The organism is Cupriavidus sp. 01L45, from assembly GCF_056399885.1.
On record NZ_JBFTSG010000005.1, the window covers coordinates 112,754 to 169,236 of the forward strand.

Annotated in this window: 54 protein-coding genes (2 of these 54 running past the window's edge); 23 read left to right on the plus strand and 31 right to left on the minus strand. The window is 65.9% G+C overall.

The features are described from left to right. Positions 1 to 137: the 5' portion of a LysR substrate-binding domain-containing protein gene (locus tag AC1DT6_RS05155; RefSeq protein WP_441628599.1), read on the minus strand. It extends 763 nt beyond the left edge of the window; only the first 137 of its 900 coding nucleotides appear in the window; its start codon is at positions 135 to 137; the stop codon falls past the left edge of the window. Between the two features lie 216 nt (positions 138 to 353). Here AC1DT6_RS05155 and AC1DT6_RS05160 point away from each other — a divergent pair, with 216 nt between their 5' ends. After that, positions 354 to 1,577 (plus strand): MFS transporter, encoded by a 1,224-nt coding sequence (locus tag AC1DT6_RS05160; RefSeq protein ID WP_441628704.1) that lies wholly within the window; start codon positions 354 to 356, stop codon positions 1,575 to 1,577. Here the strand turns inward: AC1DT6_RS05160 and AC1DT6_RS05165 are convergent. Next, positions 1,574 to 1,999: a GNAT family N-acetyltransferase gene (locus tag AC1DT6_RS05165; protein WP_441628601.1), complete on the minus strand. Its 426-nt coding sequence runs from the start codon at positions 1,997 to 1,999 to the stop codon at positions 1,574 to 1,576. The two genes, AC1DT6_RS05160 and AC1DT6_RS05165, sit on opposite strands and share 4 nt — an antisense overlap. A 175-nt stretch (positions 2,000 to 2,174) precedes the next feature. On the opposite strand from AC1DT6_RS05165, the gene AC1DT6_RS05170 reads away from it, so the two are divergent. The 7 genes from AC1DT6_RS05170 to denD all read left to right on the plus strand — a co-directional run bounded on the left by AC1DT6_RS05170 (position 2,175) and on the right by denD (position 9,147). Beyond that, positions 2,175 to 2,927 (plus strand): FadR/GntR family transcriptional regulator, encoded by a 753-nt coding sequence (locus AC1DT6_RS05170; RefSeq protein ID WP_441628603.1) that lies wholly within the window; start codon positions 2,175 to 2,177, stop codon positions 2,925 to 2,927. 26 nt (positions 2,928 to 2,953) lie between these two features. Continuing rightward, complete coding sequence (gene ltnD / locus AC1DT6_RS05175; RefSeq protein WP_441628605.1) at positions 2,954 to 3,850, plus strand: L-threonate dehydrogenase; 897 nt, start codon at positions 2,954 to 2,956, stop codon at positions 3,848 to 3,850. Between the two features lie 10 nt (positions 3,851 to 3,860). Next, positions 3,861 to 5,165, plus strand: a complete 1,305-nt coding sequence (gene otnK, locus AC1DT6_RS05180; RefSeq protein ID WP_441628607.1) for a 3-oxo-tetronate kinase — start codon at positions 3,861 to 3,863, stop codon at positions 5,163 to 5,165. Then, complete coding sequence (gene otnC / locus AC1DT6_RS05185; protein WP_441628609.1) at positions 5,162 to 5,800, plus strand: 3-oxo-tetronate 4-phosphate decarboxylase; 639 nt, start codon at positions 5,162 to 5,164, stop codon at positions 5,798 to 5,800. Before otnK ends, otnC begins: the two co-directional genes overlap by 4 nt. A 151-nt stretch (positions 5,801 to 5,951) precedes the next feature. After that, positions 5,952 to 7,295 (plus strand): MFS transporter, encoded by a 1,344-nt coding sequence (locus AC1DT6_RS05190; protein WP_477111165.1) that lies wholly within the window; start codon positions 5,952 to 5,954, stop codon positions 7,293 to 7,295. A gap of 39 nt (positions 7,296 to 7,334) precedes the next feature. After that, on the plus strand, positions 7,335 to 8,117 hold the full coding sequence (gene otnI / locus AC1DT6_RS05195; protein WP_441628613.1) for a 2-oxo-tetronate isomerase: 783 nt from the start codon (positions 7,335 to 7,337) through the stop codon (positions 8,115 to 8,117). Positions 8,118 to 8,169: 52 nt separating this feature from the next. Then, complete coding sequence (gene denD, locus AC1DT6_RS05200; protein ID WP_441628615.1) at positions 8,170 to 9,147, plus strand: D-erythronate dehydrogenase; 978 nt, start codon at positions 8,170 to 8,172, stop codon at positions 9,145 to 9,147. 90 nt (positions 9,148 to 9,237) lie between these two features. On the opposite strand, the gene AC1DT6_RS05205 is transcribed toward denD, so the two are convergent. From AC1DT6_RS05205 to AC1DT6_RS05215, 3 genes are all read right to left on the minus strand, one after another. Continuing rightward, positions 9,238 to 9,675, minus strand: coding sequence for a YbgC/FadM family acyl-CoA thioesterase (locus tag AC1DT6_RS05205; protein ID WP_441628617.1), 438 nt, complete (start codon positions 9,673 to 9,675; stop codon positions 9,238 to 9,240). A gap of 100 nt (positions 9,676 to 9,775) precedes the next feature. Beyond that, positions 9,776 to 10,762 (minus strand): tripartite tricarboxylate transporter substrate binding protein, encoded by a 987-nt coding sequence (locus tag AC1DT6_RS05210; protein WP_045236343.1) that lies wholly within the window; start codon positions 10,760 to 10,762, stop codon positions 9,776 to 9,778. A 131-nt stretch (positions 10,763 to 10,893) separates the two neighbouring features. Beyond that, on the minus strand, positions 10,894 to 11,862 hold the full coding sequence (locus AC1DT6_RS05215; protein ID WP_441628706.1) for an alpha/beta hydrolase: 969 nt from the start codon (positions 11,860 to 11,862) through the stop codon (positions 10,894 to 10,896). 287 nt (positions 11,863 to 12,149) lie between these two features. Here AC1DT6_RS05215 and AC1DT6_RS05220 point away from each other — a divergent pair, with 287 nt between their 5' ends. The 5 genes from AC1DT6_RS05220 to AC1DT6_RS05240 all read left to right on the plus strand — a co-directional run bounded on the left by AC1DT6_RS05220 (position 12,150) and on the right by AC1DT6_RS05240 (position 15,384). After that, entirely contained in the window at positions 12,150 to 13,298 is a 1,149-nt protein-coding gene (locus AC1DT6_RS05220) for an iron-containing alcohol dehydrogenase (protein ID WP_441628619.1), read from the plus strand. Positions 13,299 to 13,379: 81 nt separating this feature from the next. Then, positions 13,380 to 13,901 (plus strand): O-acetyl-ADP-ribose deacetylase, encoded by a 522-nt coding sequence (locus AC1DT6_RS05225; RefSeq protein WP_441628621.1) that lies wholly within the window; start codon positions 13,380 to 13,382, stop codon positions 13,899 to 13,901. Between the two features lie 336 nt (positions 13,902 to 14,237). Next, positions 14,238 to 14,606 (plus strand): VOC family protein, encoded by a 369-nt coding sequence (locus tag AC1DT6_RS05230; RefSeq protein ID WP_441628623.1) that lies wholly within the window; start codon positions 14,238 to 14,240, stop codon positions 14,604 to 14,606. Between the two features lie 194 nt (positions 14,607 to 14,800). After that, positions 14,801 to 15,007 carry a type II toxin-antitoxin system VapB family antitoxin gene (locus AC1DT6_RS05235; protein ID WP_441628625.1) on the plus strand — a complete coding sequence of 69 codons (207 nt, stop codon included), beginning with the start codon at positions 14,801 to 14,803 and terminating at the stop codon, positions 15,005 to 15,007. Continuing rightward, on the plus strand, positions 15,004 to 15,384 hold the full coding sequence (locus AC1DT6_RS05240; RefSeq protein ID WP_441628627.1) for a type II toxin-antitoxin system VapC family toxin: 381 nt from the start codon (positions 15,004 to 15,006) through the stop codon (positions 15,382 to 15,384). Before AC1DT6_RS05235 ends, AC1DT6_RS05240 begins: the two co-directional genes overlap by 4 nt. A gap of 42 nt (positions 15,385 to 15,426) precedes the next feature. On the opposite strand, the gene AC1DT6_RS05245 is transcribed toward AC1DT6_RS05240, so the two are convergent. The 15 genes from AC1DT6_RS05245 to AC1DT6_RS05315 all read right to left on the minus strand — a co-directional run bounded on the left by AC1DT6_RS05245 (position 15,427) and on the right by AC1DT6_RS05315 (position 31,627). Beyond that, positions 15,427 to 16,137: an aspartate/glutamate racemase family protein gene (locus AC1DT6_RS05245; RefSeq protein WP_477114536.1), complete on the minus strand. Its 711-nt coding sequence runs from the start codon at positions 16,135 to 16,137 to the stop codon at positions 15,427 to 15,429. A gap of 157 nt (positions 16,138 to 16,294) precedes the next feature. Then, on the minus strand, positions 16,295 to 17,215 hold the full coding sequence (locus tag AC1DT6_RS05250) for an alpha/beta fold hydrolase (protein ID WP_441628631.1): 921 nt from the start codon (positions 17,213 to 17,215) through the stop codon (positions 16,295 to 16,297). Positions 17,216 to 17,334: 119 nt separating this feature from the next. Then, positions 17,335 to 18,240 carry an SDR family oxidoreductase gene (locus AC1DT6_RS05255; RefSeq protein ID WP_441628633.1) on the minus strand — a complete coding sequence of 302 codons (906 nt, stop codon included), beginning with the start codon at positions 18,238 to 18,240 and terminating at the stop codon, positions 17,335 to 17,337. Positions 18,241 to 18,305: 65 nt separating this feature from the next. After that, positions 18,306 to 19,241, minus strand: a complete 936-nt coding sequence (locus AC1DT6_RS05260) for a glutathione S-transferase family protein (RefSeq protein ID WP_441628635.1) — start codon at positions 19,239 to 19,241, stop codon at positions 18,306 to 18,308. Positions 19,242 to 19,292: 51 nt separating this feature from the next. Further along, positions 19,293 to 20,114, minus strand: a complete 822-nt coding sequence (locus AC1DT6_RS05265) for an SDR family oxidoreductase (RefSeq protein ID WP_441628637.1) — start codon at positions 20,112 to 20,114, stop codon at positions 19,293 to 19,295. 4 nt (positions 20,115 to 20,118) lie between these two features. Continuing rightward, entirely contained in the window at positions 20,119 to 20,973 is an 855-nt protein-coding gene (locus AC1DT6_RS05270; RefSeq protein ID WP_441628639.1) for a class II aldolase/adducin family protein, read from the minus strand. Between the two features lie 87 nt (positions 20,974 to 21,060). Then, the gene (locus AC1DT6_RS05275; protein WP_477114537.1) at positions 21,061 to 22,071 is read right to left on the minus strand and encodes an NADP-dependent oxidoreductase; all 1,011 of its coding nucleotides are present in this window, start codon (positions 22,069 to 22,071) and stop codon (positions 21,061 to 21,063) included. Between the two features lie 76 nt (positions 22,072 to 22,147). After that, positions 22,148 to 23,503 (minus strand): serine hydrolase domain-containing protein, encoded by a 1,356-nt coding sequence (locus AC1DT6_RS05280; RefSeq protein WP_441628641.1) that lies wholly within the window; start codon positions 23,501 to 23,503, stop codon positions 22,148 to 22,150. Between the two features lie 123 nt (positions 23,504 to 23,626). After that, the gene (locus tag AC1DT6_RS05285) at positions 23,627 to 24,070 is read right to left on the minus strand and encodes a PaaI family thioesterase (protein ID WP_045236331.1); all 444 of its coding nucleotides are present in this window, start codon (positions 24,068 to 24,070) and stop codon (positions 23,627 to 23,629) included. A gap of 89 nt (positions 24,071 to 24,159) precedes the next feature. Further along, a complete protein-coding gene (locus AC1DT6_RS05290; RefSeq protein ID WP_441628644.1) occupies positions 24,160 to 24,942 on the minus strand; it encodes an SDR family oxidoreductase in 783 nt (260 codons plus the stop codon). 69 nt (positions 24,943 to 25,011) lie between these two features. After that, a complete protein-coding gene (locus tag AC1DT6_RS05295; RefSeq protein WP_441628646.1) occupies positions 25,012 to 26,862 on the minus strand; it encodes an acyl-CoA dehydrogenase in 1,851 nt (616 codons plus the stop codon). Between the two features lie 199 nt (positions 26,863 to 27,061). Next, complete coding sequence (locus tag AC1DT6_RS05300; RefSeq protein WP_441628648.1) at positions 27,062 to 27,490, minus strand: PaaI family thioesterase; 429 nt, start codon at positions 27,488 to 27,490, stop codon at positions 27,062 to 27,064. Between the two features lie 16 nt (positions 27,491 to 27,506). Then, on the minus strand, positions 27,507 to 28,685 hold the full coding sequence (locus tag AC1DT6_RS05305; protein ID WP_045236328.1) for an acetyl-CoA C-acyltransferase: 1,179 nt from the start codon (positions 28,683 to 28,685) through the stop codon (positions 27,507 to 27,509). 128 nt (positions 28,686 to 28,813) lie between these two features. Next, positions 28,814 to 29,449 carry a bifunctional nicotinamidase/pyrazinamidase gene (gene pncA / locus AC1DT6_RS05310; protein WP_441628650.1) on the minus strand — a complete coding sequence of 212 codons (636 nt, stop codon included), beginning with the start codon at positions 29,447 to 29,449 and terminating at the stop codon, positions 28,814 to 28,816. 96 nt (positions 29,450 to 29,545) lie between these two features. Beyond that, on the minus strand, positions 29,546 to 31,627 hold the full coding sequence (locus AC1DT6_RS05315) for a 3-hydroxyacyl-CoA dehydrogenase NAD-binding domain-containing protein (protein WP_441628652.1): 2,082 nt from the start codon (positions 31,625 to 31,627) through the stop codon (positions 29,546 to 29,548). A gap of 533 nt (positions 31,628 to 32,160) precedes the next feature. On the opposite strand from AC1DT6_RS05315, the gene AC1DT6_RS05320 reads away from it, so the two are divergent. Then, positions 32,161 to 33,699, plus strand: a complete 1,539-nt coding sequence (locus AC1DT6_RS05320) for an amino acid permease (protein ID WP_477114538.1) — start codon at positions 32,161 to 32,163, stop codon at positions 33,697 to 33,699. A gap of 65 nt (positions 33,700 to 33,764) precedes the next feature. Here AC1DT6_RS05320 and AC1DT6_RS05325 read toward each other — a convergent pair whose 3' ends face one another. Together AC1DT6_RS05325 and AC1DT6_RS05330 are read right to left on the minus strand one after the other, a co-directional pair. Then, positions 33,765 to 34,733 carry a threo-3-hydroxy-L-aspartate ammonia-lyase gene (locus AC1DT6_RS05325; protein ID WP_441628656.1) on the minus strand — a complete coding sequence of 323 codons (969 nt, stop codon included), beginning with the start codon at positions 34,731 to 34,733 and terminating at the stop codon, positions 33,765 to 33,767. Positions 34,734 to 34,773: 40 nt separating this feature from the next. Next, complete coding sequence (locus AC1DT6_RS05330; RefSeq protein WP_441628658.1) at positions 34,774 to 35,679, minus strand: amino acid ABC transporter substrate-binding protein; 906 nt, start codon at positions 35,677 to 35,679, stop codon at positions 34,774 to 34,776. A 336-nt stretch (positions 35,680 to 36,015) separates the two neighbouring features. Here AC1DT6_RS05330 and AC1DT6_RS05335 point away from each other — a divergent pair, with 336 nt between their 5' ends. Next, on the plus strand, positions 36,016 to 37,389 hold the full coding sequence (locus tag AC1DT6_RS05335; RefSeq protein WP_441628708.1) for an esterase-like activity of phytase family protein: 1,374 nt from the start codon (positions 36,016 to 36,018) through the stop codon (positions 37,387 to 37,389). Between the two features lie 131 nt (positions 37,390 to 37,520). Here the strand turns inward: AC1DT6_RS05335 and AC1DT6_RS05340 are convergent, their stop codons facing one another. The 6 genes from AC1DT6_RS05340 to AC1DT6_RS05365 all read right to left on the minus strand — a co-directional run bounded on the left by AC1DT6_RS05340 (position 37,521) and on the right by AC1DT6_RS05365 (position 44,461). After that, on the minus strand, positions 37,521 to 38,234 hold the full coding sequence (locus tag AC1DT6_RS05340; RefSeq protein WP_477114539.1) for an ABC transporter ATP-binding protein: 714 nt from the start codon (positions 38,232 to 38,234) through the stop codon (positions 37,521 to 37,523). Then, positions 38,234 to 39,007 carry an ABC transporter ATP-binding protein gene (locus tag AC1DT6_RS05345; protein WP_035867733.1) on the minus strand — a complete coding sequence of 258 codons (774 nt, stop codon included), beginning with the start codon at positions 39,005 to 39,007 and terminating at the stop codon, positions 38,234 to 38,236. Before AC1DT6_RS05345 ends, AC1DT6_RS05340 begins: the two co-directional genes overlap by 1 nt. Continuing rightward, the gene (locus AC1DT6_RS05350) at positions 39,004 to 40,317 is read right to left on the minus strand and encodes a branched-chain amino acid ABC transporter permease (RefSeq protein WP_441628663.1); all 1,314 of its coding nucleotides are present in this window, start codon (positions 40,315 to 40,317) and stop codon (positions 39,004 to 39,006) included. Before AC1DT6_RS05350 ends, AC1DT6_RS05345 begins: the two co-directional genes overlap by 4 nt. Positions 40,318 to 40,321: 4 nt before the next feature. Then, positions 40,322 to 41,269 (minus strand): branched-chain amino acid ABC transporter permease, encoded by a 948-nt coding sequence (locus tag AC1DT6_RS05355; RefSeq protein WP_441628665.1) that lies wholly within the window; start codon positions 41,267 to 41,269, stop codon positions 40,322 to 40,324. A 178-nt stretch (positions 41,270 to 41,447) separates the two neighbouring features. Then, complete coding sequence (locus tag AC1DT6_RS05360) at positions 41,448 to 42,686, minus strand: branched-chain amino acid ABC transporter substrate-binding protein (protein ID WP_477101681.1); 1,239 nt, start codon at positions 42,684 to 42,686, stop codon at positions 41,448 to 41,450. Between the two features lie 149 nt (positions 42,687 to 42,835). Next, entirely contained in the window at positions 42,836 to 44,461 is a 1,626-nt protein-coding gene (locus AC1DT6_RS05365) for a 3-(methylthio)propionyl-CoA ligase (RefSeq protein WP_441628669.1), read from the minus strand. 395 nt (positions 44,462 to 44,856) lie between these two features. On the opposite strand from AC1DT6_RS05365, the gene AC1DT6_RS05370 reads away from it, so the two are divergent. The 5 genes from AC1DT6_RS05370 to AC1DT6_RS05390 all read left to right on the plus strand — a co-directional run bounded on the left by AC1DT6_RS05370 (position 44,857) and on the right by AC1DT6_RS05390 (position 48,779). Beyond that, entirely contained in the window at positions 44,857 to 46,419 is a 1,563-nt protein-coding gene (locus tag AC1DT6_RS05370) for a protein adenylyltransferase SelO (RefSeq protein ID WP_441628710.1), read from the plus strand. A 102-nt stretch (positions 46,420 to 46,521) separates the two neighbouring features. After that, positions 46,522 to 46,968, plus strand: a complete 447-nt coding sequence (gene msrB / locus AC1DT6_RS05375; protein ID WP_035867745.1) for a peptide-methionine (R)-S-oxide reductase MsrB — start codon at positions 46,522 to 46,524, stop codon at positions 46,966 to 46,968. A 70-nt stretch (positions 46,969 to 47,038) separates the two neighbouring features. Further along, the gene (locus tag AC1DT6_RS05380; protein ID WP_035867747.1) at positions 47,039 to 47,578 is read left to right on the plus strand and encodes a septation protein A; all 540 of its coding nucleotides are present in this window, start codon (positions 47,039 to 47,041) and stop codon (positions 47,576 to 47,578) included. Positions 47,579 to 47,665: 87 nt separating this feature from the next. Next, positions 47,666 to 47,980, plus strand: a complete 315-nt coding sequence (locus AC1DT6_RS05385) for a BolA family protein (protein ID WP_045236318.1) — start codon at positions 47,666 to 47,668, stop codon at positions 47,978 to 47,980. A gap of 4 nt (positions 47,981 to 47,984) precedes the next feature. Next, on the plus strand, positions 47,985 to 48,779 hold the full coding sequence (locus AC1DT6_RS05390) for a peptidylprolyl isomerase (RefSeq protein WP_035867754.1): 795 nt from the start codon (positions 47,985 to 47,987) through the stop codon (positions 48,777 to 48,779). Between the two features lie 153 nt (positions 48,780 to 48,932). Here AC1DT6_RS05390 and AC1DT6_RS05395 read toward each other — a convergent pair whose 3' ends face one another. Further along, entirely contained in the window at positions 48,933 to 49,616 is a 684-nt protein-coding gene (locus tag AC1DT6_RS05395; protein WP_441628672.1) for a TetR/AcrR family transcriptional regulator, read from the minus strand. 109 nt (positions 49,617 to 49,725) lie between these two features. On the opposite strand from AC1DT6_RS05395, the gene AC1DT6_RS05400 reads away from it, so the two are divergent. Next, complete coding sequence (locus AC1DT6_RS05400; protein WP_441628674.1) at positions 49,726 to 51,366, plus strand: acyl-CoA dehydrogenase family protein; 1,641 nt, start codon at positions 49,726 to 49,728, stop codon at positions 51,364 to 51,366. A 45-nt stretch (positions 51,367 to 51,411) separates the two neighbouring features. On the opposite strand, the gene AC1DT6_RS05405 is transcribed toward AC1DT6_RS05400, so the two are convergent. Both AC1DT6_RS05405 and AC1DT6_RS05410 read right to left on the minus strand, forming a co-directional pair. Beyond that, positions 51,412 to 52,623, minus strand: a complete 1,212-nt coding sequence (locus tag AC1DT6_RS05405; RefSeq protein ID WP_441628676.1) for an HD-GYP domain-containing protein — start codon at positions 52,621 to 52,623, stop codon at positions 51,412 to 51,414. A gap of 309 nt (positions 52,624 to 52,932) precedes the next feature. Then, positions 52,933 to 53,673: a helix-turn-helix domain-containing protein gene (locus AC1DT6_RS05410; protein WP_441628678.1), complete on the minus strand. Its 741-nt coding sequence runs from the start codon at positions 53,671 to 53,673 to the stop codon at positions 52,933 to 52,935. 340 nt (positions 53,674 to 54,013) lie between these two features. On the opposite strand from AC1DT6_RS05410, the gene AC1DT6_RS05415 reads away from it, so the two are divergent. Further along, positions 54,014 to 55,468, plus strand: a complete 1,455-nt coding sequence (locus tag AC1DT6_RS05415) for a M81 family metallopeptidase (protein WP_441628680.1) — start codon at positions 54,014 to 54,016, stop codon at positions 55,466 to 55,468. A gap of 58 nt (positions 55,469 to 55,526) precedes the next feature. Continuing rightward, a protein-coding gene (locus tag AC1DT6_RS05420; RefSeq protein ID WP_441628682.1) for an ABC transporter substrate-binding protein crosses the window boundary here: on the plus strand, positions 55,527 to 56,483 show its 5' portion. It continues 627 nt past the right edge of the window; 957 of the gene's 1,584 nt are visible here — the first part of the coding sequence; the start codon lies at positions 55,527 to 55,529; its stop codon lies beyond the right edge, outside the window.

Consider the following 56,483-nt stretch of genomic DNA (forward strand, 5'->3'; position numbering starts at 1 on the left):
TCCTCCAGCTTCTTCAACTGTGCGCTGACCGCCGAGGTGGAGCGGCCGAGACGGTCGGCGGCACGGGCATAGCTGCCTAGTTCCATGCCCACCACGAAGCTGCGCAGCACATCCAGGTCGAAGTTCACCGTAGCCATCGCAAATCATCCTGTTATTTGGGATATTTAGTGAAAAATTATCTGATATTCAGGATCATTCTCGACTGACAGAATCGGAGCGTCAAGGCCACCCGTGCCGCTTACAAGGATGATGCCGTGTCCCGCGCCCGCTCCCCGCTTTCGTTCCCCGTTGTTTCCGGCCCTGCCGGCGCAGCGCTCGCCCCACGCCACGGCCCCGGCCATCGCTGGAAAGTCCTGGCCATCGGCGTGGCTGCCAATGCGAGCTTCGCCGCGGCGTTCTCGGGCATTCCCACCACGGCGGTGCTGATGCGCGCCGGCTACCGGCTCGACAACGCCGCGCTGGGTTTCTGCATTGGCATGATGGGGCTCGGTATCGCGGCAAGTGAAGTGCCGTGGGGCTTGCTGACCGACCGCTGGGGCGACCGCCGGGTGCTGTTGACCGGGCTGCTCGCCACCACGCTGTGGCTGGTGCTGATGGCCGCGTTCATTGCGCCACTGCCGGGGCACGTTCCAGGCCATGCCCTGCTGGCGCTCGGCTTGCTGGTGCTAGGCCTGCTGGGCGGCAGCGTCAACGGCTCCAGCGGCCGCGCCGTGATGGCGTGGTTCCGCGAAGGCGAACGGGGCCTGGCCATGAGCATCCGCCAGACCGCGGTGCCGGCCGGCGGCGGGATCGGGGCGCTGGCCTTGCCGATGCTGGCACAGACGTCTGGCTTTGTAGCGGTGTACGGGACACTGGCCGCGTTCTGCGGGATCACCGTGATCTTTGCCTGGCGCTGGATGCATGAACCGCCGGCCGCCGGAGAACGAGCCGCCTTGCCGGCCAGCGGCATGCCGCCGCCACGGCAAGCCGGGCCCGGATTGTTGCACAACGCGCTGGTCTGGCGGCTGGTGAGCGGCATGGGCCTGATGTGCGTGCCGCAGGTGGCCGTGCTGAGCTTCGCCACGGTCTTCCTGCACGATTTCAGCCAGATCGGCATTGCCGCCGCGGGCTTGTCCGTGGCCGCGGTCCAGGCGGGCGCTGCCGTGATGCGGGTATGGAGCGGCCGCTGGACCGACCGCCACGGCAACCGGCGCGCTTACATGCGCGCCTGCAGCAGGTTGACGTTGCTGGTCTTCGGGGCAGTCGGCGGGCTGGCCTGGCTCTGCACTGCCGCTCCGGTCTGGCACGCCGTGCTCACGCCCATGCTGGTGGCCTGCCTCGTGCTGGGCGGCATTTGCACCTCCGCCTGGCATGGCGTCGCCTTTACCGAGCTGGCCACGATCGCGGGTGCGAGCCGTGCCGGCACGGCACTCGGCCTGGGCAACACCTTCGCTTTTTCCGGCTTCTTCCTGGTGCCGCTGGCGATCCCGGCCATGGCCGCCGGGCTTGGCTGGCCCTCGGTGTGGCTGGCGGCCGGCGTTTGCGCGCTGTTGGCGCGGCCGCTATTCCCCCGGCCGGCCGGAGTTGGCGACGCTTAACCCAGCCGCTTGCGCATTTCTACGTGAGGGATGCCGGCTTCCTCGAATTCCTCGCCAACTTGCTCGAAGCCCACGCGCGCATAGAACGGCGCCGCGTAGCTTTGGGCATTGAGCACCAGTTCGGGATAGCCAAGCTCGGCGGCCTTGGCCATCAATGCGTCCAGCACCATGGCGCCGACACCGCTGCCGCGCGCTGCCTTGAGCACCGCCATGCGGCCGATATGGCCATCCGGCAGCAGGCGGCCCGTGGCCAGCGCGCTGCCGTCCTCGGCCAGCGCCAGCGCATGCCAGCTCGGCTCATCCCATTCGTCCCATTCCAGTTCCACCGGCACGCCCTGCTCTTCGACGAAAACGGCGTAGCGGATGGAGCGCGCGATTTCGCGGACTTCGGACCAGGGGGCGAGGCGGATGGTGATGGTCATGATGGCTCGGATGCGGAAAAGATAAGGATACGGGCGGGCCGCCATGATACTCCGCCCGCGGCGCGCCACCGTTTGCCGCACCGCAGCAAGGCTGACGCGTAGGGGTAACTCCCGATCTGCATTCCTTCCCGCAAATTTGTATGATGACCATATTACCCAATCACCTGAGCGTCCCGTGTTCCAGAAAGTCCCGGCCCGAGCCCTGACAGACACCGTTGCTGAACAACTGCTGGAGAAGATCGAAGGCGGCGCCTTTGCGCGCGGCGCGAAGCTCCCCACCGAGGCGGTGCTCTCCGACGAATTCGGCGTGAGCCGCACAGTCATCCGCGAAGCCATCGCCCGGCTGCGTCACGAAGGCGTGGTGGAGTCGCGCCAGGGCAGCGGCGTCTTCGTCACCGAGCAGGCTGGCATCCGGCCGCTGCGGATCGATTACACCGATGTGGCCACGCTCGAATCCGTGCTGCACATCGTCGAACTGCGCCGCGCCATCGAGGCTGAGGTAGCGGCACAGGCGGCGCGCGACCGCACGGACGCCAGCATGGTGGCCATCGATGCCGCACTGGCCCGCATCGACGCCGAGGAAGCCGCCGGCGGCGACGGCGTGGCCGCCGACGTGGCCTTTCACCGGACCATCGCCGAGGCTACCGGCAACCCTTTCTTCCTCAAGACGCTGGCTTTCCTGAGCCAATACCTGGAAACCGCAACCCGCGTAACCCGTACCAACGAGGCGCGCCGCTCGGACTTCTCGCGCCAGGTGCGCGAGGAACACCAGGCCATTGTTGCCGCCATCCGTGCCGGCGACGCGCTGGCCGCGCGCAACGCGGCGCAGACCCATATGTACAACGCGGCGCGGCGCCTGTCCCTGGGTGGACAGCCCGGCACCGCAGCCGACCTTGCCGAAGCGCCCGCGCGCGGCCCGTCCCACTGATCACCGCCCTCCCGGCAGGAGTCTTCATGAGCAAATCAATTGGCGTCATCGGCCTCGGCGCGATGGGCAACGGCGTAGCGCACAGCCTGCTGCGCGCCGGATTCAAGGTACACGCGTGCGACCTGCGGCCCGAAGTGCTGCAGCGCTTTGCCGACGCCGGCGGCATCCCTTGCGCCAGCCCGGCCGAACTGGGCGGGCAATGCGATGTGGTGGTGACGCTGGTGGTCAATGCCGCGCAAACCGAGGCCGTGCTGTTTGGCGAACGAGGCGCGGCAAGCAGCCTGCGCCCCGGCACGCTGGTGATCGCCAGCGCCACCGTGCCGCCGAGCTTTGCGCAGGCGCTGGGCAAGCGGCTGGGCGAGCGCGGCATTCTGCTGCTGGACGCGCCGGTCTCCGGCGGTGCCGCCCGCGCCGCCAGCGGCGAAATGACCATGATGACTTCCGGGCCGGCCGAAGCCTACGCGCTCGCCGAGGACGTGCTGGCCGCGATGGCCGGCAAGGTCTACCGCCTGGGCGACGCGCATGGCGCGGGCTCCAAGGTCAAGATCATCAACCAGCTGCTGGCCGGCGTGCATATCGCCGCGGCGGCCGAAGCGATGGCGTTGGGCCTGCGCGAGGGCGTGGATGCCGAGGCCCTGTATGAGGTCATCACCAACAGCGCGGGCAACTCCTGGATGTTCGAGAACCGCGTGCCCCACATCCTGGCGGGCGACTACACGCCGCTGTCGGCGGTAGACATCTTTGTCAAGGATCTCGGCCTGGTGCTCGATACCGCGCGCGCCAGCAAATTCCCGCTGCCCCTGTCGGCCGCGGCGCACCAGATGTTCATGATGGCGTCCAGCGCCGGGCACGGCGGCGAAGACGATTCCGCCGTGATCAAGGTGTTCCCCGGCATCGACCTGCCGGGAAAGAAGGCCGACTGAGGACGCCAGCATGACCGCACAGAACGAATCCCCGCGCGCCCTGCTCGGCTGTATCGCCGACGATTTCACCGGCGCCACCGACCTGGCCAATACGCTGGTGCGCAACGGCATGCGCACGGTGCAGACCATCGGCGTACCAGCCGGCGGTAAAGCGCTGCCCGGCGTGGAGCATGCCGATGCGCTGGTGGTAGCGCTGAAGTCGCGCACCATCCCGGCGGACGACGCGATCGCGCAGTCGCTGGATGCATTGCGCTGGCTGCAGGCACAGGGCTGCCGCCAGTTCTTCTTCAAGTACTGCTCCACCTTCGACTCCACGGCCGCAGGCAATATCGGCCCGGTGGCCGAGGCGCTGCTGGCGGCGCTGGGCAGCGACTTCACCATTGCCTGCCCGGCGTTTCCCGAGAACGGCCGCACCATTTTCCGTGGCCACCTGTTCGTAGGCGATGTACTGCTCAGCGAATCGGGCATGGAGCACCACCCGCTCACGCCGATGCATGACGCCAACCTGGTGCGCGTGCTGCAGCGGCAAAGCCAGGATAAGGTTGGCCTGCTGCGCTACGACGCGGTGGCGCGCGGCAGCGCGGCCGTCCGGCAAGCCATTGCAGCGTTGCGCGGCGACGGCGTGCGCCTTGCCATCGCCGACGCCGTCAGCGATACCGACCTGCATACGCTTGGCGAAGCCTGCGCCGAACTGCCGCTGCTCACCGGTGGCTCCGGGCTGGCGCTCGGCCTGCCTGCCAATTTCCGCCGCGCGGGCCTGCTGCCGGCGCGCGCGGACGCCGATCGCGTCGCCCCGGTTGCCGGCCCTGCCGTGGTGCTGGCCGGCAGTGCGTCCAGGGCAACCAATGCCCAGGTGGCCCGGTGGCTGGAGCAACAGCGCCCGGCCCTGCGCATCGACCCGCTCGCGCTGGCCAAGGGCGCGCCGCTGGTGGAGCAGGCACTCGGCCTGATTGCCTCGCATGCGGAGCCGGTGCTGGTCTACGCAACCACCACGCCTGAAGCGGTCAAGGCCGCGCAGGCCGCGCTCGGTGTGGAACGTGCCGGCCATCTGGTAGAGCAGGCGCTGGCCGCCATCGCCGCCGCGCTGAAGGCCCGCGGCACGCGCCGCTTTGTGGTGGCCGGCGGCGAAACCTCCGGCGCGGTGGTGCAGGCGCTGGGCGTGCAAGCGCTGCGCATCGGCACGCAGATCGCGCCGGGCGTGCCCGCCACTGTCACGCTGGAGGCCCAACCGCTGGCGCTGGCCCTCAAATCCGGCAATTTCGGCGGCGTCGACTTCTTCGACGAAGCGCTGCGCCAGCTCGGAGGTGAAGCATGAGCACCGAAGCCAGCCTGCGCGAAGAGATCTGCCGCATCGGCGCCAGTCTCTACCAGCGTGGCTACACCGTCGGCAGCGCCGGCAATATCAGCGCGCGCATGGACGACGGCTGGCTGATCACGCCGACCGACGCCTGCCTCGGCATGCTGGACCCCGCCGCCATTGCCAAGGTGGACAGCGGCGGCAACTGGGTGGCCGGCGACAAACCGTCCAAGACGCTCACCCTGCACCGCGCCATCTACGACAACAACCCGCAGGCGCACGGCGTGGTGCACACGCACTCCACCCACCTGGTGGCGCTGAGCCTGGCGGGCGCCTGGCAGCCGGACGATGTGCTGCCGCCAATCACGCCCTACTACGTGATGAAGGTGGGGCATATCCCGCTGATTCCCTACCACCGGCCGGGTGACCCGGCGGTGGCGGCGCGCGTTGCCCGGCTTGCCCCTGAAGTGCGCGGCGTGCTGCTCGCGCGCCTTGGCCCGGTGATGTGGGAGACCACCGTCTCGCGCGCGGCGTTCGCGCTCGAGGAACTCGAAGAAACCGCCAGGCTCTGGCTGATGTTGAAGGATAAGCCCGACCCGCTCGACGAGCACGCCCTGGCCGAACTGCGCAATACCTTCAAGGCGCGCTGGTAGGCAGAGCACAACCACAAACATAAGCAAAACAGAACGGCCCGGCCGCACGCCCCGATTTCCCCTCGGGCCGCGGCAAGGGCAGCGTTCGCCCTCGGCTTGCCGATCCGGACCGGATCCAGGCCGGCATCAAGCCGAAACAACGGAGACAACCATGAATACTTCCACCCAGGCCGCGCTGACCGGCGCCGGCCAAGACATCGACCGGGGCATCGACCGGGACATCGAAAAGCGCGCCTACAGCAAGGTGTTCTGGCGCATCATGCCCTTCCTGATGCTGTGCTACGTGATCGCTTACCTGGACCGCGTCAACGTGGGCTTCGCCAAGTTGCAGATGGCGCAGGACCTGGCCTTCTCCGAGACCGTGTTCGGCCTCGGCGCCGGACTGTTTTTCATCGGCTACTTCCTGTTCGAGGTGCCCAGCAACCTGCTGATGCACAAACTGGGCGCGCGCATCTGGATTGCGCGGATCATGATCACGTGGGGCATCATCTCGGCGCTGTTCGTGTTCGTGAAAACGCCGGCCACCTTCTACATCATGCGCTTCCTGCTCGGCCTGGCCGAAGCGGGGTTCTATCCCGGCGTGATCCTCTACCTGACCTACTGGTACCCCGCCAACCGGCGCGCCAAGATGATCGCGCTGTTCATGTCGGGCATCCCGGTGGCCGGCATGTTCGGCAATCCCTTGTCGGGCTTCATCATGGACGCCTTCCATGACTACGGCGGCATGCGCGGCTGGCAATGGATGTTCCTGCTCGAAGCCTTGCCCGCGCTGCTGATCGGCGTGATCACGGTGTTCGTGCTCAAGAACGGCATCGACCAGGCGCCCTGGCTGGACGCCGACGAGAAGCGCGTGCTCAAGCGCAATATCGAGGAAGACTCGCGCCAGGCCAATGCCTCGGGCACCGGCCACTCGCTGCGCGCGGTGTTCTCGGATCGCCGCGTGTGGTGGATGTGCCTGATCTACTTCTGCTTCGTCACCGGACAATACGCGCTGACCTTCTGGATGCCCACCCTGGTCAAGACCAGCGGCGTGAAGGGCAACCTCAATATCGGCCTGCTCAGCGCCATTCCCTTTGTCTGCGCCATCGTGGTGATGAACTTCCTGGGCCACAGCGCCGACGCCCGCCGCGAGCGCCGCTGGCACCTGATCGTGCCGGCGCTGATGGGCGCGGTGGGCTTTGCCATTGCCGCCTCGTTTACCCACAATACGGTGGTGGCCATCGCCGCGCTGTCCCTGGCCGCCGCCGGCGTGCTGACCTGTGCCCCGCTGTTCTGGTCGCTGCCCACCGCCTTCCTGTCGGGCCTGGCCGCCGCCTCCGGCATTGCCGTGGTCAATTCGGTGGGCAACCTGGCGGGCTTTGTGGCACCGTACATGGTGGGCTACCTGACCGACCTCACCCATAGCACGCAGTCGAGCATGTATGTGCTGTCGGCCATGCTGGTGCTTGGCGCCGGGCTGGTCTGGCTCACGCCGGGCAAGCTGGTCAACCGCTAAGCCAAGACACAAGAACCACCCTTTCTCCTGGAGCACCGCATGCCGCGCTTTGCCGCCAACCTGTCGATGATGTACACCGAGCACGCCTTCCTGGACCGCTTCGCCGCCGCGGCGGCGGACGGTTTCAAGGCCGTGGAGTACCTCTTCCCCTATGAACATCCCGCTGCCGAGATCCGGGCTCGCCTCGATGCCAACGGGCTGACCCAGGCCCTGTTCAACGCGCCGCCGGGCGACTGGAACGCCGGCGAGCGCGGCATGGCGGCCCTGCCGGGACGCGAGGCCGGTTTTCGCGATGCCTTCGCCCGCGCGCTGGAATACGCGGCCGTGATCGGCAACGACAAGGTCCACGTGATGGCCGGCCTGGTGCCCGCCGGCGCCGATCGCGCGCGCCATCGTGCCTGCTACCTGGAGAACCTGGCGCACGCCGCCCGTGCCGCCGCCGCGCAAGGCATCACCGTGCTGATCGAGCCCATCAACGCCCGCGATATGCCCGGCTATTTCCTCAACCGCCAGGACGACGGCCAGGCCATCTGCAAGGAAGTCGGGGCGGCCAACCTGAAGGTGCAGTTCGACTGCTACCACTGCCAGATCGTGGAAGGCGACCTCACCGTCAAGCTCAAGCGTGACTTTGCCGGCATCGGGCATATCCAGATCGCCGGCGTGCCCGAGCGGCACGAGCCGGATCTGGGCGAACTGAACTATCCGTACCTGTTCGATGTGATCGACGGGCTTGGCTATGACGGCTGGATCGGCTGCGAATACCGGCCGCGCGCCGGCACCTCGGCGGGGCTGGGCTGGCTCAAGCCTTACCTGAAGGGCTAAGCGCCCGCTTGCGGCACGAACCAATCAACTGCAAGACAACTGGAAGATCAAGATGCATGTACTGATCACGGGCGGCGCCGGCTTTCTCGGCCTGCAACTGGCCCGCCTGCTGCTCAAGCGCGGCACCCTGGACATCGACGGCAAGCCGGCCGCCATCGAAGGCCTGACCCTGCTCGACGTGGTGGCCCCGCCCCCGCTGGACGACGCACGCGTGCGCGTGGTCACGGGCGACCTGTCCGACCCCGCGGTGCTGGCACAGGCCGTCGATGCCCGTACCGGCGCGGTGTTCCACCTGGCGGCCGTCGTCAGCGGCCAGGCGGAAGCGGATTTTGAGCTGGGCATGCGCGTCAATCTCGACGCCGCCCGTGCGCTGCTGGAAACCTGCCGCGCGCAGGGCCATCGGCCGCGCGTGGTGTTCACCAGTTCGGTCGCCGTGTATGGCGGCACCCTGCCCGCCGTGGTGCAGGACGATACCGCGCTCAACCCGCAATCCTCATACGGCGCGCAAAAGGCGATTGGCGAGCTGCTGCTGTCGGATTACAGCCGGCGCGGCTTTGTCGACGGGCGCGTGCTGCGGCTGCCGACCATCAGCGTACGGCCGGGCAAGCCCAATGCCGCGGCATCGTCGTTCGCCAGCGGGATCATTCGCGAGCCGCTGGCTGGAGAGGCGGCCAATTGCCCGGTGGCGCCGGACACGCCGCTGTGGCTGCTGTCGCCGCGCGGGGCCATCGCTGCGCTGGTGCGCGGCATGGAAATCGATGGCCTTGATTTCGGCGAGCGCCGGACCGTGAACCTGCCGGGGCTGTCGGTAACGCCCAGGGAGATGGTGGCGGCGTTGCGGCGCGTGGCCGGCGATGCCGTGGCGGATCGGGTGAGCTGGGAGCGCGAGGCGCGCATCGAGAATATCGTCGGCACCTGGCCCGCCGCGTGGAACACGGCGCGGGCGCTGGCGCTGGGGTTCCAGGGGGACGCGGATTTCGATGCGGTGATCCGGGCCTACATGGAGGATGCCGGTATCGCGGCGCGCTGAGTTTCCAGGCGCCTTTTCGAGCGGCGCTGGCGTGCACGCAGGCCAGCGCCGCCGCTTAAGCAACCACCGCGCAGCCGGGAGCCAGCCGGCTCAGGCGTCCGGCTTCACGGCCTCATAAGCCGTGATCGTTTCCCGTACCGGCCCGGGAACCGGCGCCGATTTCTTCGTGGCCGGGTCCGCGCACACATAGACGATCTCGCCGGTAATCAGGTGCTCGTCGCCACGATACATCTCCACGCGGAACAACATGCTGGAGCGGCCCAGACGTGCGATACGCCCCCGGATTTCCAGCATGTCGTCGAAGCGCGCGGACGCGTGATACTCCAGCGTGGACTTCACCACGAAAATATCAACGCCATGCGCGTGCAGCACGTCCTCCGGATACCGGATCCCCAGCGCACGCCAGTACTCCGTCACGCAGATATCGCAGTAGGTCAGGTAGTGCGCGTTGAAGACGATCGACTGCGGATCGACCTCAGCCCAGCGCACGCGCAGCGGCATGCTGTGACGGAAATCTTCCTTTGCCATGACGGCGTTCCCCTTGATTGCCGGCCGAAAACCGGCCCGATATGAAAACGGCGCCAGCCCCTGACAGGGCGGCGCCGGCTCAAGGCAGGCTATGCCCTGCTTATTGCGGCTTGTTCAGCCCCAGCTTGTCGATAATGGCCTTTTCCTTCTTGACCGTATCCGCCGCAAACTTGGCATATTGCTCGCTGCTCATGTAGTAAGGCTCCATGTCGAACTTGGCCAGCGCATCGCGGTAGTTCTGCATTTCCATGGCCTTCTTGAAGCCGTCATGCAGCTTCTTGACGATCTTCGGATCGGTGCCCTTGGGCGCCACCACGCCGAACGGCGAGGTCTGCACGATGCCCAGGCCCAGTTCCTTGAGCGTCGGCACATTGGGGAAGCGCGCCGAGCGCTTCTCGCCCCAGGTCGACAGCAGGCGCAGCTTGCCCGATTCCACGTACGGCGCCCAGGCCGGGGTATCGGCCACCGACATCACGTGACCGCCCAGCAGGGCCTGCATGGATTCCGAGTTGCCCTTGTACGGGATATGCGAGAACTGCACGTTCTGCTTCATGGCCAGCTCTTCCATGGTCAGGTGCAGCGTGGTCATCGAACCCGGCGAGCCGTAGGTCAGCTTGCCCGGGTTGGCCTTCGCATAGGCAATGTATTCCTGCATGGTCTTGATTGGCGAATCCGCCGGGACCACCAGGCCGAACGAGTAGCCGGCCAGGTTGATCACGTAGGACAGGTCCTTGACCGGGTCCCAGTTGATCTTGGTGGTGTACGGCAGGCGGTAGACCGGCATCGCTACCTGCGCCAGCGTGTAGCCGTCAGGCTGGGTCGACTGCATCAGCTGGGCGGGCAGCACGCCGCCCGCTCCCGGCTTGTTCTCGATGATCACCGGCTGGCCGAAGATCTTGGAAGCGTTTTCCGCCAGCACGCGGAACGGCAGGTCGGTGGAGCCCCCGGCGGTATAGCCGATGATCAGGCGGATCGGCCGTTGCGGGAAATTGTCCGCCTGCGCCAGGGCCGGCGCGCTGGCCAGGCCGAGGGTTGCCGCGGTAGCGGCGAGCGCGCCCGCATGGGCGAGGAATTGGCGGCGATGCATGAGTCTCTGTCTCCTGTTGCTATTGCAATTGCTACTACAAGTACAAGTAATGCACTACTGGTAAAGCCATCAAAACCGGGGGTTCTGCGACCGCTTCGATCCGGCTGCCGGCGGTGTCCGGCGAGCCGCGCTCATCCGCCATCGAAGACGATGCGCAAGGCGGCGACCGCGTCGCCATGGGCGCCGGCCACCGCCGGGACGAAGCGCCCCAGCTTGAAGAAATCGTGGATCATGCCCGGGTAGTCGGCCAGATGCGCCGGCACGCCCGCGGCGCGCAGCTTGGCCGCGTAGGCCACGCCTTCGTCGTGCAGCGGATCGTAGCCGGCCACGGCGATCCAGGCGGGACAGCAGCCGTGCACATTGGCGCCCTGGCCGCCGCCATCGAGCGGGGCGAAGCGCCAGTCGTCGCGGCTGGCTTCGCTGTCCAGGTATTGCGCGAAAAACCACTGGATCATCGGCGCCGTCAGCAGGTAGCCCTCGGCCAGCGCGCGGTGCGACGGCATGTCCTGGCGGGCGCACGTGCCGGGGTAGATCAGCATCTGCAGCACCGGCGCCAGGCCGAGATCGCGCGCGTGCACCGCGCAGGCGCTGGCCAGCGTGCCCCCCGCGCTGTCGCCGCCCAGGGCGATGCGGCTGGCGTCGGCACCCAGGCGCGCGGCCTCGTCGAACACCCACTGCATCACGTCGAAGGCATCGTTCGCCGCGTGGGGGAATTTCCACTGCGGGCCCAGGCGGTAGTCCACCGACAGCACCATGCAATCCGCCTGCGCGCACAGCAACCGGCACAGCGGATCATGCGAATTGACGCTGCCCACCGTGAAGCCGCCGCCGTGGAAATACAGCAACAGCGGCAGCGGCTCGGTCCAGTTGGCCTCGCGTGGCGCGTACAGGCGCACCGGGATATCGTAGCCATCGCGCGCGGCCACGCTCAGGTTTTCCACGCTGTGCACGGGCTGCGGCGCGATATCCATGATGGGCGCGCTCTTCTCGTAAGCGATCTTGGCGTCGGCCGGATCCAGTTCGTGGATGGATGGGCGCTTGACCCGTCCGATCAACTCCAGCAGTGCCGCCACCTGCGGGTCGAGCGGGGCCGTGGGCATGCCGGACATGGCAGGCGCGGGCTGGGCGGACACGGAGGCAGACGGAACAGCGGACATGAAAGACGGTCAGTGTAGTGGCAACGAACCTTCGGCAAACCGAAGCGCCGGCCGCTCTGGCATGCCGGATGTTCGAATTGTGAACGATCGTTCGATTTTAGTATGATTCCGTATGTTTCGGCAGCAAAGCCTATGAAATTTAGCCGGGGCTGGCCAGATCGGCAGGTTTTGCGCGATCATCGGCCATCGTCAGAAGAAAATAAAACCCCTCACCGACGGAGACAGCATAGATGGCCTTCATTTATTACCTCACCCATATCCACCTGGATTTCGGCACGATCGGCCAGCTCAAGGCGGAGTGCGAGCGCATCGGCATCCGCCGCCCCCTGATCGTGACGGATAAAGGCGTGGTCGCCGCCGGAGTAGCCCAGCAGGCCATCGACGCCCTGGGCGGCCTGCCGCACGGGATCTTCGACGAAACCCCCTCCAACCCGACCGAGGCGATGGTCAAGAAGGCCGCCGCGCAATACCGGGAAGGCGGCTGCGACGGACTGGTGGCGGTGGGCGGAGGCTCCTCCATCGACCTGGCCAAGGGCATTGCGATCCTCGCCACCCATCCCGGCGAGCTGACCACCTACGCCACCATCGAAGGCGGCAGCGCCAGGATCACCGAGCGCGCCGCACCGCTGATCGCCGTGCCGACCACCGCGGGCACCGGCAGCGAAGTCGCGCGCGGCGCCATCATCATCCTGGAAGACGGCCGCAAGCTCGGCTTCCACTCCTGGCACCTGCTGCCCAAGTCCGCCATCTGTGATCCGGGCCTCACGCTGGGCCTGCCGGCCAGCCTGACCGCCGCCACCGGCATGGATGCGATCGCGCACTGCGTGGAGACCTTCCTGGCACCCGCCTTCAACCCCCCCGCTGACGGCATCGCGCTGGACGGCCTGGAACGCGGCTGGAAGCACATCGAACGCGCCACGCGTGACGGCCAGGACCGCGAGGCACGGCTGAACATGATGAGCGCGTCCATGCAGGGCGCCATGGCCTTCCAGAAGGGCCTGGGCTGCGTGCACTCGCTGTCGCACCCGCTGGGCGGCCTCAAGGTGGACGGCAAGACCGGCCTGCACCATGGCACCCTGAACGCGGTGGTGATGCCGGCCGTGCTGCGCTTCAACGCCGACGCGCCCAGCGTGGTGCGCGACAACCGCTACGCCCGCCTGCGCCACGCCATGGGCTTGCCCGCGGATGCCGACCTGGCCCAGGCCGTGCATGACATGACGGCGCGCCTCGGGCTGCCCACCGGCCTGCGCCAGATGGGCGTCACCGAGGACATGTTCGACAAGGTGATCGCCGGTGCGCTGGTGGACCATTGCCACAAGACCAACCCGAAAGAGGCCAGCGCCGCGGATTATCGGCGTATGCTGGCGGAATCCATGTAAGTGCCGCGGCGGGCCGGCAGCACAGGTGCGCGGAACAGCCGGGGCGGTCCAGCTTTATCCAACCAGCACGGAGAAGAGGTCATGACAGGGGAACACCTGCAGGTCTTGCACGGAGACATCACCCGCATGGAAGTCGACGCCATCGTCAATGCCGCCAATAGCGGCTTGCTCGGTGGCGGCGGCGTCGATGGCGCCATCCACGGCGCCGGCGGCCCCGCCATCATGGCCGCCTGCCGCGGCATCCGCGAAACCAAGGGCGGCTGCCCCACCGGCCAGGCGGTGATGACCACCGGCGGCCTGCTGCCCGCGCCTTACGTCATCCATGCGGTCGGTCCCGTCTGGCAAGGGGGCGGCCACGACGAAGACGCCCTGCTCGCCAGCGCCTATCAGGCGAGCATCGCGCTGGCCGCGCAGCACAAGCTACGGACCATCGCCTTTCCCAACATCAGCACCGGCATCTACGGATTCCCGCGCGAGCGGGCCGTGGATATTGCCATCGAGGCAGTGCGCAAGGCGCTGGCGGCGGCCCCCAGCATCGAGCAGGTCAGTTTTGTGTGCTTCGACGATGAGAATTACCGGCTGTACCGGCATCGGTTGAGTTGATCGCGTTGCGTTGATCGCGTTGAGCTTCGGGCCACGCCGGCGGTGCTTGCCGCAACGTGGCCGAAGCGATTTCAGGCAACCGGGCATCGGGCGCTGGCGATTCCCGGTTGGTTGCATGGCCAGCAGGTGAACCTGCGGTTTGCCAGAGACAATTTCGGGCACGAGTCCATTGCCCACCACCAGCGCCCACCTGCATGCGGAAGATGATGCCCGGCGCGTGGCCGCGCAGATGCGGCACCGGATTGGCTGGACCAGCAAGCCGCAAGCAATATCCGCGCGCTCGTAAGGGTTCAGCGTGGGCTCCGCTTGCACATACCTCGTCCCGGAGATTGCGACATGGCCATCCAGCTCAACCACACCATCGTCTTTTCTCATGACAAGAAGGTGTCCGCCGACTTCCTCTGCGAGATCCTCGGACGTCCCGCTGCCGTGCCGTTCGGGCCGTTTCTTGCCGTACGGCTGGACAACGAAGTCACCCTGGACTTCATGGACGCGCAAGGCGATGTTGCCCTGCAGCACTATGCCTTTCTGATCAGCGACGTCGAATTCGGGCAAAGCCTCGCCCGAATCCGCGCGCGCAACCTGATGTACTGGTCGGACCCATACCGCCGCCGCCCCGGCGAGGTCAGCACGGACGATGGCTGCCGCAGAATCTATTTCGAAGATCCGAGCAAGCATCTCCTGGAAATCTTCACGAAGGGATAAGACGCATGCGCATCGAGAGGAAGTGGCGCGACGACTGCCACGGGCTTCGGCATTCCGCGGCATCGCGCTTCCCGTGAGAAGCCGCCACGACGAAGTCCGCCGCGTGCAACAGCGGAAAACGCCAGCTTCGAGCGCCTTGCCGAGATGCTGTTATTGGTGCAAATTTACATCAACTTTGAGGCAAGGAGCACGTTATGCGCACTACCGTCATGATCGACGATGCCCTCTATGAACAAGCGCTAGACGTGGCCGACCCCAGCATGGACAAATCTGACCTCTTTCGGGAGGCGATTAAGACGTTCGTCCGGGTACAAGCGGCCAAGCGCCTCGCGGCCCTCGGTGGTACCGCTCCAGACATGCAAGATGTGTCGCGTCGCCGTACGGGGCCTCAAGCGAAATGAGCGTACTCGTCGACACTTCGGTATGGGTAGATCATTTTAGGAACCGCAATAACGCACTGGTCAATTTGATCCTGTCAGATCAAGCACTGACCCATCCTATGGTCGTGGTTGAATTGGCTTTCGGGACGCCTCCGGCACCACGTACCCGGACACTCGGGGACATCGGACTGTTGCAGCCTGCCCAGCAGGCTAGCCTTGCAGAGGTAATGGCGTTTATCGAACACGAGAAATTGTATGGGCTAGGTTGCGGCCTGGTAGACGTCTCATTACTGGCTTCCACTCTGATCACACCAGGCGCGCAGCTATGGACACTGGACAAGCGTCTCGACGATTTGTCGGAGCGTTTTGGTGTGGCGCATCGCCCCAAGCTTCACTAGGTGCAGGCTCCCGAAACGTCCTCTCCCTCCCCCGTGCCTGGTCTAGCGCGTGGCCACCGCCCCCTCCAGCGCCCATCCCACCGCCGCCTGTGCATGCAGCGCAGTGGTATCGAACACCGGCAGCGCCACATCATCCTGCCCGATCAGCAACGCAATCTCGGTACACCCCAGGATCACCCCGCCCACGCCCCGGGCCTGCAAGCCATCGATGATCCGGCGGTACGCATCCCGCGAGCCGTCGCGCACGATGCCATGGCAGAGTTCGTCATAGATGATCCCGTGGACCAGCGCACGGTCCGCGGCCTCCGGCACCACCACTTCGATACCATGCTTCTCCTGCATGCGGCCGCGATAGAAGTCCTGCTCCATCGTGAAGGCCGTGYCGAGCAGGCCGACCCGCGTGATGCCGGAGCGGCGCAAGGCCTGCGCGGTGGGATCGACGATATGCAGGAAGGGAATGTCGAGCGCGGCTTCCAGGGCCGGCGCCACGCGGTGCATGGTATTGGTACAGAGCAGCACGAAATCCGCTCCCGCCGCCTGTACCTGCAAGGCGGCCTGCTGCATGCACTCGCCGAGTTCGTCCCAGCGTTGCGCGTGCTGCAGTGCCTTGATCTGCTCGAAGCTCACCGTGACCATGACACTGCGCGCGTTGTGATGGCCGCCCAGGCGCTGCTTCATGTCCTGGTTGATCAGGCGGTAGTACTCGGCCGAGGATTCCCAGCTCATGCCGCCGATCAGTCCGATCGTCTTCATCTTGACCTTCCTTGCGCGCACCGGCGCTGTCGAATCCGGTCAATGTAGCAGCCGGCGGCACGCTGCCCCATGCACAGTGCGCCGGTTTCCCACCGGGCCAGCGCTGCGGCAAACGCCTGACGCGGCTGGCCGGAAAGGCAGCCGCGTCAGGCGCGGTTCAGGGCAAGGCGCTGCGGATCAGCAGGTTGATGCGCTCCGGTTGTTCGTGGATGACCCAGTGCGTGCCGTCCGGAATGCGTTCCAGCCGCATGTCCGGGACGAACTTATCCAGGCCATCCAGCAGGCTCCTGGGCAGCGCGGTATCGCGCTCGCCCCAGATCACCAGGGTCGGCACCCTTACCGTAAATGCCGCGGGGTCCAGCTTGGAAATATCGGGCGGCGTTTCGCCGGGACCCGGCGGATGCATCGGAGAGGCGCGGTAATAGTTGACGCCGCCGGTCAGCGAGTGCGAGCCGCCGGCGCCAGGCTGCGACCAGGCAGCGTGGTATTTCTCGCGTGTCTCGCCGGCAAACCAGGGCGCGGGCTGCTTGCCGCCTCCGGTCAGGAAACTCTCCAGCCTGGCGAAGCCGTCGGCCGCCAGCGCGTCTTCCGATCCCGGCGCGCGCAGCCAGTTCATATAGGCCGAGGCTTCCTGCTGCTGCGGATCGCTGGTCAGGGCCCTGGCAAACACGTAAGGATGCGGGGAGTTGATGATGACGAGCCGCTCGACCATCTTCGGAAACTGGATGGCCAGGTTCCAGCAGATCGCCCCGCCCCAGTCGTGCGCCACCACCACGCAGTGCGAATAGCCAAGCGCATTGATGAACTGCACCAGGTCTTCGACAATGTGGCGCGGCCGGTAGGATTCCACGTCGGCGGGCTTGCTCGACAGGTTGAAGCCGCGCAGGTCCGGCGCCACCGCGTAGTGGGTCTTGCCGAACTCGGCGAGCTGCTCTTCCCATTCGTACCAGAATTCCGGGAAGCCATGCACGAACAGCACCAGCGGCCTGCCGCGCTCCCCCGCGCTGGCGTAATGCAGGCGCGTGCCGTTGGGTAAGGTGGCGTACTGCAGATGGCGAATGACTGCAGGTTTGGTCATGGAATCCTCCCTTGCCGCAATGGCTGACTTGTCTCCGATGGACTGGCTGCCGCCCGCGGCGCCCAGGGCCGGCAGGTCGTCCGGTCCACCAGCCGATGCCCTGTCCGCCGCCTGGCGGCTTACTCGCCGCGCAGGGCCGCGACCAGTCCCGCGCGCACCTCCGGTTTGTCGGCGAACGGATCGCTCGGGTTGCGCTGGCTAATGATATCTTCGAAGCGCTGCCGCACGGGCGCCAGTTGCTGCGGATGCGAGTAAATATAGAAACCGTTGTCGCGGATCGCATCGAAGGTGAGTTGCGCCACTTCTGCGGCCGTGACCTTGCCCGAACTGACCGCCTTGTCCGAGAGCGCTTGCGACACCAGTTGCGAACGCGTGGGCGGCGCCTCGTTGGCCAGTTCCGAGGGGCGGTTGCGGCCCGATTGCGTGATGCCGGTCGGCACGAAATACGGGCATAGCACCGAGCAACGCACCTGCTCGCTGACCAGGCTGAGATCCTGGTACAGCGATTCGGACAAGGAAACCACGGCGTGTTTGGAAACGTTATAGACACCCATCGCAGGCGGGCTTAGCAGGCCGGCCATGGAAGCCGTATTCACGATATGGCCTTCGAACGACGGGTCCTTGGCCGCGGCGGCCAGCATCAGCGGGGTGAAGATCCGCACGCCGTGGATCACGCCGTACAGGTTGACGCCCAGTACCCACTCCCAGTCGCGCTCGCTGTTCTCCCACATCAGTCCACCCGCGCCGACGCCCGCGTTGTTGAACAGCAGGTTGACCTGGCCGAAGGCGGCGATGGCGGCATCGGCCAGCGCCTGGACCTGCTCCGCCTTGGACACGTCCACGCGCACGCCGACGACCGGCACACCTTGCGCCTTGAATTCCGCCACCGTTGCGTCCAGTGCATCTTCCTGCACGTCCGCCAGCACCAGCTTCATGCCGAGTCCCGCTCCCAGCCTGGCGAATTCCTTGCCGAAGCCGGATGCGCCGCCAGTGATCACTGCCACCTTGCCCTGGAATTGCTTCATGTTGTCTGCCTCTGGTTGCTCTGGTTGGTATGGGGTTGTCTTGCCAGTCCCGCCGCGCGCCGGTCCTAGCCCGCGCGCAGCACCTGATAGCCCTGGCGCGGGAAATGCACATTGACCGCGCCCGCGCGCGGGTCCTGCCGGCGCAGCACGGCGCGGTGCGCATCCAGCGCCACCAGCACGCCCGCCACCGGGTCGCGCGCGTAGTCGGTCGGCGTCACGGTAACCGCATCGCCGGCCTCAAAACCGCTGTCGGCCGCCACCCCACCGGTCTGCGCCAGCGGATCGGTGCGTTGCGCCACGTCCAGCGCGGCCTCGCTGCCGATCACCCGCACGGTGCCATGGCCGCAGGCCTGCATGCGGTCATACCAGGCCTGCACGGCCGGATACGCGTCCAGCAGCCGGGCCAGTTCGCTGGCGCGCCGGATAAACCAGACGTTGTGATACAGCGAGAAATCCGCCACCGACAGCTCGGGCCCCGCCACGTGCGCCACGCCGGCAGTGAATTGCTGCTCCAGCCGGCCGAAGGTTTCGTGCAGCAGCGCGATGGCCTCGGGCAAGGGCATGCGCAACGCATTGGTGTCGCCACGCATGGCCTTGCGGTCTGCGGCGAAGGCCTGGATCTGCGCTGGCGTGAGATGGCCCAGCATGCTTTGCGCACCGGCCGGCTGGAACAGGTAAGTCACGGCGGCGGTGAACAGCGCGGTATCGAACCAGCTCGCGGCGACACGCGCGCTGGCCGCCTGCGCCGCGGGGTACAGCGCGGGCGCGGGCGCCACGCTGTCGATCACCTCGCAGATCAGCGCGGTATCGCAATAGATGTCCGCGCCCACCTGCAGGATCGGGGTACGCCGGTAGCCGCCTGTCAGCGCCACCACATCCGGCTTGGGCAGGATCGGCGGGACTTCCACCGCCTGCCAGGCCAGGCCCTTGGCGCCCATCAGCAGCCGGATCTTTTCTGAGAACGGCGAGGTTGCGTACTGGTGAAGGATTAGATCGGCCATGTTGTCGTTGTCGCTCTTGTTGTCCAGCTGAAATTGTCCTGATTGCTGCCGTTACCGCCCCGCCTGCTTCAGGGCCTTGAGCGCCATGTTCTCGACCATGCCGGGCGCCAGCAGCCTGAGCCACAGGCCCAGCCTGCCCCTGGCCGTCATCACCAGTTCGCGCTTGCGTGCCGCCATGGCGCCCAGCATCTGGCGCGCGCATTCCTGCGCGGTCATGGCGTCATCCTCGCGCAGCCGGCTTTCGCCCAGCGCGCGCCCGTCCGGGCCGAAGCCGTTGATGCGCGTATCGGTCGCCACCACGCCAGGGAACACCACGCACACATCCACGCCGGTACCGCGCAGTTCGGCCCGCAGCGCCTCGCAAAAGCCCGCCAGCGCGAACTTGCTGGCCGAGTAGGCGGTGCGGCCCGGCACGCCGATCTTGCCGGCCAGGCTGGACACCGCCACCATCAGGCCGCCGCGCTGGCGCAGGTATGGCAGCGCCTCGCGCGTGCACCACATGGCGCCGAAGTAGTTCACGCGCATCACCTGCTCGTAGTAGCTGTAGTCGGAGACTTGCTCGAAGTAGCCGTGGGCCGACACGCCAGCGTTATTGACCAGCACATCGATCCCGCCATATTGCGCAGCCACGGTGGCTACCAGCCGCCTGCAATCGACCTCGTCGGACACGTCGGCGCGCCAGACCGCCACGTCGGCGGCCGGGTGCTGGCGGCGGATGCGTTCCGCCAGCGCGTGCAGCATGTCCACGCGGCGGGCCGCCAGCGCCAGGCGCGCGCCTTGCCGGGCCAGCAGCACGGCCAGTTCCGCGCCGATGCCGTCCGAGGCGCCGGTAATCAGAACGACCTTGCCGGTAAACGGTGCGAAGGCAGCCATGGCGTCAATCCAGCAGGTCGGGTTGTTCCTTGACGATGCGGGCGTACAGCGGCTGGAACTGGAACCAGCCTGCCTGCGCGGTGCCGACGATCGAGTAAGCCTGGCGCGCGGCCGCGTCCGAGATGACCTTCAGGGGCGCGTTGGTGCGCGCGGCGGCAGCCTCGGCCAGCAACTGCACCTGGCAGGAACGCTCCATGGTGATAAACCACCAGGCGGCTTCGTCCACCGTCTTGCCCACAGTCAGCAGCCCGTGGTTCTGCAGGATTGCGGCCTTGTTGCCGCCGAGCGCGGTGGCAATGCGCTGGCCCTCGTCCAGTTCCACCACCACGCCGCCGAAATCGTCGTACAGGGCATGGTCGTTGTAGAAGGCGCACACGTCCTGTGTCAGCGGATCGAGCGGCCGGCCCAGCGTGGACCAGGCACGGCCATACGTGCTGTGCGAGTGCGCGGCGGCCCCTGCGTCGGCACGGGTCTGGTGCACGCGCGAATGGATGGCGAAGGCGGCGGCGTTGACCGGGTAGTCGCCCTCCACCACTTCGCCGTGGTGGTCGCAGCGGATCAGGTTGGAGACCTTGACCTGGCTGAAGTGCACGCCGAAGGGGTTGACCCAGAACGTGTCCGGAAACTCCGGATCGCGCGCCGTGATGTGGCCGGCCACGCCTTCATCGAAGCCAAACTTGGAGAACAGCCGGAAGGCCGCCGCCAGCCGCTGCTTGCGGTGCAGGCGTTCCTCGGCCGGCGTATCGAACTTGGGCGGACGCGGCAGCACGCGATATTTGGCTTTCACCTCTTCGGACAGGCCGGCAGCCATTTCGTCCTGATCGGCCAGCGGCCTGGCTTGTTCTGCTGGAGCATTCATGGGGTGTCTCCTTTTTTTCGTCATTCATACCACCGGTTTGCGTTCCCTCTCCCACAAGCGGGAGAGGGAACGTCCGCAGGCCCGTCCTTACACCAGCTTGACCAGCTGCTTGCCGAAATTCTTGCCCTTGAGCAGGCCCATGAACGCTTCCGGCGCGCTCGCCAGCCCTTGCGCGACGCTCTCACGGAACTTGAGCTTGCCTTGCGCCACGGCGGTGCCCAGCTCTTGCAGCGCTTGCGGCCACACGTCCATGTGTTCGGACACGATAAAGCCTTCCACGGTCAGGCGCGACACCAGGATCGGTTGCGGGTTCTTCAGCGGCATCGGCTGGCCATCGTAGCCGGCGATCATGCCGCAGATGGCGATGCGGCCGAAGGCGTTCATGCGGGCCAGCACCGTATCGAGTATCTCGCCCCCCACGTTCTCGAAGTAGCCGTCCACGCCATCCGGGGTGGCTTCCTTGAACATGGTGTACAGCTCCTTGCTGTCCTTGGCCGCCTTGTAGTCGATGCAGGCATCGAAGCCCAGCTCATTGACCACGTAGTCGCACTTGTCCTTGCCGCCGGCAAAGCCGACCACGCGGCAGCCCTGCAGCTTGGCCAGCTGGCCCACTACGCTGCCGACCGCGCCGGAAGCCGCGCTCACCACGATGGTCTTGCCGGCCTTCGGCTGGATGATCTTGTTCAGGCCATACCAGGCGGTGACGCCGGGCATGCCAACCGAGCCAAGGTACGCCGACAGCGGGATATGGGTGGTATCGACCTTCTGGATGCCGATGCCGTTGGTGACACCCATCTCCTGCCAGCCGAACATGCCGACCACCTTGTCGCCGACGGCGTACTTGGGGTTCTTCGTCGCCACGATCTCGCCGACCGTGCCGCCGATCATGACTTCGCCCAGCGGCTGCGGCGTGGCGTAGGACTTGCCTTCGTTCATGCGGCCGCGCATATAGGGGTCGAGCGACAGGAAATGGTTGCGGACCAGCACCTCGCCGTCACCCAGTTCGGGCACAGGCACCTCTTCCAGGCGGAAGTTGTCCGGAGTCACGGCGCCGGTGGGACGCGAGGCCAGGACGATGCGCTTGAAGGTCTTCGACATGATGGTTTCCTTACAGTGAAATGGACAAGGACACTCGTCCTTTGTCATGCGTTGTTCGTTGTCAATGGCGGGCCGATTACTTCATCAATGACAGCGCAAGTGCCCGGTATGCGCGATGCGTGACGGGGTCGTTGGCGCCATTGGCAGCGATGGGGTGCGATGCGTAGCGCACGATGGTCAGTTCCGCCTTTGGATCGATATAGATACGTTGGCCGTGGATGCCGCGCGCCTCGAACACGCCGTGGTCGTCGTTCGAGACCCACCACATCGAGCGATAGCTCCAGCCCGGCAAGGTGGCGTAGCCGGCCTTGGCGAACTTGGCGCGGTCGCCGCCGCGGCGGATGTCCGCCACCACTTCGGCCGGGATGACCTGCTGGCCGTTATAGCGGCCGCCGTTGCGCATGGTCTCGCCGAAGCGGGCCAGGTCGCGCAGCGTGGTATTCAGGCCGCCGCCGCCGGACTCGCTGCCGATGCTGTCCACCATGAAATAGGCATCGTTCTCCGCGCCCATCTTCTGCCATACGCGTTCGGACAGCAGCTTGGCCAGCGACTGCCCCGACACCCGCTTGACGATCCAGGCGAGGACTTCGGCATTGACGGTCTTGTAGGCGAAGGCCTGGTCGTGCTCGCCCTCCTTCTTCAGCGTGGCGAGGAATTCATAGAAGGTCTTGGGCCCGGCATAGCCAGGCTCGCGCGGCATCATGCCGCCGGCACGGCTGTAGTCCCAGATTTCGGCCTTGGGATCGGCGTAGTTTTCCGAATACTTCACGCCTACCGTCATGTCCATGACTTCGCGCACGGTGGCATCGCCGTATGCTGTGCCGGCCATCTCCGGCAGGTAGCGCGTGACCGGCGCGGCGGGATCGAGCTTGCCGTCCGCCACCAGCATGGCGGCCAGCGTACCGACGAAGGATTTGGTAACCGACATGGCGATGTGCGGCGTATGGTCGTCAAGCGCGCCGAAGTACTTCTCGTAGACCACGCGGCCCTTGTGCATCACCAGGATGCCATCGGTATAGGTCAGGCCCAGCATGTCGCTGAAGGTGCGACTCGTGCCGTCGGCATCGGTAAAGGCCACGCCGCCGATATCGTGCTCGGCGCGCGGGAATGCCGCGGCCGGGCCCCGCCCGTGCCAGACCGACGCGGTCGGGACCAGTTCGCGGATATGCGAAAAGCTCCAGCGGGAGCGCGGAAAGCCGTTGCTGGCGGGCGTAAAGCTGATGATCTTGGCGGCTGCCGGGGGAAAGCCCTGCATCCAGCCCGCGGTCACGGGATCGGTAGCGGCGGCATCCGGAAAGCTCGGCGCGGCGGGCGCAGGAGCTGGCGCATTCTGGGCATGGCCCGGCTGGTACATGGCAAGGGCTCCTGCGCCGCAGGCGGCGAGCACGGTCAGTTTCAATAGCCGCGTGGCGGCAATCCGTTCAAACAGCATCTGGTCTCCATTATTAGTTTTATCGGTGCCGCGTGCCGGTTGTTTCCGGTCTGGTTCTTGGTGTGCTGCTCCCTGCGCCGGCGGGCCCGGCATGCGGCGCGCCGCTGCCGGACATGTGCCGTATCAGCCGTCGGCGCCGGTATCCGAGGCGCCGCCCGCCGCGCGTTGCGGCGGCACACGCCTGACAAACTTGAACGTGCCGGAGCCGCGCGATACGGTCTTGCCATCGGCGTCGAGAATCTCGGCTTCGCAGAAGGCCATGGTGCTGGTACGGTGCACGCACTGGCCGCGTGCGATGAGCTTGCCGCGCCCGGGCGCCATGAAGGTAGTCTTCATCTCGATGGTGACCACGCCGCGCCCGTCGGGATCGGCTGCGCGGCCGGCAATCGCCATGGCCACGTCGAGCAGCGTCATCAGCACGCCGCCGTGCGCCATGTCCCAGCTATTCTGGTGGCGCGTTTCCAGCGCCAGTTCGATCTCGCTGCCTTCCTTGTCCATGCGCGTGCATTGCACGCCGAGATCGGCAAGAAAGGGAATCTTGAGGGGGAAACCGTTGGTTTGAGTCATGTTTGCTAAAGAGGCGAGGACAGTACGGTTGGCCGGCAGGCTCGGGTTGAGCCACGCAAGCCATATGCCAACCGCATTAGAGCATGGACTTAAACCGCGCTCACGCCGCCGTCCACCGCCAGCACCTGGCCGGTGATGTGCTTGCCGGCGGCGCTGGCGAACAGCAGCGCCGCGCCCTTCAGGTCTTCGTCGTCGCCCAGCCTGTGCAGCGGCACCGACGCGCACATGGCTTCCACGCCCAGGCGGTCCAGCGAACCCTGGGTCATCTTGGACGGGAAGAAGCCTGGCGCCAGCGCGTTCACCGTGATGTTGTGCTCGCCCCATTCCGCCGCCAGCGTGCGGGTGAAGTTCACCACCGCACCCTTGGAGGTGTTGTAGGCGATCGTTTCCATCGATCCCGGCGGGTTGCCCGCCAGCCCGGCGATGGAAGCCACGTTGATGATGCGGCCATAGCGGCGCGGAATCATCGACAGCTTGCCGATGCGCTGCGACAGCAGGAACACGCCGCGGATATTCAGGTTCATCACCTTGTCCCACGCTTCCACCGGATGATCCTCGGCGGGCGCACCCCAGGTGGCGCCAGCGTTATTGACGAGGATATCGACATGGCCCAGCTTGGCCAGTGCTTCGTCGGCCAGGCGCGCGATATCCGCGTCGCGGGCGCCGTCGGCGGCGATCCATTCGGCATCGATGCCGAGCGTCTTCAGGTGAGCCTGCGCCGATTGCAACTCGTCGGCCTTGCGTGCCGACAGCACGATGCGCGCGCCCTGCTCGCCAAGCGCTTCGGCGATCTGCAGGCCAAGCCCGCGCGAGCCGCCGGTGATCAGCGCCGTCTTGCCCTTCAGGTCGAACAATTGCTGGATGGTATTCATGGTGTCTCCCGATTTGGTGTGGCGCGCGCAAATCGGTGCGCGCGCTCGTTCATCTAGTGCGGCTGCCGCTCAGAACCAGGCGTCCTGCATGTCCAGCGTGGTGCGGTCGAGCGAGGCCAGCAGGTCAAGCTGCGGGCCCACCTTGGGCAGTTCCCAGCGGAAGAAGTATTCCGCAGCCGCCAGCTTGCCGCGGTAGAAGTCCTGGTCCTCCTGGCTCCTGGCGCCCGCCAGCGCGGCCTGCGCCACCAGTTCCTGCTCCAGCCACGTCCACGACAGCACCACATGGCCGAACGCTTCCAGGTAGACCGAGGCATTGGCCAGCGTCACCTTGGCGTCGCCCGCCGCCCACAGCGCCTGCGTGACTTCCGCCACGCGCTTGACGGCGGCGCCCAGCGCCTTCGCATGGCTGCCCAGCGCGGCATCGCCGCTGGCCAGGGCGCGGCCGATGGTGGACTGGATTTCTTCGCCCAGCGCCGCAAACGCGGCACCGTCCTTCATCACCACCTTGCGGCCCAGCAGGTCCAAGCCCTGGATGCCGTGCGTGCCTTCGTGGATGGGATTCAGGCGGTTGTCGCGATAGAACTGCTCGACGTTGTATTCGCGGGTGTAGCCGTAGCCGCCATGCACCTGGATGGCCAGGCTGTTGGCCTCCAGGCACCACTGCGACGGCCAGCTCTTGGCGATGGGCGTCAGGATATCCAGCAACAGCGCCAGGCGTTCATGCTCCGCACCCTCGGCGGCGCGCTCCTGGTCCACCAGTTGCGCGCAATACAGATTGAGCGCCAGCCCGCCTTCCACATAGCTCTTTTGCGCCAGCAGCATGCGGCGGATATCCGCGTGCTCGACCAGCCGCACCTGCGGGCTGGCCGGATCCTTGCCACCGGGGCCGATCGGGCGGCCTTGCGGGCGGTTGCGCGCGTAGTCCACCGAGTGCAGGTAGCCGGTATAGCCCAGCATCACCGCGCCCAGGCCCACGCCGATACGGGCCTCGTTCATCATATGGAACATGCAGGCCAGGCCCTTGTGCGCTTCGCCCACCAGGTAGCCGATCGCGCCGGCCTTGCCGCCGGGCTTGTACTTCATGCCTTCGCCGAAGTTCAGCAGGCAGTTGGTGGTGCCGCGATAGCCCATCTTGTGGTTCAGGCCGGCCAGCACCACGTCGTTGTGCTCGCCCAGGCTGCCGTCGGCATTGACCAGGTACTTCGGCACGATAAACAGCGAGATGCCTTTCACGCCCGGAATCAGCTTGCCGTCCGGCCCGGGGATCTTGGCCAGCACCAGGTGCACGATATTGTCGGACAGTTCGTGCTCGCCGGCCGAGATCCACATCTTGTTGCCGCGCAGGCGGTACTGCTGGCCGAGTGGCGATTCGCCTTCGTAGTCGGCGCGCGTGGTGATGTCCGACAGCGACGAGCCCGCCTGCGGCTCGGACAGGCACATGGTGCCGAAGAAACGGCCTTCCATCTCCGGCTTGACGAAGGTCTCCACCTGCGCCGGCGTGCCGTGCGCGAGCAACAGGTTGGCATTGCCGATGGTCAGGAAGGGATAGGAACTGGTGCCGACGTTGGCACCCTTGAAATAGGCGAAGCCGGCCTTCTCCACCACTACCGGCAACTGCATGCCGCCGATGTCGTAGTCCTGCCCGGCGGCCATCAGGCCGGCCTCGCAGAAGGCCTTCAGCGCGGTCTTGACCTCGGGAATGATGGCGACAGTCTCGCCGTCGAAATGCGGCTCTTGCTGATCGTTCTTCTTGTTGTGCGGCGCGAACAGGTCGGTGGCGATCTTCTCGCAGGTATCGAGCGCGGCGTCGAAGGTCTCGCGGGAATGGTCGGCGTAGCGCGGAATGCGGGTCAGCCCCTCGACCTTGAGCCACTCGTACAGCACGAAGTTCAGGTCACGGCGGGAAAGGATCAGCGACATGGCAGGAAACGGCTCCCAGACTGAAAGGGAAAATCAAAGATGCGCGACCCGGCGTTGGCGCCAGTGGCGGCCTCGCGGCATGGATCGTCGCTGTCTCCACAACGGCACGCTGCATGGCGCGCCGCAAATTCTGCTAATTCTGTAAATGGCGCGGGGAAAGAAAAAGGCGCTCGCGCGCCCTTCCCTCCCTTGCCGTACTCTAGCTGCCTTCGCCCATGCGGGCGATCGTGCCCTGCGCTACCGCGCAGAGCTTTTCCTCGCCATCCTTGAGCACGAATACATCGCACCGTACCACCGCCTGCTGGCGGCCCCGGCTGAGGCATTCGGCACGGGCAATCAGCGTATCTCCGATCGCCGGACGCAGGTAGTTGATCTTGTACTCCGAAGTCACCACCGGCGCGGCCATGGCCGCGCCGCCCGCATAGGTGAGTGCATTGTCGGCCAGATAGCTGACCACGCCCCCGTGCAGGAAGCCGTACTGTTGCTGCAGGTCCGGCCGGATGGCCAGGCGCAGTTCGGCACGGCCGGGCGAGAGCGCGGCCAGCTCCGTGCCGACCAGCACCGAGAAGGGCTGGCTGGCCAGCACCTCCCGGCCATGCGCCAGCAGGGCATCCGCTTGCTCGCTCACGGGCTCGCCCTGGCGCTCAGAGGACTTCGAACAGGCCGGCAGCACCCTGGCCGCCGCCGATGCACATGGTCACCACCACGTACTTGACGCCGCGGCGCTTGCCTTCGATCAGCGCATGGCCGACCAGGCGGGCGCCGGACACGCCGTAGGGGTGGCCCACCGCGATGGCGCCGCCGTTGACGTTGAGGCGATCCATCGGGATGCCCAGCGTGTCGGCGCAGTACAGCACCTGCACGGCAAAGGCTTCGTTGAGTTCCCACAGGCCGATGTCGGCCACGGTCAGGCCGGCCTTCTTCAGCAGCTTGGGCACCGCGAACACCGGGCCGATGCCCATTTCGTCAGGCTCGCAACCGGCCACGGCGAAGCCGCGGAAGGCGCCCAGCGGCTGCAGGCCCTTGGCCTCGGCCACCTTGGCGTCCATCACCACGACTGCCGAAGCGCCGTCGGAGAATTGCGATGCGTTACCGGCCGAAACCACGCCGCCGGGCATGGCGGTGCGGATCTTGGACACGGCTTCCAGCGTGGTGTCGCCGCGAATGCCTTCGTCGGCCGAGACCGTGACTTCCTTGGTCATCAACTGGCCGGTGGCCTTGTCGGCCACGCCCGCGAGCACCGTGATCGGCACGATTTCGTCGTTGAACTTGCCGGCTTCCAGGGCGGCGAAGGCGCGCTGCTGGCTGCGCACACCGTACTCGTCCTGGCGCTCGCGCGAGATGTTGTAGCGCTTGGCCACGTTCTCGGCGGTCTGCAGCATGTTCCAGTAGATTTCCGGCTTGTTCTTGGTCAGCCAGCTTTCCTGGATCATGTGGCGGTTCATTTCCTGCTGCACGCAGGAGATGCTTTCCACACCGCCGGCCACGAAGATATCGCCCTCATCGGCGATCACGCGCTGCGCGGCCATGGCGATGGTCTGCAGGCCGGACGAGCAGAAGCGGTTGACGGTGGCGCCGGGCACGGTAACCGGGCAGCCTGCGCGCAGGGCAATCTGGCGCGCGATGTTGGCACCGGTGGCGCCTTCCGGGTTGGCACAGCCCATCAGCACGTCTTCCACTTCAGCGGCGTCGATCTTGGCGCGGGCGATGGCGTGCTGGACCGCATGGCCGCCCAGGGTGGCGCCGTGGGTCATATTGAAACCGCCCTTCCAGCTCTTGGCCAGGCCGGTCCGTGCGGTGGAAACGATGACTGCCTCTTTCATGTCTTGCTCCTCGGTATCTCTGGTATCTGGTGACCTGCGGCGTGCATTCACGTCCGGCAGTGTCATGCAATATGTCGTTGGCTGGGTTCAGCCGGGTTAGCTTGGGTTGGCTTGGCGATTCTTCCGTTTCAGGACAGCAGGCCGGCGGACTGCAGGCGCTGCACGCCCGCGGCTTGCAGGTCTTGCCACGCACGGGCCAGCGATCCGCCAAGGTCGATGGCGCGGCAGGCGTCCTCGACCACGATGGCCCCGAACCCCGCCGCGCGGGCATCGAGCGCGCTCCAGGCAACGCAGTAATCCGTCGCCAGTCCCACGCAAAACACCCTGCGCACGCCACGCTCGCGCAAGTAGCCCGCAAGCCCGGTCGGGGTGGCGCGATCGGCCTCCATGAAGGCCGAATAGCTGTCCACCTCGCGATGATGGCCCTTGCGGATCACCATCTGCGCATGCGGCACATCCAGCCCCGCATGCAGCGCCGCGCCATGGGTGCCCTGCACGCAGTGCGTGGGCCACAGGACTTGCTGGCCATAGGGCAACGCCACGGTCTGGAACGGCTGGGTGCCGGCATGGTTGGCGGCAAACGAAACGTGGCCGGCGGGATGCCAGTCCTGCGTCAGCACCACATGCGCAAACGCCGCCGCGAGGCGGTTGATCACGGGCACGACTTCATCGCCCTGCGCCACGGCAAGCGCGCCGCCGGGCATGAAATCGTTCTGCACGTCGATGACCAGCAGGCAATCTTCCGGGCCGTATTGCTTGGCCATGCCGCTACTCCCCGCTTTGTGACCGGTTTGCGATCTGTGGTGGAAACCCTGCGCGGCCAGCCTGGCCGCGCAGGATCGAATCGCCGCTGGCTATGCTTAGCCGTTGAAGCCCTTGCCCTCGGCAGCCAGCTTCTCCAGCAGCGCTGCCGGCTTCCAGGCTTCGCCGTGGTAGCCCTTGGCATAGCGCGCCATCGACTGCGCCACGTTGAACAGGCCAACCTGGTCCGCGTACAGCATCGGGCCACCGCGGAACAGCGGGAAGCCGTAGCCGGTCAGGTAGACCATGTCGATATCCGAGGCCTTGGAGGCAATGCCTTCTTCCAGGATCTTGGCGCCTTCGTTGACCAGCGCGAACACCAGGCGCTCGACGATTTCCTCATCGGAAATCTTGCGGCGGGTGATGCCCAGGTCCTTCGAGTGCTGCACGATCATGTCGTTGACCTGCTGGTTCGGGTACGGCTTGCGGTCGCCCGCCTTGTAGTCGTACCAGCCCGCGCCGGTCTTCTGGCCATAGCGGCCCTGTTCGCATAGCAGGTCGGCGGTCTTCGAGTACTGGATGTCCGGCTTGTCCACGGCGCGGCGCTTGCGGATGGCCCAGCCGATGTCGTTGCCGGCCAGGTCGCCCATGCGGAACGGGCCCATGGCAAAGCCGAACTTCTCGATGGCCTTGTCCACTTGCTCCGGCAGCGCACCTTCGTCCAGCAGGTAGCCGGCCTGGCGGCTGTACTGCTCGATCATGCGGTTGCCGATGAAGCCGTCGCACACACCCGACACCACGGCGGTCTTCTTGATCTTCTTGGCGACCTGCATGACCGTGGCCAGCACGTCCTTGCCGGTCTTTTCGCCGCGCACCACTTCCAGCAGCTTCATCACGTTGGCCGGGCTGAAGAAGTGCATGCCGACCACGTCTTGCGGACGCTTGGTGAAGGAAGCGATCTTGTTGACGTCCAGCGTGGAGGTGTTGGAAGCCAGGATCGCGCCCTGCTTCATCACTTCATCCAGCTTCTTGAAGACGATTTCCTTGACGCCCATTTCCTCGAACACGGCTTCGATGACCATGTCCGCGTCCTTGATCTCGTCATAGGACAGCGTGGTGGTCAGCAGGCCCATGCGCTGCTCGACCTTCTCCTGCGTGAGCTTGCCCTTCTTGGCGCTGTTTTCGTAGTTCTTGCGGATGGTGGCCACGCCACGGTCCAGCGCTTCCTGCTTGGTTTCCAGCATGATCACCGGGATGCCGGCGTTCAGGAAGTTCATGGTGATGCCACCGCCCATGGTGCCCGCGCCGATCACGGCGATCTTCTCGAGCTTGCGGGTGGCGGTGCCTTCCGGCACGTCGGGGATCTTGCTGGCGGCACGCTCGCCAAAGAAGGCGTGGCGCAGCGCGCGCGATTCCGGCGTGGTGATCAGGTACATGAAGCCTTCGCGCTCGTCCTTCAGGCCGGCATCGAACGGCTTGAGCGAGGCTGCCACGGCGTCCACGCACTTCAGCGGCGCGGGGAAGTTCTTGGCGACGGCTGCGACGGTGTTGCGGGCAAAGGCGATGAAGCCTTCCGCGTTCTCGTGCTTGACCTTCAGGTCGCGCACCTTCGGGTACGGGCCGGGGTTGGCCGCCGCCGTCCTGGCGAAGGCCACGGCCGCGGGCAGCACGTCGCCGTCGACGATCTCGTCGAACAGCTTGGTACCGGCAAACTTCTCGCTGGGGATGGCGTTGCCCGAGACAATCATGTTCAGGGCGGCTTCCAGGCCGATCACGCGCGGCAGGCGCTGCGTGCCGCCGGCGCCGGGCAGCAGGCCCAGCTTCACTTCCGGCAGGGCGATCTGCGCGCCCTTCGAAGCCACACGGTAGTTACAACCCAGCGCCAGTTCCAGGCCGCCGCCCATGGCCACGGAATGGATCGCCGCCACGACCGGCTTGGCCGAGCCTTCCACCACCTTGATCACCGAATGCAGCGTCGGCTCCTGGGTGGCCTTGGGCGTATTGAATTCACGGATGTCCGCGCCGCCGGAAAAAGCCTTGCCGGCGCCGGTAATGACGATGGCCTTGACGGCCGCATCGTCCAGCGCACGGGTCATGCCTTCGACGATGCCGAGCCGGGTGCCGAGACCCAGGCCGTTCACGGGGGGATTGTCGAGCGTGATGACGGCTACGCCGTCCTGAACCTGATACTGCGCTGTCATGCTGGTTCCTTTGGTAACTGGATGTTGTCTCGGGATTCGAATTCTCGAATGATGTTGTTCTGCGCGCTGTGGAGAGCGCCGGCGCGGCCAACGCCGCCGTGTTCCGCCCGACCACCGCCCGGCTGCCGGGGAACGCATGCCAGCGCCCCTTTGCCGGTGCCCGCCCCTGGTGCCGCCGGTGCAAGCGGGACAAGCATACACAAAATAGCACGGTCGTTCAATTTCATTTTGGGGCCCGTCCGGTGGCGCCATGCGCCCGGTTCATGGGCGAGCTCACCGGCGTGCATTCAAGCTGGGAAAGGCACCCGGAAAGCTAGGGTAAATCCGGACCGCCATGCCCCATGCAGCACATTCCCCTGATCCCGAGGAATGCCTCTAGTCACAGTAGGCGACTTTCCTGACATAAACCGCCATAACCCTCGGATTTACCCGGATAACCCGGTAAACTCGCGCCCTTTGCCCGCTCGGGCGCCCCACGAGGTGTCGCCCGTGCCGAAGCCGCGGCCCCGCCCGCCGAAGTTCCAGTGACCCTGATGTCTTCCCATCCTCATCCTCACCAGCACCCCGTCGTCGAGCACGACGACCTGCAGCGCAAACTCAAAGCCCGCCACCTGACCATGATCGCCATTGGCGGCGCGGTCGGCACCGGGCTGTTCGTGGCCTCCGGCGCGTCGATCTCCCAGGCGGGACCCGGCGGCGCGCTGCTGATGTATTGCCTGATCGGCCTGATGGTGTATTGCCTGATGACCAGCCTGGGCGAACTCGCCGTGCATATGCCGGTGGCCGGCTCCTTTGTCACCTACAGCGCGCTCTATGTGGAGGAAGGCTTCGGCTTCGCCCTCGGCTGGAGCTACTGGTTCAGCCTGGCCGTGACCATTGCCGTGGAACTCGTGGCGGCGCAACTGGTGATGCAGTACTGGTTCCCGCATGTCTCCGGCGTGGTCTGGAGTGCGGGCTTCCTGCTGCTGATGTTCGGCCTGAACGCGTTCTCGGTACGCGGCTTCGGCGAGGCCGAATACTGGTTCGCGCTGATCAAGGTGGCCACGATCCTGATCTTCCTGGCGGCGGGGCTGATGATGATCTTCGGCATCATGCAGGGCGGCCCGCAATCCGGCTGGCAGAACTTCACGCTTGGCGATGCCCCATTCGTCGGCGGCATCCCCGCCATGTTCGGCGTGGCCATGATCGCAGGGTTCTCCTTCCAGGGCACGGAAACCGTCGGCGTCGCCGCCGGCGAAGCCGCCGACCCGGCACGCACCATCCCGCGCGCCATCCGCCAGACCTTTTGGYGCATCCTGCTGTTCTATGTGCTGGCGATCCTCATCATCGGCGTGCTGATCCCCTACACCGACCCCAGCCTGCTGCGCAACGACGTCACCGACATCGGCGTCAGCCCCTTCGCGCTGGTGTTCCGCCACGCCGGCCTGGCCTTCGCCGCCGGGCTGATGAACGCCGTGGTGCTGACCGCGCTGCTCTCCGCCGGCACCTCCAGCATGTACGCCTCCACGCGGATCCTGTACGGCCTGGCCGTCAGCGGCCGCGCGCCACGGGCGCTCGCCCGGCTCTCGGCCAGCGGCGTGCCCTACAACGCCCTGTTCGCCACCACCGCCATCGGCGCCCTGTGCTTCCTCAGCTCGCTGTTTGGCGACAAGGCGGTTTACCTGTGGCTGCTCAACACGTCCGGCATGACCGGCTTTATCGCCTGGCTCGGCATCGCTGTCAGCCACTACCGCTTCCGCCGCGGGCTGGTGCACCAGGGCTTCAAGGCGTCCGACCTGGCCTACCGCTCGCCGCTCTATCCCTTCGGCCCGATCTTTGCCATCGTGCTGTGCGTGGTGATCGTGCTGGGCCAGAACTACCAGGCCTTCACCGACGTGCGCGGGCGCTGGATGGAGATTGTCGGCACCTATATTGGCGTGCCGCTGTTCCTGTTGCTCTGGCTCGGCTACCGGCTGGTACGGAAAACCCGGCTGATCGACTATGAAGACATGCCGTTCAACTGCAAGCGGGCGGCCGACCAGGCCACGGCCTCGCCGCTCGCGCAAGAAGCGGGCAGCCCGCTGATGCGCTAGCCACGCACCCCGGGCGTGCCACGCCCGGGGACCGGCCAGGCTTCCTGGTCATCCGGCGTGTCCCTTCAACGTGCCGACAGCAATTCCGCATAGCGCGGCAGGTCGACATTGCCGCCGCTGACCACGATGCCGACACGCTTGCCCTGCACCGGCAATCCCGCATGACGCGCCGCCGCAAGGCCAAGGCAGCCGGTCGGCTCGACCACCAGCTTCATGGCCTGCGCGAACATGCGCATGCATTCGATCAGCGCAAGGTCCGGCACGGCGACGATGTCGGTCACGCGGCGGCGAATCAGGGCGAACGTCAGCGCGCCGAGATGCTGTGCGCGCGCCCCGTCGGCGATCGTATCGGGCGGATCGATATGCACGATGGCGCCGCGGCGAAGCGACTGCTGCCCATGATTGCCGGTCTCGGGCTCGACGCCGTACAGCCGGCAGCCGGGCGAGAGCCGCTCCGTCACGAGCGCGGCACCAGCGAGCAGGCCGCCACCACCCTGGCAAACGAGCAACGCATCGAGCGGTCCGGTTTCCTCGATCAGTTCGCGCGTGACCGTGCCCTGTCCGGCGATGACATCGGCATGGTCGTATGGCGGGATCAGGGTCAGTCCGCGCTCCTCCGACAAGCGCTGCGTGATCGCTTCGCGGTCGTCCACCTGGCGGTCGTACAGGACCACCTGCGCACCGCAGGCGCGGGTCGCCTCCACCTTGGACGCCGGCGCGTCGCGCGGCATCACCACCGTCACCGGAATGCCAAGCACCTGCCCGGCGAGCGCGATGCCTTGCGCGTGGTTGCCGCCGGAGAACGCGATCGCGCCACGGCGGCGCTGCACGGCATCGAATCGCGCCAGGGCATTGAATGCGCCACGAAACTTGAAGGCGCCGGTGCGCTGCAGGTTCTCGCACTTGAAGAACAGTTCGGCCCCCACCCAGGCATCCATCGCCGGCGAGCGCAGTACCGGCGTGCGCCATGCGTGCCCGGCCAGCCGGCTCGCGGCGGCCACCACATCGTCGTAGGTCGGCAGGACTTCGCTCATCGGCCGGCTCCCCGCATCGCAGTTGGACAGGACACCGGCCTCACTCCGCTGCCTGATCGGTGGGCTGCTTCCAGGCGGCCAGCACTTCGGGAGACGGCGTCAGTGCGAGGTTGATGCCGCGTGCGCCGATGGGCTGCTGGAACCAGCGCTTCTGCAATGCGACCACCTCGGGGCCGGCGAAGACCGATGTCAGCGTCTGGTCGACCAGTTGCTTCCACTCGGGATCGGATTTCGGCAGCATCAGCGCATTACGCTCGATGGACAGCGCCGGTCCGGCAACGGTGTACTGAGACGGGGCCTTCGAATTCGCGCGCAGGCCGTACAGGACCACATCATCCAGCACGAACGCCTGGGCGCGGCCGGTCTCCAGCAACAGGAAGGACTCGTTATGATCCTTCGCATACACGTCGTTGAATGCGTACTGGGGCTTCAGCCGGCGCACGTGGCGGTCGCCGGTGGAGCCCGCGCTGGTGACGACCACCTTGCCACGCAGGTCGTCGAAGGACTGAATGCCCGAATCGGAGCGTACCAGCATGCGTACCACCGACACATAGTGGGCTACGCTGAAGGCCACCTGCTTCTGGCGCTCGACCGTATTGGTATTGGGCGCGCAGTCGACTGTCACCAGGCCGTTCATCACGGCGGGCACGCGGCTCTGCGCCGTCAGCGGCAGCCAGCGCACCTTCAGGTCCTTCAAGCCGAGCTTCTGGCGCGCGGCCTCGGCCACGCGCAGGCACAGGTCCACGGCGTAGCCCGAAGGCTGCCCCTTGATGTCGGAGAAAGAGAACGGTAGCGCGCCCTCGCGATAACCCATTGTGATCGTGCCCGATTCACGGATCTGCTCCAGTATCGGGCTCTGGGCATTCGCGGCCAGGGGGGCCGTGAACGTAGCGAGGGCTAGCAGCGCGGCGAAGGCGCGTGTTGTCAATGCGGAAGGAGAGGACATGGCAGGCGTTCAGGAAAAGCGCGTAGCGTATTGCGCACAGCGCTCCGGCCAAACAATATCTTTTTTATAAGTGCATGCCCGCCCGCCTCATAAGCTAATCGCTTTTCCGAGCAAGCCGGCAAGTAGCCGCGCGCTTGCTCCTGCGTGGCACCTGGCATGCGGGAGCTGCGTCATGGCCAAGCCTCAGCCGGGTCGAACCTTTCCTGGCCGGTGCGGCCGTTGTCAGTTCGAGACATTTCGAGACACTTGCCTGTCATGCTCCCGTCACACTCCTTTCATGCCGCCGTCACGCTGACCATGCATCGTAGTGGTCTTTCGACTCGATTGTTCACCTACATGCGCATGCTTCCGTCCGCGACCGTCACTGCTGTAATCACCATCACCGCTGCCGCATGGGCCCTGCCCGCCGTGGCACAGACGGCCGCCGCGCCCGCCTACCCCGCCACCCTGGCCGGCCATGCCATCCTGCCGGCCGAGAACTTCATTGCCGCGCCCAAGGATGCGCCGCAGGACCTGCAGGCGAGCGGCAAATTCACCACCGGCGCGCGCGTGGAAAAGCTGGGCAGCGTGGAAGGCCAGTCGAACAACCGGCCCACGGGTGTCTCCGTGCCCTTCAGGGGCCAGCCGCTGCAAGGGCATTCCGGCATCAAGCACATGGCTGACGGCAGCTTCTGGGTGCTGACCGACAATGGCGCCGGCAGCAAGGCCAACTCGCCCGACTTCATGCTCTACCTGAACCACTACAAGGTGGACTTCAAGAGCGGCAAGCTTCGGCGCCTCGGCACCGTGTTCCTCCACGATCCGGACAAGAAGGTACCCTTCCGCATCGTCCACGAAGGGACCAAACAGCGCTACCTGACGGGATCGGACTTCGACACCGAGAGCTTCCAGTTCGCCGGCGGCGCGCTGTGGATCGGCGACGAATTCGGCCCCTTCCTGATCAAGGCCGACCTGCAAGGCAAGGTGCTGGCCGTGTACGACACGCTGGTCGACGGCAAGCCCGTGCGCTCCCCCGACCACCCTGCCGTAACCACGCCCGGCGTGCCGGGTGGCGCGGTGGATTTCCAGGTCAAGCGCTCCAAGGGCTTCGAAGGCATGGCCTCGTCGCCCGACGGCAGCAAGCTCTATGCGCTGCTTGAAGGCCCGGTCTGGAACGCCCAGGCCAAGGACTTCGAACGCACCGACGGCAAGGAAACCCTGCGCGTGCTGGAGTTCGACACCCAGGCCGGCAAATGGACGGGCCGCTCGTGGAAGTACCCGCTGGAAGCCAACGGCAACGCCATCGGCGACTTCAACATGATCGACGCCACCACGGGCCTGATCATCGAACGCGACAACGGCGAAGGCACGGCCGACAAGGCCTGCCCCGAAGGCCAGAAGCGCAGCGACTGCTTCTCCGACATCGCCAGGTTCAAGCGCATCTACAAGGTTGAGCTGACCGATGCCAACGCCGGCGGGCCGGTGCGCAAGATCGGCTATATCGACCTGCTCAATATCGCCGACCCCGACAAGCTGGCCCGCAAGCCGCTCAACGACGGCGTGCTCAAGTTCCCGTTCTTCACGATCGAGAACGTAGACGTGGTGGACCCCACCCATATCGTGGTTGGCAACGACAACAACCTGCCGTTTTCCAGCAGCCGAGAGCCTGACAAGGCGGACGACAATGAGTTGGTGTTGCTGGAGGTCGGGGAGTTTCTGAAGGCGAAATAAGCGTCGGCGAGGCGGCGCCGTTGCTTCCAGCCGATGGCGAAGCGAACGATCGCCAAATGGTAAATCAGCCAGCGCATGCTGGCTGTTTTACCAATGTCCCGCGTCATATCGAACACCGGGCACCAACCGCCCTACACCTCCAGCCATTCCTTGCGAATGGCCGCATTCGCCTTGAGATCCTGCGGCGAGCCTTCGAACACAATGTGCCCGTGCCCCATCACGTAGACCCGCTGGGAAATATCCAGCGCGATGGCCAGCTTCTGCTCGATCAGCAGCACCGACACGCCACGCTCCTTCAGCACCTTCAGGTAGTCGCCCACCAGCGTGACGATCATCGGGGCCAGCCCTTCGGTGGGCTCGTCGATCAGCACCAGGTCGGGGTCGCCCATCAGCGTGCGGCAAAGCGTGAGCATCTGCTGCTCGCCGCCGGAGAGCACGCCGGCGGCCGTGTTCTCTCGTTCCTTCAGGCGCGGGAACATGTTGTACATGTCCTGCACCGTCCAGCGGGGCTTGGACTGGCGCGGATTGCGCTTTTCGCCCAGCAGCAGGTTCTGGCGCACCGTCAGCGTGGGGAAGATATCGCGGTTTTCCGGCACATAGCCGATGCCGAGGTGGGCGATCTCGAAAGTGCGCCGCCCGAGGATCTCCTCGTCGCGAAAGCGCACCGAACCCTCCGCCTTGACCATGCCGAGGATGGCCTTGGCCATGGTCGAGCGTCCCACCCCGTTGCGGCCCAGCAGCGCGACGATTTCGCCTTCGTCGATATGCGCATCGACCCCGTGGAGGATATGGCTCTTGCYGTAGTAGGCGTGCAGTCCCTGCACGTCCAGCATGCGCTTGCCCATCAGTGCGCTCCTTCGGTGGCGGGTTCGTCGAGGGTGGTACCCAGGTAGGCTTCCTTGACCTTGCGGTTGGCGCGGATGGCCTCGGGGGTGTCGGTGGCGATGACTTCGCCGTAGACCAGCACGGAGATGCGGTCGGCCAGGCCGAATACCACGCTCATATCGTGCTCCACCATCACCAGCGTCTTGCCCACGGTGACACGGCGGATCAGCTCCACCGCGTGGTCGGACTCCGAACGGCTCATGCCGGCGGTGGGTTCGTCCAGCAGGATCACTTCCGCGCCGCCGGCGATGGTGATGCCGATCTCCAGCGCGCGCTGCTCGGCATAGGTGAGCAGGCTGGCCTGGGTATTGCGGCGGTGATGCAGGCCGATCAGCTCCAGCACTTCCTCGGCGCGCTCGCGCGCGTCGCGCAACTCCGACAGGCGATGCCAGAACGAGTACTTGTAGCCCAGCGACCAGAGCACCGCGCAGCGCAGGTTCTCGAACACCGACAGCCGGTGAAAGATATTGGTGATCTGGAAGCTGCGCGACAGCCCCATGCGATTGATCACGAAGGGTTGCAGCCCGCCGATCTCCTGCCCGTTTAGCCTGACCGTGCCCGAACTGGGCGCGAAACGGCCGGAGATCAGGTTGAAAGTGGTCGACTTGCCGGCCCCATTGGGGCCGATCAGCGCATGGCGCTCCCCCTTGGGGATGGTCAGGTTGACACCCCGGATGATTTCGGTCTGGCCGAACTTCTTGCGCACATCGTTCAATTCCAGCGCGGCGCTCATGCCGTACCTCCCGCCATTTCGGCTTGTACCTTGTCCCAGGTGGCGCGCACCCGCGTCCGCGCGGCGCGGCAGGCCAGCAGGCCGGCCACCCACAGTGCGGCCGCCACCAGCCACGGCGTGACGGTGCCGGCGTCGAAGCCGATACGGAACAGCGTCATCGCGGTGCCATTCGCGCTATCCACCTGCACCTTGTAGATCAGTTCCACGGTAAGGATCACCGCGGCCAGCAGCACCAGCCCGGCGGCCGCGGCGCGGCCATAATCCGGCAGCATGCGGCGCAGCTTGCCGCGCGCGAGCAGCGGCACCTGCATCATCAGCAGGCTGGCGATACCGCCCGGCACGAACATGACCATCAGCACGAAGAACAGGCCAAGGTACAGCAGCCACGCCTTGGTCAGGTCCGACAGCGCCACCGCGAACAGGATGAACACCACGGCGCCGATCACCGGCCCGAAGAACACGCCCGCGCCACCGATGAAGGCGGCTAGCAGCACCCCGCCCGAGCGTACCGCGCTGACGTTTTCCGCCGACACGATCTCGAAGTTGATGGCCGACAGCGCGCCTGAAATACCGGCGAAGAAGGCAGACAGGATCAGCACCAGGTAGCGCACGCGCTGGGTGTTATAGCCGATGAACTCGACCCGCTCCGGGTTGTCGCGCACCGCGTTGGCGATGCGGCCGAGCGGCGTCTGCGTCCAGGCGTACATCGCCACCATCGACAGCAGGCACCACACCGCGATCAGGTAGTACACCTGCCGTCCCGGCCCGTAGGTGATGCCGAACACCGGATCGCCCACCATGCGGTTGGTGGAAATGCCGCCTTCGCCGCCGAAGAAATCGGGGAACATCAGCGAACTGGCGAACACCATCTCGCCGATGCCCATGGTGATCATGGCGAAGGTGGTGCCGGATTTCTTGGTGGTGACGTAGCCAAACAGCACGCCGAAGAAGGCGCCGGCCAGGCCGCCCACCACCGGAAGCAGCGACACCGGCAGCCACACCTTGCCCGCGCCCACCATGTTGAGCACATGGATGGCAATAAACGCGCCCAGGCCCGCATAGACCGCATGGCCGAACGACAGCATGCCGGTCTGCCCGAGCAGCATGTTGTAGGACAGCGCGAAAATAATCATGATGCCCATCTGCGACATCAGCGTGATGGCGAAGCCGCCGGAGAAAAACAGCGGCATCACCAGCATCAGGAACGCAGTCAGGCCCCAGATGATCCAGCGCGCCAGGTTCAACGGGCGGTAGCGCATGGTGCGGCCGGTCACGACCGCCTCGCGGCGTTGTTGCATTGTCGTCTCCATGCTGTCAGCCCTCCCTCGTACCCATCAAACCACGCGGGCGGAAAATCAGCATCACCACCAGCAACAAATACGGCAGGACCGGGGCCACCTGCGCCACCGTGAGCTTCCATAGCGAAGACAGCGGCGTGCTGTCGGTAATCTGCAGGCCGATCGAGCCCAGCAAGCCTGCCAGCGAGGCATCGAGCGTGACGGCGAAGGTTTGCAGCACGCCGATCAGCAGCGAGGCAATGAACGCCCCCACCAGTGACCCCATGCCGCCCACCACCGCCACCACGAAAACGATCGACCCCACGGCCGCCGCCATCGACGGCTCGGTGATGAAGGCATTGCCCCCGATCACGCCTGCCAGCCCCGCCAGCGCGGCGCCGCCGCCAAACACCATCATGAACACGCGCGGCACATTGTGGCCAAGCGCCTCGACCATCTCGGGATGGGTCAGCGCGGCCTGGATCATCAGCCCGATGCGGGTGCGGGTGAGCACCAGGTAGATCGCCACCAGCATGGCCAGCGACACCAGCATCATGAAGGCGCGGTATTTGGGGAAGGAGGAGGTGAATACGGTAAACAGCGGGCCATCCAGTTCGGCCGGAATGCGGTAAGGCACGGCGGCAAGGCCCCATACCAGCTTGACCCCTTCCTCGATCAGGTAGGCCAGGCCGAAGGTGAACAGCAGCTCGGCCACGTGTCCGTATTTGTGCACGGCACGCAGCCCGAAACGCTCCACCAGCGCCCCGGCGCCGGCCACCAGCAGCGGCGCGAAGATCAGCGCGGGCCAGAAGCCGATCTTGCTGGCGATGGTGTAGGCGAAATAGGCGCCCAGCATGTAGAAACTGGCGTGCGCGAAGTTCAGCACGCCCATCATGCTGAAGATCAGCGTAAGCCCGGAAGAGAGCATGAATAGCAGCAGCCCGTAGCTGACGCCGTTCAATAGAGAGATGACGAAGAATTCCACAACATATCCTTCAATCTGGCACCGGTCAGCCTGCTGGCTGCCGCTGGCCGGTCTGGAAACGGATGCACGCGGGTGCGCGTCACCCGCCCGCGGCGACAGACGTCGCCCCGGGCCGACCGAAGTATGCAGGATCGGGCCGGCGCGCCGGACCTGGCCGCGCTGCCCGCCAAGCGCAGGCTTAGCCCGGGCGCTTCATCTGGCAGGAAGTCGGCTGCGCTGCCACATACTGGTCCATCAGCGCATCGGTCTTCCAGCCAAAGCCGGTGTTTTCCTGGTCGAACTTGATCTCCTTGCCGTCGACCTTGGTCCAGGTAGCCACCACCAGCGACTGCTGGGCCTGGTGGTCCGAACCGCGCATCTCCACCGTACCGTTCAGGCTGTCGGCCTTCATCCCTTCGAGCACCTTGGCCACCTTGACCGGATCGGTCGACTTGGCATCCGTGAACGCCTTGCCCAGCATGGCGATGCCGGTATAGGCGGCCATCACGTAGAAGTCGTCGTTGTACTTCTTCTTGAAGCCTTCGATGACATCGCCGCCCTTGAAGCCCTTGTTGTTGGGGTTGTAGTAGCCGACGTACTTGACACGTCCGGCTTCCGACGGCCCCATGGCGGTCGGCACGCCGGTGGTGGCGCCGTAGTAGGTGTAGTAGTTGGTGGTCAGGCCCGCGTCCTTGCCGGCCTTGATCAGCAGGGCCAGGTCGCTGCCCCAGTTGCCGGTGATCACGGTGTCGGCGCCGGAGGCCTTGATCTTGGCCGCGTACGGGGCAAAGTCCTTGACCTGGGCCAGCGGGTGCAGGTCGTCGCCGACGATCTGGATGTCCGGACGCTTGCGCTTCAGGTAGTCCTTGGCGGCGCGCGCCACCTGGTGGCCGAAGGAGTAGTTCTGGTTGATCAGGTAGACCTTCTTGACGCCGGGATCCTTGGCCAGGTAAGTGGTCAGCGCTTCCATCTTCATGTCGGAGTTGGCGTCCAGGCGGAAGTGCCAGTAGTTGCACTTGCTGTTGGTCATGTCCGGGTCCACCGCGGCGTAGTTCAGGTAGACGATCTCCTTGCCCGGATTACGCTCGTTGTGCTTGGCCACCGCGTCTTCCAGCGCCAGGCCCACCGAGGAGCCATTGCCCTGCACGATGTAGCGGATGCCCTGGTCCACCGCCTGCTTGAGGATGGTCAGGCTTTCCTGCGGCGAGAGCTTGTTGTCGAAGCCAACCACTTCAAACTTGTGCCCGCCACCCCAGTTTTTCTGGTTGGCGATGTCCGCGACGAACTGCCAGCTCTTGAGCTGGTTCTGGCCCACCGGCGCCATCAGGCCGGACAGCGGATCGATAAAGGCGATCTTCACCGTATCGGCAGCCGCGACCCCGGAACCCATTGCCGCGAAAATGGCCGTGGCGGCCACGAGCGGACGCAATCTGATCATGCTTGTCTCCTTCGGTTTTATTGTTGGCTGTAATTTCCGGTTCGCGGCGGCGCCCTCTCCCGAAACCTCGGCGCGCCTCGAACCTTCGTGCAGGCGCCGGCCGTATGGCCGGCAAGGATTGGCGGCTCTGTGGCCGCCTTCGCTTGGGGTCAGGCCGCCGGCAGGCGGTAGTCCTTGAATTGCTCGCGCAGCTTGAGTTTCTGCATCTTGCCGGTGGCGGTCAGCGGAATCTCGGTAACAAAAGCCACATCGTCGGGGATCCACCATTTGGCGACCTTGCCTTCGAAGTATTTGAGCAACTCCTCGCGCGTCACCTCGGCACCGGGCCGCTTCATCACGACCAGCAGCGGGCGCTCATCCCATTTGGGGTGATAGCAGGAGATACAGGCCGCCATATGCACCGCGGGATGGGCGGCTGCCACGTTCTCGATATCGATCGAGGAGATCCACTCGCCGCCGGACTTGATCACGTCCTTGCTGCGGTCGGTGATCTGCATATAGCCGTCGGGATCGATGGTGGCCACGTCGCCCGTGGGGAACCAGCCATCCACCAGCGGCGAAGCGTCGTTGCGGTAGTAGTGCTCGATCACCCAGGGACCGCGCACGTGCAGGTCGCCGAAGGCCTTGCCGTCCCAGGGCAGTTCGTTGCCGTCGCCGTCGACAATCTTCATGTCCACGCCGTAGATCACGCGGCCCTGCTTTTCCTGGATCTTCTGCCGCTCGTCTTCCGGCAGGCCGTCGTGGCTAGCCAGCAGGCTGCACGACGTGCCCAGCGGCGACATCTCGGTCATGCCCCAGGCGTGGATGGTTTCCACGCCCAGTTCCTTGAGCGTGCGGATCATGGCCGGCGGCGCCGCCGAGCCACCGATCACGGTGCGATGGAACGTGGAGAACTTGAGCTTGTTGGCCTGCACGTACTGCAGCAAGCCCAGCCACACCGTGGGCACGCCGGCCGAGAAGGTCACCTTCTCCAGCTCGAACAATTCGTAGAGTGAGGCGCCGTCGAGCTTGGCGCCCGGCAGCACCAGCTTGGCCCCGACCAGCGGCACCGAATACGGCAGGCCCCACGCGTTGACGTGGAACATCGGCACCACGGGCAGGATCACGTCGCGCGCCGAGCACCCCAGCGCATCCGGCAGCGCGGATGCGTAGGAATGCAACACGGTGGAACGGTGCGAATACAGCGCGCCCTTGGGGTTGCCGGTGGTGCCGGAGGTGTAGCACAGGCTGGACGCTGTGTTCTCGTCGAACTGCGGCCAGGCGTAGTTGCCGTCCTGCGCGTCGATCAGGTCTTCGTAGCACAGCAGCGGCACCTTGGCGTCGGCCGGCATATGCGCGCGGTCGCTCATCATCACCCAGCCCTTCACGCCCGGGCAATGCGCCGCCACGCCTTCCACCAGCGGCAGGAAGGTGGCATCGAAGAAGACGTACTGGTCCTCGGCGTGATTGATGATGTAGGCGACCTGCTCAGGGAACAGGCGCGGGTTGACGGTATGGCATACCGCCCCCGAACCCGACACCGCGTAGTAGATCTCCAGGTGGCGATAGCCATTCCAGGCCAGCGTGCCGACACGGTCGCCCGACTGCACGCCCAGCGCGGCAATGGCCTGGGCCAGTTTGCGGGCACGCAGCTCGCAGTCGCGATAGGTATAGCGGTGCAGATCGCCTTCGGTCCGTCGCGAGACGATTTCCGTGCCGCCATAGTGGCGGGCGGCGTGCTTGATGATGGAGGAAATGAGCAGGGGTTCGCTCATCATTTGACCCATCAATGCCATGGAATAGTCTCCTGAAATTTTTTGAGATTCGTTAGAAAAACGAACAACCGTTCTATTTTTTGGCCGATTGTTGCCATCCATTGATGAAACGTCAACGGGAATCCTTTGTGCAGCGCCATATCCGGAAGGCTGGGTTGCTGCACTCCGGCCCCATCGCGGTGCGTCGGGGACGGGACTTAAGGAATAACCGGAAACATTGTGGTGGCAACGGCGGTCAGAGATGCGAACGACGGCGTGGAAGTACAATACCGCCTGCCATGTTGCACCTCAACATGTCGTTTTCCCTAGCCTGCAAGCGCACTTGCGAGAAATTCGACATGCTGGCGCTGCAGTGCCCAGCCACCCACAGTGATGCCTCAGTGAACTCTCCCGAGCCAACCGGCGCCCCCCGCGCCTTGCCTGAAGCCGCCAGCCCCGCCCAACTGGACGCGGCTGCGGCCGTCCCGCCGTTCACGACCGTGCCCGGCTTTGCCGACCTGGGAGCGCGCTTCTTTACCCGGCTTGCCCCGACGCCGCTACCCTCCCCACGGCTGGTAAGCGTATCGCCGGCGGCCGCCGGCCTGCTGGGCTGGAACGCGGATGATGCAACACAGCGTAGCTTCATCGAAATTTTTGCAGGAAATCACGTACCCGAGTGGGCGGATCCTCTTGCCAGCGTCTATTCCGGCCACCAGTTCGGCGTCTGGGCCGGCCAGCTGGGCGACGGGCGCGCGATCCGCCTGGCGGAAGCGCGCACCGCCGGCGGCCCCTGGGAAATCCAGCTCAAGGGCGCGGGCATGACGCCCTACTCGCGCATGGCAGACGGCCGCGCCGTGCTGCGCTCCTCGATCCGTGAATACCTGTGCTCGGAAGCCATGTTCGCGCTGGGCGTGCCCACCACCCGCGCCATGTGCATCGTCGGCTCGGACGCTCCTGTGCGACGCGAAACCATCGAGACCGCCTCCGTGGTGACACGGCTGGCGCCCTCCTTCATCCGTTTCGGCCATTTCGAGCATTTCGCCGCGCGCGAGGATATCGGCGCGCTGCGCCAGCTCGCGGACTTCGTCATCAACCGCTTCATGCCGGAATGCCGCGAGGACAAGCAGCCGTACCAGGCGTTGCTGCGCGAAGTCTCGCTGCGCACCGCGGACCTGATGGCGCATTGGCAGGCGGTAGGCTTCTGCCACGGCGTGATGAATACCGACAATATGTCGATTCTCGGCCTGACCATCGACTACGGCCCCTTCGGCTTCCTCGATGCCTTCGACGCCAACCACATCTGCAACCACACGGACACGCAGGGCCGCTACGCCTACAGCCAGCAGCCGCAGGTTGCGTTCTGGAACCTCCATTGCCTGGCCCAGGCGCTGATGCCGCTGTGGCGCGAGGGCGATGGCAAGGACGAAGGCGAAGCCGGCAAGGCCGCCACCGATGCCGCGGTGCAAGCCGCGCGCGCCGCGCTCGATCCGTTCCGCGAGCGCTATGCCGCGGCCTTTTTCCGGCAATACCGCGACAAGCTGGGCCTGCGTCCAACGGGCGCCGGCGACGAGGACGACGAACCGCTGCTGACCGACCTGTTCCAGTTGCTCCACACACAGCGCGTGGACTACACCTTGTTCTGGCGCAATCTCGCCCGCATCTCTTCCGTCGATGGCAGCCAGGATGCGCCGGTGCGCGACCTGTTCCTGGATCGCGCGGCATGGGATGCCTGGGCCGACAAGTACCGCGCACGGCTGCGTGCCGAGAACTCCGTCGACGCCGCGCGGGCGGTGGCCATGCTGGCGGTCAACCCCAAGTACGTACTGCGCAACCACCTGGCCGAAACCGCCATCCGCCGTGCTCGCGAGAACGATTTCAGCGAGGTTGACCGCCTGCTGGCTGTGCTGTCGCGCCCTTTCGACGAGCAGCCCGAAGCGGAAGGCTATGCCGCGTTGCCGCCGGACTGGGCCGCGGGGCTGGAAGTGAGCTGTTCGTCATAAGCACGCGGCCACGCTGTAAGGATTGGCAGTCGAGATACGACCAACTGGCCGTGGGTGACGAAAAGCGATCGTTTCCCAGCCAACCAGAAAGGAAAGCCGGATATGACCACGCAAAAGACCGAAGCCGAGTGGCGCGAGCAACTCTCCGACATCGAATACCGCGTTGCCCGCGAGGCGGCCACCGAAAGGCCCTTCACCGGCCGCTACTGGGACCACTGGGAGCGCGGCACCTACCGCTGCGTCGGCTGCGGCACGCCGCTGTTCGAAGCCAGCACCAAGTTCGACGCCGGTTGCGGCTGGCCCAGCTACTTCCGCCCCATCAACGGCGAGGTGATCGATGAGCACACCGACCGCACCCACGGCATGGTACGGGTGGAAGTCCGCTGCAAGGAATGCGGCAGCCATCTCGGCCATGTTTTCGAAGATGGCCCTGCGCCCACCGGTCTGCGCTACTGCATCAACTCGGCTGCGCTAAAATTCGATGAGCGCGACCCCGCCGACTTCGATGCGGGTGACGCCGCGCCGACATCGCCCGACACGCCGCGCTAAGCCCGAACCGCCCGCGCGGCGGTTCGCCGCCAACCCTGTCCTCGACCTTGCGTCGCTCAATCCAGTCCGCATGAAATTCCTGTTCGACCTGTTTCCGGTCATCCTGTTCTTCGTCGCCTTCAAGTTCGCGGGCATCTACGCCGCCACCGGAGTGGCCATCGCCGCCACCGTGGTGCAGATCGGCTGGGTCTGGCTGCGCCACCGCAAGGTCGAGCCGATGCAGTGGGTCAGCCTGGTGATCATCTCGGTGTTCGGCGGCGCCACGCTGCTGCTGCACAACGAGACCTTCATCAAGTGGAAGCCCACCGTGCTGTACTGGCTGTTTGCCGCCACGCTGACGCTGTCGGCGCTGATCTGGCGCAAGAACCTGATCCGCGCCATGCTGGGCAAGCAGGTGACCATGCCGGAAGCCGCCTGGGGCAAGCTCAACGCCGCCTGGGCCGCCTTCTTCGCCGTGATGGGCGTGGTCAACCTCTACGTGGCGTACCAGTTCTCCACCGATGCCTGGGTCAATTTCAAGCTGTTCGGCAGCATGGGCCTGATGCTGGTGTTCATCCTGGCGCAAAGCGTCTGGCTGTCGCGCCACATGCAGGAAAACACCTCCGAGTAAGCGCCCCGGCGGGCCGTTCCCGCCGCGCCTTCCAAGACTGACCGTCCGGCCCCGGCCGGACTCCCACCAGGACAAGCACAAACGCCGATGGCCGCAGAACCCGCACAAATCGAAGCCCTGCTGCGCGCAGCCCTTTCTCCCTCCCGCGTAGAGGTGCGCGACGACAGCGCGCTGCACGCCGGCCATGCCGGCGCCGCCTCCGGCGGCGGGCACTATCACGTGACCATCGTCAGCGGGCAATTTGCCGGCAGCACCAGGGTGGCACGCCACCGCATGGTGTATGATGCGCTGCGCGATCTGTTCCCCACGCAAATCCATGCGCTGGCAGTGACGGCGCTGACCGACCAAGAACTTGAATCCCGCGAAACCTCCCGCGATTCCTCGAGCAACTCTCAGACCTGATTCCATGAAGACCACAGTCCTCTCGTTCAGCCTGGCGGCTGTGCTTGCCGCTGGCAGCTTGCCCGCCCTCGCCCAGAACGCCGCCGTCGTGAATGGCAAGGCGATCCCCTCGGCCAAGCTGGACAAGCTGATAGCCGGCACCGGACAGCCTCCCAGCGCAGAACTGCGCGACCGTGCCCGCACCATGCTGATCGACCGTGAGCTGCTGCTGCAGGAAGCCAACAAGCGCGGCCTGACCCAGCGCGATGACCTGCAGGAACAACTGGAACAGGCCAAGCTCAATGTGCTGGCCGGTGCCGTCTTCGAAGACTACGTCAAGACCCACGGCGCCAGCGACGAAGAACTGCGCAAGCAATACGACAAGATCAAGTCCCAGTTCGGCAGCGGCAAGGAATACCACGCCCGCCACATCCTGGTGGAAAAAGAAGCCGACGCGCGCGCCATCATCGCCAAGATCAAGGCCGGCGCCAAGTTCGAAGACCTGGCCAAGGCCTCGTCCAAGGACCCGGGCTCCGCGGCCAACGGCGGCGATCTTGACTGGGCCAACAGCAGCAGCTACGTGCCGGAATTCTCCGCCGCCATGACGGGGCTGAAGAAGGGCCAGATGACCGAGACCCCGGTCAAGACCCAGTTCGGCTGGCACATCATCCAGCTCGACGACGTGCGCGACGCCAAGATCCCGACCTTCGAAGAAGTCAAGCCGCAGCTGGTGCAGATGCTGATGGGCGACCAGAACTGGCAGCGCGAGCAGTTCCAGGCGATGATGAAGTCGCTCAAGGAAAAGGCCAAGATCCAGTAAGCTGGATTCAGCCCTGGCAGTAAGACGAAACCGGCGCCGATGGCGCCGGTTTTGTTTTTGTGGCCCGCGGCTGCGGCTTACTTCAACCGCATGTTTGCTCCCCTCTCCCACTTGTGGGAGAGCAAGCCGGGGGAGAGGGAGTGACAGCCGTCGTCATTTCAGACGGTTTTGGCGCGTCTTGCCTGCTTCGTTCAGTACCTCGGGCGGCTCGCCCAGCGTACCCAGATACCCATGCGCAGCCCCCCGCAGCCGCCGCATCAGCCGCGGAAAATCGATTTCCTCCCCTTCGTCGATGCAGGCATGCGAGATCAGGCCGTAGACGATGGCCTGCAGCGTCACCGAGGCCTCCTCGATCACCGGGGCTGGCGGCGCGTCGGCGGCGCTTTGCAGCGCCCGGCTCCACAGCACCACGAACCTCCCATACATCTTTCGATACGCCGCGCGCCCCGAATAGTGCCGCTCCAGCAGGTAGACCGGCCCCCACCGCTCCGGCGTCTCCCGGTGGTGCCCGACATTGACGGCAATCAGCGCGTCCACGATCACTGCGATGGGCTCGCCCCGGCGTTGCGCCAGGCATTCGTCCATGGACTGCACGATGCGCTTGGCACGCAGATGCAGGCAAACACGGGCCAATTCTTCCTTGCTGCCGAAGTACTCATAGAAGGTACCCAGCCCCACCCCGGCCAGGTCGACGATGGCGCGAATCGTCACTTGCCCGTAATCCTGCCCGGCCAAAAGCCGAACAAAGGCCTCCTGAATGGCCAGCGAGGTCTGCCACGAGCGCGACTGCACCGGCTTGCGGCGAGGTTTTTCCGGGCCTTTCTGCTGTGGGTTCATGGTGCTCCGAAAGCCGAACATGCAGGCTGGGCATTGTATCTAGAATGACCTTTCGAATCTAACGGGCGGCAGCGAGCCCTGCCAGTCCGGCCCAAGGAGACAGCCCGCAATGAACGCCACCCATGCCATCACCAACCAGGTCCCCGAACTCAAGGACTACAACCTCTACACCAGCGACCCCGGCATCCGGCGTGCCGTGGAACGCGCCGGCGCGGCCTGGAACGAAGCCGAGCTTGAACGCCAGGGCGCGGTACTCGGCGCCGAGGCAACCATCCGCCACGCCGAGGATGCCAACCGCCACCACCCCGAGCTGCATACGCACTCGCGCATCGGCGAGCGCATCGACCAGGTCCGCTTCCACCCCGGCTGGCACGCGATGATGACCATCGCGCGCAGGAGCGGCCTGGCCAACCTGCCCTTCGCCGATACGCGCCCGTCCGCCTGGGCCTCGTATGCAGCCTCGCTTTACATGCACTGCCAGATCGAGTCCGGCTCGCTCTGCCCCACCAACATGACCCAGGCCTGCATCCCCGTGCTGCGCAAGGAGCCGGACCTGTTCGCGCAGCTCGGCGGCAAGCTGCTGACCCCGGCCTACGATCCGCGCGACATCCCCATCGAGCAAAAGCCGTCGATCAACGTAGGCATGGGCATGACGGAGAAGCAAGGCGGCTCCGACGTGCGCGCCAATACCACCCGCGCGGTACCCGGCCGCGGCGAGGGACGCGGCGCCGAGTACCTGATCACTGGCCACAAGTGGTTCTTCTCCTCGCCGATGTCGGATGCCCACCTGGTACTGGCCAATACCGAAGCCGGCTCCTCCTGCTTCTTCGTGCCGCGCTGGCGGCCCGACGGCAGCAAGAACCCCATCGAGATCCAGCGCCTGAAGGACAAGGTGGGCAACCGTTCCAACGCCAGCAGCGAAGTGGAATTCCGTGAAGCCTGGGGCATCATGGTGGGCGACGAGGGCCGCGGCATTCCCACCATCCTGGAGATGGCCACCTACAGCCGCCTGAACTGCGCACTCTCCAGCGCGGGCTTCCTGCGCCAGGCGCTGGTGCAGTGCCTGCACTATGCGCGCCACCGCAGCGCCTTCGGCAAGCCGCTGATCCGCCAGCCGCTGATGGTCAGGCTGCTGGCCGACATGGCGCTGGAGGCGGAAGCCGCGATGCTGCTGGCGATGGACCTGGCCACCGCCTTCGAAGCCACCGGCGATCCCGCCCGTCTCGCATGGCGCCGCATCCTCACGCCCGCCTCCAAGTTCTGGATCTGCAAGCGCGCGGTTGAAATGACCGGCGAGGCAATGGAAGTTTTCGGCGGCAACGGCTATGTGGAGGAAGGCCCGATGGGCCGGCTGTTCCGCGAAGCGCCCGTCAACTCGATCTGGGAAGGCTCGGGCAACGTGATGTGCCTGGACGTGCTGCGCGCCATCGGCCGCAACCCAGAGGATTACCTGCGCGTGCTGGACCAGATGAGCGTCGTGGGCGCGGGCGAGCCGCGCATCCAGGCCAGCGTGGCGGCATTGCGCGCGGCGCTGCGCCTGCCCGAGGAAGAGCAGCAGGCCGAGGCCCGCCGCACCACCGCGCGGCTGGTGCTGACCGCCCAGGCCTGCCTGATGCTCCAGCATGCCGATGCGGCCACCGCCGGCGCCTTCCTGGCCAGCCGCTTCGACCCGGAATGGGGTGCCGTCATGGGCATCAGCGCGGGCGGTGGCGATGCCGCGCGCATCCTCGAACAGGCCTGGGCCGCCTGACGCTGTCCTTGCGGACAAGATGCGCCTCGCAGGATGGATCGCCGGTCAGGCTGCGCAGAGTTCCAGCAGTTGTTCGTCGCGGAAGCCCCATTGCGCCGGGTCCTCGAAGCTCACGATGGTGTCTTCCGCCTCGCTCAGGTCCAGTGTTTCGGGGCCCACCTGCGCGGCCTCGCTCAGCGAGTAGAACACCTTGACCCGCGGGCGCAGCGGCTCGTTGTCGTTCTGTGCAAACACCACCGCCAGCCGTCCGGAGCGCAAGCGCAGCACCGTGCCCAGCGGATAGATGCCGATCGACCTGGTGAAAGCCTGGAACACGGTGCGGTCGAACAAGGTATCGACCCGCACCGCCATGTATTCGAGCGCCCGCGCCGGCGTCCAGGCCTGGTGCCCCGGGCGGCTGGAGGTCAGCGAGTCATAGGTGTCGCACACCGCCGCGATCTTGGCGTGCACGCTGATCTCATGCCCATGCAGGCCGAACGGATAGCCGCGCCCGTCGATCCGTTCGTGATGGTGCACGCAGACATCGAGCGGGATATTGCTGTAGAGCCTGGCCTCGTTGAGGATGCGATAGCCGACGGACGGATGGCGCTGCACCATGGCCATCTCCGCGGCGGTCATGTCGCCACGCTTGTGCAGTACCTGGGTGGGAATGGAAATCTTGCCGATATCGTGCACCAGGCCCGCCAGGCCGAGTTGCTGCACCTCGCCATTGTCCAGCCCGAGGGTACGTCCGAGCGCGATCATCAACGCGCAGACCGCGAAGGAATGCAGATAGGTGTAGTCGTCCCGGACCTTGAGCCGCGCCAGCGCGATCAGGGCCTGCGAATGGCGCGTCAGCGAATTCGATACGGAGTCGACCAGCATCAGGGCGCCCTCCACTTCGAGCGCGCGGCCCATGCGGGCGTCGGTGAACATCGAGCCGACCACCGCCTTGCCGTTCTTCATGACTTCCCGCGCGAGCCCGAACTCCACCTCCAGCGATACCGCCGATTGCGGCACGGCGCTGGCCGGCTCGTCGGCCACGGGTTTCACGCTCAGCGATCCGGTTGCCGCCAGCTGCACGGGCGGCGGAATGCCTTTGCCCTTGAGCAGGTCGATCCATACCTCCTCGACCTTGGAGGCAATCATCTGGTCGATCTGTTCCTGGCTGTTCACCAGGAACCGCGACCGCCAGAAGGGATGCTCAATCCATGGCCCGCCCACCCTGGCCACGAACATTCCAACTTGAAGCTGCCGGGTCTTGATCCGCTTCAGCATGCCAGCTCCTCGCGTACAGATTGAATAAGGCGTGGTCGCTTAACGGCAGCAAGCCGGAATACTTTAGGGCTGACGGATTCTTTCCGTGCCGCCAACGCCAGCCCCGCCATGCGGGATGGCTATGATTTTGCCCACAATCGGTAGTTTCCAGGAACGGACTTAGCCGGGAAACCGGCGCATCGACGCACGACGCTTCCGGCCCGGGCGCGGCGAGGCCGAACATAAGCCTCACAGGGCAGCAGGGATTACGGTGGATGGATCCGGGGCGAAGCCGCGCGGCTCCACGGAGCCGGCGCTGACGCGGGCACCTCAGCCCTTGCCCTGCCCCTTGCCGGCAGCGGCCTTCCCCCGGGGCCGCCTGACGACACGCGCTGGCGCGGCCTCCGCCTCCCCGGCCTGGGCTGACTTCATGAAGCTGCTTTCGCTGGTGGTCACGCCCACCACCCTGGCGAGCTGCCGGCTTACGCTGACGTAGGCATGGCCCATGCGGGCATCGAAGTACAGCGCGTCGCCGCGCGCCAGGTGCACCTTCTCGCCGTTGTCGAAATGCACCTCGACCTCGCCGGTGAGCACGTAGACAAATTCCTCGCCGGGATGGCGGGCGAAGTCCTCGGGGCCTTCGATGCGGCGCGCATGCACGGTGCCGATCACCGGGCTCATCTGCTTGCCCACCGCCTCGGTGCCAAGAAACTCATAGGAAAACGAAGAGCCCCGGTAGGTCACGCCCTCGCCGGCCCGCGTCACGACGGGCCCCTGGAACGGCGACGTCTTCACGCCCGCGCCGGCGAACATCGAGCCCATATCCATCTGCAGCGCCTTGCCCAGCGCGGCAAAATTCTCGTAGCCCAATGCAAGTTGCCCGCGTTCCGCGCGCGAGATGGTGGTGATGGAAACACCGGAGAGTTCGGCGAGGTGCGCGAGCGTCCAGCCGAAGGCCTTGCGCGCCGTGCGCAGACGCTTGCCAAAGGTCTCGCGGTCGAGCGTGCGCGAGTCGTCGCCAGACTCGTCGCTGTCGTCGCTGCCGCGCCCCGGGGCGATATGTGTTTTCAAGCCTGCGTCCTTTTTTCCGTTGGGCCGGATGCTATCAGACGGCACCGCCGGGTACATCCCATGCTGCTCACTCTAGTGGAAAATTTGCGTATTCGCAATTTGCATATTCGCAAATTCTTGAATACACTCACTCGCATTCCAAAGCACTCGCGTCCTGTCATCCGGGTCGCGGGCCAGGGCGGCCATGGCATCCGGACACTGGCGGCGCTGGGGCAAAACCTGCGCCGCGCTGGCGCCCGCGCTTCCCGCCTCGTCCGGGCTTACCCGAGAACGGGCCCGCGCTGCAGCATCGACCTGAATCGCATCTGTCCTCCAACCGCCCAACCAGGAGTTCACCACCGTGCGTGTCTTCAGTGCCTCCCTCGCCACCGAAACCAACACCTTCGCGCCGATGCCGACGGGCCTCGCTTCCTTCCGGGACCGCGGCTACTTCCCCGCCGGCCAGCATCCCGGCCAGATGACCTTCTTCTCCGGCCCGCTGTGGGCCGCCCGGCTGCGTGGCAAGGAGCGCGGCTGGCAGTTGTCCGAAGGCATGGTGGCCGGCGCGCAGCCCAGCGGCACCACCACCCGCCATGCCTACGAAACCCTGCGCGACGAACTGCTGGCCGACCTGCGCGCGGCACTGCCGGTGGACATGGTGCTGCTCGGCCTGCACGGCGCGATGGTGGCCGAGGGCTACGACGACTGCGAGGGCGACCTTCTGCAGCGCGTGCGGGCCATGGTCGGGCCCGGCGTGGTGATCGGCGCGGAGCTGGATCCGCACAGCCACCTGACGCCGGAGATGGTGGCGCACGCCGACCTGCTGATCGCCTTCAAGGAATACCCGCACACCGACGTGCTGGAGCGCGCGCTGGAACTGGTCGACCTGTGCGCGGCCAAGGTGGAAGGCAAGGTCCGGCCGGTGGCGTCGGTGGTCGACTGCGAGATGATCGTCACCGTCCATACCTCGCGCGAGCCCGCGCGCGGCTTCGTGGACCGCATCCAGTCGCTGGAAGGCCGGGACGGCGTGCTGTCGGTCTCCATAGCGCACGGCTTCTCCTGGGGCGACGTGCCGGGCATGGGCACCAAGGTGCTGGTCTACACCGATGGCGACCAGGCCAGGGCCGATGCGCTGGCCCGCCAGCTGGCCGATGAGTTGATCGGCATGCGCGAGGCGCTCACGGTGCCCTACCCGGACATCGACACCGCGCTCGACGAGGCGCTGGCCTTCGACGGCGGACCCGTGGTGCTGGCCGATGGCGCCGACAACCCGGGCGGCGGCGCGGCAAGCGACTCCACCTTCATCCTGCGCCGCATGATCGAGCGCGGCATCGGCAACGCGGCGATCGGCCCGATGTGGGACCCGATCGCGGCGCGCATCGCCTTCGACGCCGGCGTCGGCGCGCGGCTGGCGATGCGAATCGGCGGCAAGATCAGCCCTCTCTCGGGCGATCCGCTGGACCTGGACTGCACGGTCAAGGCGCTGCAAGCCGACATGGTCATGACCGGCTTGTCGAACACCCCGGTACAGATGGGCGACTGCGCGCTGGTGGAAGCCAACGGCATCGACATCGTGCTGATCACGCTGCGCAACCAGGCGATGGGCACGGACCTCTTCACACAGCTGGGATGCGACCTTGCCCGCAAGAAGATCATCGTGGTCAAGTCCTCGCAGCATTTCTACGCGTCGTTCTCGAAGGTGGCGAAGCACGTGATCTACGCGGGCGCCCCCGGTGCCGTGACGCTCGATCTCACAACGCTGCCCTACCGCAAGGTTCGCCGTCCCAAGTGGCCGCTCGACAGCGCCGCGGCCTGAGCACCGCCCGCCTGTCTACAACGATAACGACGATAACGACGACAAAGGAGACTCGCAGATGAAACTGAATGCCCCGCTGTCCGCCGCCCTCGCGGCGAGCGCCCTCGCCCTGGCTGGTGCCAGCCTTCCCGTGCTGGCCCAGACCAAGACGCTCAAGGTGGTGGCGCACGCCGACCTGAAGATCCTCGACCCGACCTTTACCACGGCCTACATCACGCGCAACTTCGGCTACATGGTGTACGACACGCTGTTCGCGCAGGATGCAAGCGGCAAGCCGCAGCCCCAGATGGTGGAGAAGTACAGCAGCTCGAAGGACGGCAAGCAGTGGAGCTTCACCTTGCGCCCCGGCCTGAAATTCTCGGATGGCAGCCCCGTCACTGCCGCCGACGCAGTCGCATCGCTGCAGCGCTGGGGCGCGCGCGACAGCCTGGGCCGCGCCATGGGCGATGCCGGCGCGGAGTGGAAGGCCGTCGACGCGCGCAATTTCACGCTGACGCTCAAGGAGCCCTTTGGCATGGTGCTCGACGCGCTGGCCAAGCCCTCGGGATTTCCCCCGGTGATCCTGCCCGAGCGCCTGGCCAGGATGCCAGCCACCGCGCCGCTGCCCGAGGTGATCGGCTCCGGCCCCTTCGTCTTCAAGCGCGACGAATGGGTACCGGGCAACAAGGCGGTATTCGTGCGCAACCCGCACTACGTGGCGCGCAGCGAACCGGCGAGCGGTCTCGCCGGCAGCAAGAAGAGCCAGTTCGAGCGCGTCGAATGGCTCTACCTGCCGGACGCCAACAGCGCCATCGCGGCGCTCAAGCGCGGCGAGGTCGATCTGGTCGAACAGGTGCCGCCCGACTATATCGCCCCGCTGCGTGCCGACACCAGCGTCAAGATCGGCTCGGGCGGCGCCTACCAGGGCGTGCTGGTGATGAACCAGCTCCATCCGCCCTTCAACAACCCGAAGGTACGCCAGGCCTTCCTGCAGGCAGTGAGCCAGGACCGCTTCACCGCGGCCATGGGGTATCCG

Coding starts and splice junctions, on each gene's coding strand:
- AC1DT6_RS05165 (WP_441628601.1), bottom strand. CDS start 1,999: ATGACCATCACCATCCGCCTCGCCCCCTGGTCCGAAGTCCGCGAAATC.
- ltnD (WP_441628605.1), top strand. CDS start 2,954: ATGAGCAAATCAATTGGCGTCATCGGCCTCGGCGCGATGGGCAACGGC.
- otnK (WP_441628607.1), top strand. CDS start 3,861: ATGACCGCACAGAACGAATCCCCGCGCGCCCTGCTCGGCTGTATCGCC.
- otnC (WP_441628609.1), top strand. CDS start 5,162: ATGAGCACCGAAGCCAGCCTGCGCGAAGAGATCTGCCGCATCGGCGCC.
- AC1DT6_RS05190 (WP_477111165.1), top strand. CDS start 5,952: ATGAATACTTCCACCCAGGCCGCGCTGACCGGCGCCGGCCAAGACATC.
- otnI (WP_441628613.1), top strand. CDS start 7,335: ATGCCGCGCTTTGCCGCCAACCTGTCGATGATGTACACCGAGCACGCC.
- denD (WP_441628615.1), top strand. CDS start 8,170: ATGCATGTACTGATCACGGGCGGCGCCGGCTTTCTCGGCCTGCAACTG.
- AC1DT6_RS05205 (WP_441628617.1), bottom strand. CDS start 9,675: ATGGCAAAGGAAGATTTCCGTCACAGCATGCCGCTGCGCGTGCGCTGG.
- AC1DT6_RS05210 (WP_045236343.1), bottom strand. CDS start 10,762: ATGCATCGCCGCCAATTCCTCGCCCATGCGGGCGCGCTCGCCGCTACC.
- AC1DT6_RS05215 (WP_441628706.1), bottom strand. CDS start 11,862: ATGCCCACGGCCCCGCTCGACCCGCAGGTGGCGGCACTGCTGGAGTTG.
- AC1DT6_RS05220 (WP_441628619.1), top strand. CDS start 12,150: ATGGCCTTCATTTATTACCTCACCCATATCCACCTGGATTTCGGCACG.
- AC1DT6_RS05225 (WP_441628621.1), top strand. CDS start 13,380: ATGACAGGGGAACACCTGCAGGTCTTGCACGGAGACATCACCCGCATG.
- AC1DT6_RS05230 (WP_441628623.1), top strand. CDS start 14,238: ATGGCCATCCAGCTCAACCACACCATCGTCTTTTCTCATGACAAGAAG.
- AC1DT6_RS05235 (WP_441628625.1), top strand. CDS start 14,801: ATGCGCACTACCGTCATGATCGACGATGCCCTCTATGAACAAGCGCTA.
- AC1DT6_RS05240 (WP_441628627.1), top strand. CDS start 15,004: ATGAGCGTACTCGTCGACACTTCGGTATGGGTAGATCATTTTAGGAAC.
- AC1DT6_RS05250 (WP_441628631.1), bottom strand. CDS start 17,215: ATGACCAAACCTGCAGTCATTCGCCATCTGCAGTACGCCACCTTACCC.
- AC1DT6_RS05255 (WP_441628633.1), bottom strand. CDS start 18,240: ATGAAGCAATTCCAGGGCAAGGTGGCAGTGATCACTGGCGGCGCATCC.
- AC1DT6_RS05260 (WP_441628635.1), bottom strand. CDS start 19,241: ATGGCCGATCTAATCCTTCACCAGTACGCAACCTCGCCGTTCTCAGAA.
- AC1DT6_RS05265 (WP_441628637.1), bottom strand. CDS start 20,114: ATGGCTGCCTTCGCACCGTTTACCGGCAAGGTCGTTCTGATTACCGGC.
- AC1DT6_RS05270 (WP_441628639.1), bottom strand. CDS start 20,973: ATGAATGCTCCAGCAGAACAAGCCAGGCCGCTGGCCGATCAGGACGAA.
- AC1DT6_RS05275 (WP_477114537.1), bottom strand. CDS start 22,071: ATGTCGAAGACCTTCAAGCGCATCGTCCTGGCCTCGCGTCCCACCGGC.
- AC1DT6_RS05280 (WP_441628641.1), bottom strand. CDS start 23,503: ATGCTGTTTGAACGGATTGCCGCCACGCGGCTATTGAAACTGACCGTG.
- AC1DT6_RS05285 (WP_045236331.1), bottom strand. CDS start 24,070: ATGACTCAAACCAACGGTTTCCCCCTCAAGATTCCCTTTCTTGCCGAT.
- AC1DT6_RS05290 (WP_441628644.1), bottom strand. CDS start 24,942: ATGAATACCATCCAGCAATTGTTCGACCTGAAGGGCAAGACGGCGCTG.
- AC1DT6_RS05295 (WP_441628646.1), bottom strand. CDS start 26,862: ATGTCGCTGATCCTTTCCCGCCGTGACCTGAACTTCGTGCTGTACGAG.
- AC1DT6_RS05305 (WP_045236328.1), bottom strand. CDS start 28,685: ATGAAAGAGGCAGTCATCGTTTCCACCGCACGGACCGGCCTGGCCAAG.
- pncA (WP_441628650.1), bottom strand. CDS start 29,449: ATGGCCAAGCAATACGGCCCGGAAGATTGCCTGCTGGTCATCGACGTG.
- AC1DT6_RS05315 (WP_441628652.1), bottom strand. CDS start 31,627: ATGACAGCGCAGTATCAGGTTCAGGACGGCGTAGCCGTCATCACGCTC.
- AC1DT6_RS05325 (WP_441628656.1), bottom strand. CDS start 34,733: ATGAGCGAAGTCCTGCCGACCTACGACGATGTGGTGGCCGCCGCGAGC.
- AC1DT6_RS05330 (WP_441628658.1), bottom strand. CDS start 35,679: ATGTCCTCTCCTTCCGCATTGACAACACGCGCCTTCGCCGCGCTGCTA.
- AC1DT6_RS05335 (WP_441628708.1), top strand. CDS start 36,016: ATGCGCATGCTTCCGTCCGCGACCGTCACTGCTGTAATCACCATCACC.
- AC1DT6_RS05345 (WP_035867733.1), bottom strand. CDS start 39,007: ATGAGCGCCGCGCTGGAATTGAACGATGTGCGCAAGAAGTTCGGCCAG.
- AC1DT6_RS05350 (WP_441628663.1), bottom strand. CDS start 40,317: ATGGAGACGACAATGCAACAACGCCGCGAGGCGGTCGTGACCGGCCGC.
- AC1DT6_RS05360 (WP_477101681.1), bottom strand. CDS start 42,686: ATGATCAGATTGCGTCCGCTCGTGGCCGCCACGGCCATTTTCGCGGCA.
- AC1DT6_RS05365 (WP_441628669.1), bottom strand. CDS start 44,461: ATGGCATTGATGGGTCAAATGATGAGCGAACCCCTGCTCATTTCCTCC.
- msrB (WP_035867745.1), top strand. CDS start 46,522: ATGACCACGCAAAAGACCGAAGCCGAGTGGCGCGAGCAACTCTCCGAC.
- AC1DT6_RS05380 (WP_035867747.1), top strand. CDS start 47,039: ATGAAATTCCTGTTCGACCTGTTTCCGGTCATCCTGTTCTTCGTCGCC.
- AC1DT6_RS05385 (WP_045236318.1), top strand. CDS start 47,666: ATGGCCGCAGAACCCGCACAAATCGAAGCCCTGCTGCGCGCAGCCCTT.
- AC1DT6_RS05390 (WP_035867754.1), top strand. CDS start 47,985: ATGAAGACCACAGTCCTCTCGTTCAGCCTGGCGGCTGTGCTTGCCGCT.
- AC1DT6_RS05395 (WP_441628672.1), bottom strand. CDS start 49,616: ATGAACCCACAGCAGAAAGGCCCGGAAAAACCTCGCCGCAAGCCGGTG.
- AC1DT6_RS05400 (WP_441628674.1), top strand. CDS start 49,726: ATGAACGCCACCCATGCCATCACCAACCAGGTCCCCGAACTCAAGGAC.
- AC1DT6_RS05405 (WP_441628676.1), bottom strand. CDS start 52,623: ATGCTGAAGCGGATCAAGACCCGGCAGCTTCAAGTTGGAATGTTCGTG.